We start from the raw sequence: 57,671 nt of genomic DNA, 5'->3' as shown, positions 1-57,671 counted from the left end.
AATCGCACATCTTCGTCGACTCCAAGGCGGCGTGGTACGAGATTAACGACGCACTGCCCCAACACAACGGCGACAGCCCCCGCTGAGCGCCCCGAACATTGCGCACTATCCACGGTGCGTCAGAGGTTTTCTGCCATGCTGCTTGGCCTGTTCAATGAGATGCGCGCTGCCAAGGTGCCGGTATCGGTGCGCGAACTGCTGGACCTGATCGATGCGCTCAAGCACCGCGTCGTGTTCGCCGACATGGACGAGTTCTATTTCCTGGCACGCACGGTGATGGTCAAGGATGAGCGCCACTTCGACAAATTTGACCGGGCCTTCGGTGCCTATTTCAAAGGCCTGGAAAACCTCGATCAGCATCTCGACGCGCTGATCCCCGAAGACTGGCTGCGCAAGGAGTTCGAGCGCAGCCTGACGGACGAGGAACGAGCGCAGATCCAGTCCCTAGGCGGCCTGGACAAGCTGATCGAAGAGTTCAAGAAGCGTCTCGAGGAACAGAAGGAACGCCACGCCGGCGGCAACAAGTGGATCGGCACCGGCGGCACCAGCCCCTTCGGTTCGGGCGGCTACAACCCCGAAGGCATCCGCATCGGCGACGCCGGCAAGCGCCAGGGCAAGGCGGTGAAGGTCTGGGACCAGCGCGAGTACAAGAACCTCGACGACCAGGTCGAGCTCGGTACGCGCAACATCAAGATCGCCCTGCGCCGCCTGCGCAAGTTCGCTCGCCAGGGCGCGGCGGACGAGCTGGATATCGACGGCACCATCGACCATACCGCGCGAGATGCCGGCCTGCTCAACATCCAGATGCGCCCGGAGCGGCGCAATGCGGTGAAGCTGCTGATCCTGTTCGACATCGGCGGTTCGATGGACGCCCACGTGAAGGTCTGCGAAGAGCTGTTCTCGGCCTGCAAGACCGAGTTCAAGCACCTCGAGTACTTTTACTTCCACAATTTCATTTACGAGTCGGTGTGGAAGAACAATTTCCGCCGCACTTCGGAACGCACGTCGACTCTGGACGTGCTGCACAAGTATGGCGCTGACTACAAGGTGGTGTTCGTCGGCGACGCGGCGATGGCACCCTATGAGGTCACCCAGCCGGGCGGTAGCGTCGAGCACTGGAACGAGGAAGCCGGCTACGTCTGGATGCAGCGCTTCATGGAGAAGTACAAGAAGCTCATCTGGATCAACCCCTATCCAAAGGACACCTGGGGCTACACCACGTCCACCGGCATCATCCGCGAGCTGGTGGAGGACCGCATGTATCCGCTGACGCTGAGCGGGCTCGAGGACGGGATGAAGTTTCTGGCGAAGTGAGTTGATCCGTCCGTTCGCCAGCCGCTACCTGAGCCGCGACTAGGCCAGGCAATCGGCAATGCGACCCTCAAGTCACGAGCGAAAGGCACGGTAGCGGCGCCGCGAGCGAAACGGAAAGCTTGCCGCCAGCAGCAGGCTCTCCACCAGCCAGGCCAGCAACAGTGCGCAACTCAGCCCCCAAGCAATGGCTTCGGGCGCCAGCAGGACCTGGAAGCGATAGCTGCTCCACACCTGCTCGCGCAGACTGCGCTCGGCGCCGAGCAGTACGTGAATGGCGCGTGCGTACCACGGTCGCTGCATCGCCTGCCACTCGCGCTCGAGCAGGCGGGCCCGCGCCACCAGATGCTCGACGCTTTGAGCGTCGTTCTGGAAAACCGGATCGTCGCTATCTCGATAGTGCTGCACTAGCGCATCCAGATCGCCGCTGAAGAAGCGCCGCGCTGTGTCCTGAAAGCCGTGCAAACCCTGCTCGGCCTCAAGGCGCCTCGCCTCGACGTGCTTGGCATAGGCATCGATGAAACCCGGCACCTGTACGCCCACCAGCAAGCCGAACGCAAAAAGAGTCAGGCGCAGATAACTTCTCAGCATGTCGCCACCTTGCCCTGCGCGACGCATTCGCCCTGTTGCCAGAGGCTCCATTGACCGGGCTCGTGCAGGGTCCATTGCTCGTTATTGGTCAGCGGTTCGGTCGCCAGCACGGTGACGACATCGTCAGGGGTGGTTTCGGCATGGAAGTTCACCGTCAGCTCGGCATCTCTGAGCTGAGCAGGGCCGAACGGGGCGCGCCGGGTAATCTCCGCCAGCTTGGTGCTGCAGAAGCTGAACAACCATTCACCGTTGCTCAGCAGGCAATTGAACACGCCCTTGCGGCGATACTCGTTGCAGGCGCCGAGCAACACGGGCAGCAGGCTCTGCGGGTCGCAGCGGTCAGGGAAATCCAGTCGGATGCGGTTCAGCAGGTCGCAGAAGGCGCGCTCGCTATCGGTGTCGCCGACCGGTCGATAGATGCCCTTGCCGGGCTCGAAGTCCGAAAGCTGGCCGTTGTGCGCGAAGCACCAGTGCTGCCCCCAGAGTTCGCGGACGAAGGGGTGGGTATTGACCAGGGAAACCTTGCCGACATTGGCGTGGCGGATGTGGCCGATCACCACTTCGCTCTTGATCAGGTAGCGCTGCACCATCTTCGCCACCTCGGACTCGCAACTGGCGACCGGGTCCTGAAACAACCGCAAGCCGCGCCCCTCATAGAAGGCGATACCCCAGCCATCCTTGTGTGGGCCGGTCTTGCCGCCCCGCTGCATCAGACCGGTGAAGCTGAAAACGATATCGGTTGGAACATTGGCGCTCATGCCCAGCAGCTCGCACATGCGTCATCTCCGCTCGGTGTCTGTGAATCGCTCGACTAGAGCCTGGGTTCGGTGCGCATCCGCCCGCGTGACGGCGTGTAGTCCAGCTCGTCATCGCTGTCATCTTCCATACGTTCGCGCAGCGTCCGGCTGTCCTCGGCTTCGTCCGCAGTGTCGCGGCGGCGTCGATACTTTCGCTCGATCGGCCAGCGTATGGCGACGAGCAGCAGATACAGGCCGAACGCGATCAGCCCGTACATGGCCAGATCCGCCACGGCGCGCCAGGCGTTGTTGCCCACCTGGAAGATCATGTCCATGGCGGTAATGGCCACCGCCGGCGCGAAGAGTTCCTTCGCAGGGTCGACGATGGTCGGCGTGAACAGCAACACAGCCGCGATCAGCCGTAGCGGTTCGCGCAACCAGCGCCACATTCCGCGCGTCACCCGGAACCAGAACAGCAGGCATCCCAGCGCGGCTATCCCGTAGAGAGCCCAGGCGAGCGAATAATCGGAGTCGAACATCAGCATGGTGTTTTCTCGGTGACAGCCGTTCACAACTGCCAGCGGCGGGCTGGCGAGGCAACAGGGCGCATTCAGCGTCGCCACGGGCATGATATGCGTCGCAGCGACAAGGGCGGCCATGATAGCAGCCTGTGTCCCTCAGCCGTCATCGATGGTGACAACAAGCCACTGGCGAAGGCCGAAGCAAGGTCGTATAAACCTCTTAAACGAGGGGTTATCCCCAAACATCGCCGGGACGGCTGCCTCAGGCAACCGGCAAGCAAGGAGAAACACGCCATGCCCTACCAACACATACTGGTCGCCATCGACCTGACCGAAGAGTGCCATCCGGTCGTGGCTCGCGCCCAGGCGCTGGCCAGCACCTCGAATGCCAAGCTGAGCCTGGTGCACATCATCGAGCCGATGGCCATGGCCTTCGGCGGCGACGTGCCGATGGACCTTTCGATGCTGCAACAACAGCAGTTCGACCAGGCACGCGAGCGCATGAACGGCTTCGCCGACAGCTACCCGGGCCTGGCACCGGAGAATCGCCACCTTGCCTACGGACAGCCCCGCCAGGAAGTACACCGCCTGGCGAAGGAACAGGGCTGTGATCTGATCGTGGTCGGCAGCCATGGTCGCCACGGACTCGCCCTGCTGCTGGGGTCGACCGCCAACGACATCCTCCACGGCGCGCCGTGCGATGTACTGGCCGTGCGTTTGAAAAAGGCCGATTAGCCAGGTCGCCGCGCAGGGTGAAGCCACTCTGCGCAAGCTGGCGAGGTCAGACCGCTTCGACGCCCTCGCCCGCACTCATCACCAGCGGGCGGATCTTCTGCAGTTGCGTCTCGAGCGAATAGGTCAGGCTCGATGCCATGGAAAAGAAGGTCAGGAAGGCCTTGAGATTGGAGTCAGCGTGACAGGTATCGTGAATACGCTGCCAGAACGCCTGGTTGACCAGTTGCAGCTGCTGAAATGAACGCACCAGCCCGCGCAGTTCCCAGTCCGCATGGCGACCCTCGCGCAGGTTGAAATACTGCCGCGCCAGATAGAGCGATACCGCCCGCAAAACGAACTCGTTGTTGCTGGCAAAGGGCAAATGCTGCTTGGCCATGGGCTTGAGTCCGCCGAGCACCGGGCAGGCGCTGGTAGCCATGATCACCCCGAGCAGTGCCCGCAGCCCCTCGTCCAAACCAACCTGCTTGGTGTACTCACGCTCCGGGGTGCGCACCCATACCAAGGCCTTCTTCACTGCCGGCAGGCCCTGGAAATCCTCGATCACCCGGTGCAGGTCGACCGCCGCCGGGCAATGGCTGAAATCGTCCTTGCTCAGTGGGCAATTCGAGCAGCGCTGATGCTCCAGACGGGTCCATTTCGGCGCCTGCGCGGCGACCTCCCTGTCGTACTCACGATCCAGCTCGATCCTGTAGCTAAAGTCGTGTTCATCATCCAGGGTAATGCGGTATTCGATTGCCATTAACGCTCCATCATGACTGCATGATCCGATGCGGATACTTAACTACGCGCCAGCACGCCGGGCATTGATCCATCTCATAAGCCGTGATGGGGAGCCGCATCGTCGGGCAGCGATTGGTGTGGCGCGGGCCCCAGCAACCCGCCACCCCTGCTCGCCAGTGTGGCGGGATTACTCCTCCAGCTCTGCCCAGCGCTCCAGCAAGCCGTCCAGCTCCAGCTGCAGCGCTTCAAGGCGACTCAGCACCGCAGCGGTCACGTCTGCCGGCTGCTGATAGAAGGCCGGATCGGATATCTGCGTCTGGAGCGCCTCGATAGCCTGTTCCGCCTCATCGATCTTGCCCGGCAAGGCCTCGAGCTCGCGCTGCAACTTGTAGCTGAGCTTCTTCTTCGCCGGCGCGACCTCGGCAGCTGCCGGCGCGACCGGAGCCTGCTGCACTTTCTTGGCGTCCTTCGTCTCGCCGCCGGACTCTGCAACACCCAACAAACGCGGCGAACCACCCTGGCGCAACCAGTCCTGGTAGCCGCCAACGTATTCGCGTACCTCACCGCCGCCCTGGAACACCAAGGTGCTGGTGACCACGTTGTCGAGAAAGGCCCGGTCGTGGCTCACCATCAATACGGTGCCCTGGAAACCGAGCAACACCTCTTCGAGCAACTCGAGAGTTTCCACGTCGAGGTCGTTGGTCGGTTCGTCGAGCACCAGCAGGTTGGCCGGCTTACTGAACAGCTTGGCCAGCAAGAGCCGTGCCCGCTCGCCTCCAGACAGCGCCTTGACCGGCGTCCGTGCGCGCTGCGGGCTGAACAGGAAGTCGCCGAGATAGCTCAGGACATGACGATTCTGGCCATCGATGGTGATGAACTCACGTCCTTCGGCGAGGTTGTCGACCACGGTCTTTTCCAGCTCCAGCTGGTGACGCAATTGGTCGAAATACGCCACTTCGAGCTTGGTGCCGAACTCTATGGAACCGCTGCTCGGATGAAGCTCGCCCAGCAGCAGCTTGAGCAACGTGGTCTTGCCGGTACCGTTGGCACCGAGCAAGCCGATGCGATCTCCGCGCTGGATGACCATGGAGAAGTTCTTGATCAGCGGATCGCCGCCGACATGGGCGAACGTCACATCCTCGGCAACGATGACCTGCTTGCCGGACTTCTCAGCGGTTTCCACCTGGAAGGTTGCTTTGCCCTGCACGTTACGGCGCTCGCTGCGCTCGGCGCGCAGCGCCTTCAATGCCCGCACGCGGCCTTCATTGCGGGTACGCCGCGCCTTGATGCCCTGGCGAATCCACACCTCTTCCTGTGCCAGCTTCTTGTCGAACAGCGCATTGGCCGTTTCCTCAGCCGCCAACTGCTGCTCCTTGTGCACCAGGAAGCTTGCGTAGTCGCCATTCCAGTCGATCAGGTGGCCGCGGTCCAGTTCGAGGATGCGGGTCGCCAGGTTCTGCAGGAATGCCCGGTCGTGGGTGATGAACAGCACGGCACCGTTGAAACCGGTAAGCGCCTCTTCCAGCCAGGCGATGGCACCGATATCCAGGTGGTTGGTGGGCTCGTCGAGCAACAGCAGATCCGGCTCGGACACCAGTGCCTGGGCCAGCAGCACGCGGCGGCGCCAGCCACCTGAGAGTTCGGCCAGGGTGCGGTCAGCCGGCAGCTGCAGGCGGCTCAGGGTGCTGTCGACCAGTTGCTGCAAGCGCCAGCCATCCTTCGCCTCGAGCGCCTGCTGCACATGCATGAGCTTCTCGAGATCGGCGTCGTTCTGGATGTTCTGGCTGAGGTGATGGTACTCGGCGAGCAGCTCGCCGACCCCGGCCAGGCCTTCAGCGACCACATCGAATACCGTGCGGTCGTCCGCTCGCGGGAGCTCCTGCGGCAGTTCGCCGATCTTCAGCCCCGGGGCACGCCAGATCTCCCCGTCATCGGCGGCACGATCACCTTTGACCAGGCGCAGCATGCTGGATTTTCCGGTGCCATTACGGCCAATGATGCAGACCCGCTCGCCTCGCGCGATTTGCCAGGACACGCCGTCCAGCAACGGCGTGGTGCCGTAGGCGAGAGATACATCGGTGAACTTGAGCAGGGTCATGACTACCTCCGGAAAACAGGGCGCGCAGTCTAGCAGATCGCCATGGCCCACCCGCTGTGAGCAAGGCTTTATCAGCCACACGGCGCTATCGCATCGGTTTGCTGTCGATGGCCACGCGAGCCATGCCAGGTACGCTCGTCGGAAGTCTGCCTTTGTTTGTTACGGGAGCTTAATGCGCGTTTAACTGCCCCGTGCGGCAGGCTAAGCTAGCCCCTGCGACAGGCCGATTGCGGCTGTGCCCAGGCGCAGCCGATCACCTGTCATCTCAAGCCCCCGTTTTACGGATGTACCATGCGCGGCCGACTCTCCAGTTTGTGTTTCTGCCTGTTCGTTTCAACCCTCGGCCTGGATGCGTCCGCCGCCAGTCTCGGTCAGCAGCGCCAGTATTACGACCAGGCCAAGCAGGCCCTGGCCAAGGGTGACAGCGGCCCCTACCGGCGTTATTACAACGCCCTGCGCGACTACCCGCTCGAACCTTATCTCGCGTACGACGACCTGACCCATCGCCTGAAATCGGCCAGCAACCAGGAGGTGGAGAAGTTTCTTGCCGAGCACGGTGACCTGCCACAGATCAGCTGGATGAAGCTGCGTTGGCTGCGCCTTCTGGCCGCGCGCGGGGACTGGCAGACCTTTATCCGCTACTACGACCCGAAGATGAATTTCACCGAGCTCGACTGTCTGTTCGGCCAGTATCAGCTACGCAACGACCTGCCAGGTGCCGATGCCACGGCCGAGCGCCTTTGGCTGGTCGGCAAGTCGCAGCACAACGCCTGTGATCCGTTGTTCGAACTGTGGGATATCAAAGGGTTGCTGACCGAAGAGCGCCGCTGGAAGCGCACCAAGCTGGCAGTCGAGAGCGGTAACTACGGCGTGGCCAGCTATCTGGTCAAACGCCTGCCGACCCTGCAACCTCAGGGACAGCTGATGATCGATGTCGCGCAGAAGCCGCAAATGCTTCGCCAGCCGGATCGCTTCGTGCCAACCAGCCCGGAAATGGCCGACGTCGTGTCGATCGGATTGCGCCGCCTAGCCCGTCAGGACCCGGAGCAGGCGCTGAATCTGCTCGACGGCTACGCTCGGCGCTTCGCCTTCTCGGCCGAAGAGAAAGTCGCCATCGCCCGGCAGATCGGGCTGACGCTGGCCAAGCGTTTCGACGCACGCGCCCTGAAAGTGATGGCCGAATACGACCCCGAACTGCGTGACAACACCGTCAGCGAATGGCGCGCCCGGCTGCTGCTGCGCCTGGGCCAGTGGGATGACGCATACCGGCTTACCCAACGCTTCCCCGAAGACCTGGCCAATACCAATCGCTGGCGCTACTGGCAGGCACGCAGCCTGCAACTGGCCAAGCCCGAAAGCCAGCAAGCGGCACAGCTTTACCAGCCGGTTGCCAGGGAGCGGGACTTCTACGGCTTTCTTTCTGCCGACCGCATTCAGGCACCGTACAAGCTCAACCACCAGCCACTGGCGCTCGATAGCAAGGTCGTGCAAAAGGTGCGCAACACCGCTGGCATCCGCCGCGCGCTGGAATTTCACGACCGCGGGCAGATCGTCGATGGCCGCCGCGAGTGGTACCACGTCAGCCGTCTCTTTAGCAGGGACGAACTGGTGGCGCAGGCGCGGCTTGCCTATGAAAAGGAATGGTATTTCCCGGCGATCCGCACCATCAGCCAGGCGCAGTATTGGGACGACCTGGACATTCGCTTTCCCATGGCCCACCGCAGCACGCTTATTCAGTCAGCCAGGGCCCGAGAGATTCACCCGAGCTGGGCATTCGCCATCACCCGCCAGGAAAGCGCGTTCATGGCCGACGCCCGCTCCCATGTCGGCGCCACTGGGCTGATGCAGCTGATGCCGGCCACGGCCAAGGAAACTGCTAGACGTTTCAATATCCCGCTGGCCTCACAGCAGCAGGTGCTCAACCCCAACACCAATATCCAGCTGGGCACCGCCTATCTGAGCCAGATCTACGGCCAGTTCAACGGCAACCGCGTGCTCGCCTCGGCCGCCTACAACGCTGGACCTGGCCGCGTACGTCAATGGCTGCGCAACGCCGAGCACTTGTCATTCGATGTCTGGGTGGAAAGCATTCCGTTCGACGAAACCCGCCAGTACGTGCAGAACGTGCTGACCTACTCGGTCATCTACGGGCAGAAACTGAACTCGCCGCAACCGCTGGTGGAATGGCACGAGCGCTTCTTCGAATTTCAGTGATGCGGCGGCTTTCAGGCAACCAAACAGGCCTGCCCACTTGGGCAGGCCTGGCTGGAATTACTCCAGCACTTCCACCGGCATCCCCACCTCCAGCTCACCGGCGCCTTCGGCGATCAGGTTCTGACCGAAGAAGACACCGCCCTTCCCTTTGCGATATGTGAGCAGCGTATTCAGCGGTTCACGATCGGGATCGCGCTCGGCGGTGAACGGGTCGAGGGTGGGAATGACACAGCGGGAACAGGGCTTGACGATGCGAAACGCCAACTGGCCGATGCGAATACGCGTCCAGCCGTCCTCGGCATAAGGCTCCGTACCGCTGATGACCAGGTTCGGGCGAAACCGCAACATTTCCAGCGGGCGCCCCACGCGGCGAATCAGGTCGTCCAGAGAGCCCTGACCGATCAGCAGAAAGGGAAATCCATCGCTGAATGCCGTGCGCTCGCCCAGCCTTGCGTAGTCAAGATCGACTTGAATGCCTTCGTCTTCGGGCAGATACACCAGACGGCAGGGCTGACCGAGAAAATCCGTCAGCCAGGCCGCTGCGGCATCGCCGGCATCAGGCACCACGGCATTGGAACTCCAGATCTGCACGCAGCGCATTACCTTGGCATCCGGCACGGCAACCAGCAGCTCCTGCATGCCCGGCGCAGTCAGCCGCAGCGCGGTTTCGCCGTCCCAGTGCGCCTGTAAAAGCGCCATTCTGGGTACGGCACGCTGGGTGAGAAAGCGACCTGTGCCGGCTGCAACCACCATCCAGCGCCGATCACCGACCAGACCCAGCGCGTCACTCGCGCATTGCTGAAGCGCTTCGCCAGCGGCCGATTTGAGGGGGAAGCGATAGAGCGAGGAGAGATGCATGCGGCGCCTCCTGAGGGGAAGCGCAGCAGCATATCAGGGCTCGACTGCGATGTTCAGCAGCCGACAGAGCGAGGGACTGATCAGTCCTGCTCTTCCGTTTTCAGACGGTCCTGGATCACGTCCACGAGCTTTTCCGGCTGGAACTTGGAAAGGAAGTTGTCGCAACCGACTTTCTGCACCATCGCCAGGTTGAAACTGCCCGACAGCGAAGTGTGCAGCACCACGTACAGATCACGCAGGCGCGGGTCATGGCGAATTTCCGTGGTCAGGCGATAGCCATCCATCTCCGGCATTTCGGCGTCGGTGAAGACCATCAGCAGCTTGTCGGTCAGCACCTCCCCGGCATCGGCCCAGGCCTTGAGCATGTTCAGGCCCTTCAGTCCGTCGCTGGCGGTGTGAACCTTCAGCCCGAGCTGGCTGAGGGTTTCGCGCAGCTGCGAGAGGGCGACGGTGGAATCGTCCACGCAAAGCACTTCGCGGCCTCTGGCGCGCTCGAGCATCGGATCGGCCAGGCGTTCGGCGGAAATGCTGGTGTCGTAGGGCACGATTTCGGCGAGCACCTTCTCCACATCGATCACTTCCACCAGCTCGTTATCGACCTTGGTGATGGACGTGAGGTAATGCTGACGGCCGGCCGTGGTTGGCGGCGGCATCACTTCTTCCCAGTTCAGGTTGACGATGCGATCCACGCCGCCGACCAGAAACGCCTGTACGGTGCGGTTGTACTCGGTGACGATGATGGTGCTGCGCTCATCCGGCACCAGCGGTCGCAGCCCGATGGCGCGAGACAGGTCGACCACCGGCAGCGTCTGCCCTCGCAGGTTGACCACGCCGCAAACCGAGCTGTGGCGGTGCGGCATCAGGGTCATCTTCGGCAACTGGACGACTTCCTGCACCTTGAAGACGTTGATGGCAAACTTCTGCCGCCCGCCGAGCCGGAACATGAGAATCTCCAGGCGATTCTGCCCCACAAGACGGGTACGTTGATCGACTGAATCGAGAATGCCGGCCATTTCCAGGCTCCTTGGGAAAACATGGTAAAAGGCATATCGGCCGGATGCTCCAACGCTTTATGCAACGCAGGGTGTTTTTTATGCCGTGCGTCGCAACCGTCGGAATGGCAAACAGGGGTTATTGCTTGTCGGCATTGCGCAACAGCAAGGGAGAGTCGGGCGGCAGGTGCATGCGCAATGCGCCAGCGCGCACATCGAAGCGCAGATGGGCACCGCGGAACGGCTCGCCGTCCAGATTGATGTCGATCTTCGTCGGCGCCTCCACCTCGAGCCAGGGCACCCGCGCGCTGACGGACACAGTCTCGACTCCGAGCAATCCGCCGCTGAGCAATGTTCCCAGCGTACCGACGGCATCGGCCGGCGCAGGCACGATGCAGACATCGAGCAAGCCGTCATCGACGCTCGCCTGCGGACATAGCAGCTGGCCACCGCCCGCCTGGCGGCCATTGCCGATCCCTAGCGCCAGAAACTCGCCCTCCCATTCGAAGTCCGGACCGCTGAAGCGGCCACGGGCCGCATCGATCTCGGCAAAGCGCGTCAGCCCGGTCAGCAGGTAAGCACCACCACCCAGGAAACGCTTGAGTTCTTCCGAGGTGCTGGCAGTTACCCGCGAACCGAAGCCACCGGTAGCCATGTTGACGAATGGCCGCCCGTTCATCATGCCGATATCGACGGCCTGCGCAGGCTCATCCAGCAGCGCCAGCGCTTCGAATGGATCGAGCGATATACCGGCAGCCTTGGCGAAATCATTGGCGCTACCCAGCGGCATCAGTGCCAGGGTCGCGTCTGCTCCGATCTCCAGCATGGTTTCGGCAACTTCACGCAGGGTGCCATCGCCACCACCGGCAACCAGCATTCGGTAGCCCGTATTCAAGGCCTCCTGCACCAGCCGTTGAGCATCGCCGGGCTCCCAGGTCACGCGAACCGCCAGCTCCCAGCCCAATTCACGCTGCTGTTTGACAGCTTCGCGCACCTCGTCATTGAGCGCCTGTTTTCCATGCAGTATCAGCAGCGCCTTGGCATCGCTCATGGCTGTTTATTCCTCGCTATTCCCACCGTTGCATCAGACAGGTGGCAGAGGCGGAAGTTGTCTGGCGCAAACGCAGCGGTATTAATCCAAAAGTTCGATCAATCGTGCCGTCGGTCACTGACTGCTCGCTGACGGATGCCGAAACACGCAAACAAGTTCCACTTAAAACCCTTTCAAAACAGTGGTTTGCAGGCAAATCGTGGTTTTCATCATTTTTTTGGCAGGCCACGGAGTAGTACTGAACTCATCCTGAGAGGCACGGTCGGAGCAGGAGTCCCGATCACGGTTGCGATGGCGGCCTGCTATCAATCCCCCGCGTGCCGCGGCGATTAATTCGAGATTTGAGCCAGCTTTGAGCTGAGGATGGAGCCTTGTATGCGCGTACAGTCAGTTGGAACCCTTGAATATGCTCACCCGAGTTTCGTCGATTACTTCCTCGCCAGCATTCGTCTGATACATGCCTTGACGGCTATCTTGCCGGGGCTTCTGCTTCTGGCATTCATGGAGCTACCGACCAGCGGTCCGTTCAGCGCCTTCCTCGGCTTCTTCGCGGTACTGAGCGTCATCATTTTCCAGACCGTAGGCATCTACAGCGAAGAGGTGTTCAGCACCCTGCTGCGCTTCCGCGTCATGTTCGTCGCCTGGGCGGCAGCGTTCAGCTTCCTGGTCTTCATGCATCAGGGCATGGGGATGTTCGGCTATCTCGAAGCCAAGCATCTGGCGTTCTGGTTCCTCACCAGCACCATCCTGTTCGGCGCCGAACGCCTGGCAATGCTCGCCCTGTTCCGCCGCCTGATGGCGCGCGGCATGTTCCTGCAGAACGCCGTGATCCTCGGCGGCACCGACAATGGCGTACGCGTTGCCGAGTATCTGCAGAACCACCGCGATATTCGCACCGGCGTGCTCGGCTTCATCGACGATCGCCTCGAGCGCTTGCCCAACGAGCTGGCCAACCTGCCGCTGCTGGGCAACACCCGTGATCTCGAACAGATGATCCGTGAAGAGAAGGTCACCCAGGTGCTGGTCGCCCTGCCCTGGTTCGCCGACAGCCGGATCGGCCAGCTGATCGCCGAACTGCGCAAGCTGCCGGTCAACGTTCTGCTGGTCCCTGACATGGTCGCCTTTCGCCATGCAGACAAGCGCATCACCGAGGTCGGCGGACTGCCGACCCTGATCGCGTCGGATCTGCCGCTGCGCGGATGGTCGCCGATGTTCAAGCGTCTGGAGGACATCGTCATTTCCAGCATCACCCTGCTCGCCGCCGCGCCGGTCATGCTGGCGATAGCCCTGGCGATCAAGCTCGACTCGCCAGGCCCCGTGCTCTTCAAGCAGAAGCGCTACGGCTACAACAACCGCCTGATCGAGGTATTCAAGTTCCGCTCGATGTACCACGAGAAATCGGACGCCAATGCCGATCGGCAAACCACCCGTGGCGATGATCGCATCACCCGTGTGGGCCGCTTCATCCGCAAGACCAGCCTCGATGAGCTGCCTCAGCTGCTGAACGTCTTCCTCGGCAGCATGTCAATGGTCGGTCCACGCCCTCATGCCACTGCCACCAAGGCCGCTGGCGTGCTGTTCGAGGATGCCGTGGCCGAGTACTCCGCGCGCCATCGCGTCAAGCCAGGCATCACTGGCTGGGCACAGATCAACGGCTACCGCGGTGAAACCGACACACTGGAGAAGATCGAAAAACGCGTCGAGTTCGACCTGGATTACATCGAGCGTTGGTCCGTGTGGTTCGACCTCTACATCCTGGTGCGCACCCCGCCAGCGCTGCTGCTCAACAAGGATGTGTACTGATCGGCAAACGCGCTGAACACCGCCGAAAAAGATCAGAAAAGCCGCATCACAAAGATGCGGCAGGAAGGAACTAATGACACTCCCAAAAATCTCACATTCGTTCACCCCGGGCCGCACCCCGGCGGCTGCGAAGTTGCAGCCACGAGGTTGATCCCATGTTCAAGAACATCTTGATCGTCTGTGTCGGAAACATCTGCCGAAGCCCCACGGCCGAAGCGCTGTTCGCACACAGACTCAGCGGCCAGGACCTGACGATCAGCTCGGCAGGGATTGGTGCATTAGTAGGTAACCCGATGGACAAGACCGCCCATGAAGTACTGCAGGACAACGGGCTGGAGCTACCAGCTCACTGCGCGCGCCAGGTCGACAGCCACATGCTGCACCAGGCGGATCTGATCCTAGCGATGGAGCATAGCCACATTCAGCACATTCGCCAGATCGCACCTGAAGTGCACGGCAAAACGTTTCTCATCGGTAAATGGCAGGACGAGCTGGAAATCCCGGACCCGTACCGCCAATCCAAACCCGCGTTTGAACATGTCCACAATCTCCTGACGAAATCCGTCGAGAGCTGGCTTCCTTACCTGAAATGAAGAAGGAACTTCGATGACAACCATGCCCCGCCCGATCTATGAAACCAAAGAGGACAAGGACATCGACTTGGCCCACCTCTTTGACACCTTCATCAACAACCGCCTGCTGATCCTGGGCATCACCGGGTTCTTTGCAGCCCTGGGGATCGCCTACGCCCTGCTTGCGACGCCGGTCTATCTCGCCAGCGCGATGATCCAGATCGAGCCGAAGAACGGGCTGCCGAGCCTGACTGACGTGGTCAATACCAATCCGCCGGTGTCCCCGGCGCAAACCGAGATCGCGCTGCTCAAGTCGCGCTCGGTGGTTGGCGGTGCCGTTGCCAGTCTGAATCTCGACATCCAGATCACCCCCCACCACTTCCCGATCATCGGCGGCTTCATGGCGCGTCGCTTCGAGCCGAGCGAAGAAGGTGAATTGGGTTGGCACCCTGCCGGTCTGGGCGCTTACGCCTGGGGTGGCGAGACGCTGAAGGTCACTCAGCTGGAAGTGCCGGACAAGGTCCATGGCAAGGAGCTGACACTCGAAGCGGCAGAGAACAACGGCTTCATCCTGCGTGACAAGGACGACGAGGTCGTGGTTCAGGGTGTCGTTGGCGAGCCGGTCGAGACAGAGGACTACCGCGTCACCGTGGCTGAGCTGAATGCACGGCCGGGCACCACCTTCACCGTCGTCAAGAACCGTACCTACAACACCACTGAGAGCTACCAGCAGCGTCTGTCGGCCGCCGAACGCGGCAAGCAGTCGGGCATCGTCAACGTGACCCTCGAAGACCCCAACCCGGAGCACGCTATTCGCGTTCTGGAAGAGGTCGCCAGCCGTTATGTAGACCAGAACGTCGCGCGCAATGCCGCCGAAGCCACCCAGAGCCTGGAGTTCCTGAATGAGCAGGTGCCAGCCGTACGCAAGAAGCTGGAAGCTGCGCAGACAGCCCTGAACAAGTACCAGACCGGCTCGGGCTCGGTGGACATCACTGCCGAAACGCAATCCGTGCTGGATCGCATCGTCGACATGGAACGCCAGATCTCCGAGCAGAACCTCAAGCGTACCGAGATGGAACGCCGCTTCACCCGTCAGCATCCGAACTTCCAGGCGCTGATGAACCAGATCAACCAGCTGCAGACGCAGAAGGAAGAACTGGAGAAGCAGATCGGCACCCTGCCGTCGACCCAGCAGGAGCTCCTGCGCCTGACCCGTGACGTGGAAGTTTCCTCGGAAACCTACTCCATGCTGCTGAACAAGACCCAGGAGCTGGACATCATCCGCGCGGGTACAGTGGGCAACGTGCGCATCATCGACCATGCTGCCGCCGACCTGGAAAATCCGGTCAAGCCGAACAAGCCGCTGGTGGTGATCGTCGCGACCCTGCTGGGCGCCCTGCTCGCGACTGCCTTCGTCTATGTGCGTGAAGCCCTAAAGCGTGGTGTCGAGAATCCGGAAGACATCGAGCGTACCGGCACCCCGGTGTACGCCTCCATTCCGTTCACCGACAAGCAGGCTGCTCTGGAAAAACGCCTGGCCAACTTCAAGCGCGACAAGAGCACCGCCTCCTACCTGCTGACCATCAACGACCCGGCCGACCTCGCCACCGAAGCCATGCGCAGCCTGCGTACCAGCCTGCACTTCGCGATGATCGAGGCCAAGAACAACGTCCTGATGATCACCGGCCCAAGTCCGGCGGTGGGCAAGTCCTTCGTCACCACCAACCTCGCCGCGGTCGTTGCACAATCCGGCAAGCGCGTGCTGCTGATCGATGCCGACATGCGCAAGGGTTACCTGCACAAGGTCATGCGCTGTGATGGCGACAAGGGTCTGTCGGACATCCTCTCGGGCCGCATCACCCTGTTCGATGCCATCCAGAAGACCCAACTGAACAACCTGCACGTGATCACCCACGGCCAGCTGCCGCCGAACCCCTCGGAGCTGCTGATGCACGAGAACTTCTCGCGCTTCGTCAAGGAGATCAGCCACATGTACGACCTGGTGATCTTCGATACCCCGCCGATCCTGGCAGTCACCGACGCAGCCCTGGTCGGCAGCCAGGCCGGTACCACACTGATGGTCACCCGCTATGCGCTGAACGGCGTGAAGGAAATCGAGGCTGCCAAGCGTCGCCTCGAGCAGAACGGTCTGATCGTCAAGGGCGTCATCTTCAACGCAGTGGTTCGCAAGGCTTCAACCTACGGCGAGTACGGCTACTACCAGTACGAATACGCCAGTACCAGCAAATAAGGTGAGTGCATGGCGACGGCTCACCGTCGCCATGCAGAACACTGCAGCTACCCCCACTTTCCTCACTGCCGAACAACTGGCCTTCAGAGCGTCAGTGGAACGTTTTTTTGCCCGAAGATAGGTGTTAGCGATGACCAGACACCCCAACCGGCCAGCACAACGCCTCACACGACTGGCTGTGGCACTGGTGGCCACGCTGTCCGTAGCCGGCGCGAGCGCCGCCGATTGGCCAACCAGCGACAAGGGCCTCGCCCTGCTCGGGGTCAATATCTCCGGCGCCGGATTTGCCCCACACGTGACTCCGGGCAAGAACGGCACGAACTACTTCTATCCGGAAAAGAAGCACTTCAAGTACTACGCCGATCAGGGCATCCGCCTGATCCGCTTTCCCTTCATCTGGGAGCGGGTTCAACACTCGCTCGATGACGGATTGAACTTCGACCAGATCCGGTTGTTGAAGAAGACCCTGGATCTGGCCGCGATGAATGGCCAGAAGGTCATTCTGGACATGCACAACTATGGTCGTTACCACGGCGAACTCATCGGCTCGAGCAAGGTGCCATACGACGCCTACGCATCGGTGTGGCGCGAGCTGGCCAAGCGTTTCAAAGGTCACCGCGGTCTGCTCGGCTACGACATCATGAATGAGCCCCATGGCACCGTCGGCCTTTGGCCAGGCGCTGCTCAGGCGGCAGTCGATGCGATTCGCGAAGTCGATGACCAGACGCTGATCTTCGTCGAGGGCGAGCGCTGGTCCAGTGCGTATCACTGGCCACAGGTGAACGCCAACTTCCTGATCAACGACCCGGCCGACCGCATAGTCTACGAAGCGCACCTGTATTTCGACCAGGATTTCTCCGGCAAGTACATGGCGCAGACCAGCCGCGATATCGATCCGATGATCGGCGTCGAGCGCGCTCGCCCCTTCATCGAGTGGCTGAAGAAGCACGGCCAGAAAGGCTTCCTCGGCGAATACGGCATTCCCGACGACCTGCCCGAAGCGGCGGTCGCCATGGACAAGCTGCTCGCCTACCTCAATGACAACTGCGTACCCAGCGCCTACTGGGCCGGCGGCCCCGGCTGGGGCACCTACAAGCTTGCAATCGAGCCGCGCAAAGGCGAGGACCGTCCTCAGATGGAGCTCATGCGCAAACACCTGGCGAACGACTGCACTGCCATTGGCCCTACACCTGCGCACAACGCTGACTGATTCTGGAGTGACTCGAACATGAAATTCGGACTGCTATGGCACTCGTTCTCTTCCGGCAACCTCGGGGTTGGCGCCCTGAGCATTTCCAACATGCTGCTGATTGACGAGGCCGCGCGTAAATGCGGGATCACCCCGGAGTTCCTGATCATCGGTTCGTCCGGGCCCTGCGACTACCCTCCGTCCACCGAGCGCTTCAAGTACGAATTCATCGAGTTCAACGAGAAGGCGCTGCTGAAGAATCCCCACGGCCTGTACCAGGCGATCAGCTCCTGTGACGCGGTGTTCGATATCGGCGAAGGCGACAGCTTCTCCGACATCTACGGCGCCAAGCGCCTGATCAAGCTGCTGGTCAGCAAGGGCATGGCCCTAGGCGGTCGCGTTCCGCTGATCCTCTCGCCGCAGACCATCGGCCCGTTCAAGTCGGACTGGGGCACCAAGGCTTCGGCCTGGGCGATGAAGAAGAGCACCATGGTCTTTGCCCGCGATCACCAGTCGTTCGACGTGCTCAAGCAGCTGAATATCCCCAATCGCGACGAAGTCATCGACGTCGCCTTCGCCCTGCCCTTCGAGCGCCAGAGCGAACAGCGCGACCCAAGCAAGCTGGCCGTCGGCCTCAGCGTGTCGGCGTTGCTGCATCACGGCGGATACGAAGGCACCGCCAATCAGTTCGGCCTGCGTGCCGACTACAAGGCGCTGACCGACCGCCTGATCCGCACGCTGCTCGAGCGCGGCCACGAAGTACACTTGGTGCCCCACGTGATCCCGATCGGCTTCCCTGCGGAAGACGACTACACCGTGTCCCAGCAACTGCAGCAGCAGTACCCCGAGCTCAAGCTGGCGCCACGCTTCAAGGGACCAATCGAGGCCAAGTCCTACATCAGCGGCATGGACTTCTTCGTCGGCGCCCGCATGCACGCGACCATCGGCGCGTTCTCCGCCGGCGTACCGGTTGTGCCGCTGGCCTACAGCCGCAAGTTCGCCGGGCTCTATCAGTCGCTCGACTACCACCGTGTGGTGGACCTCAAGACCGAGGACACCGAGAGCGCACTGGAGTTGGTTCTCGCGCACCTGGACAACCGTGAACAGCTCAAGGCCGAAGTCGCCGCCAGCGGCGCGATCATCCGCCGCAAACTGGACGCCTACAGCGTGGCGCTGGAGCAGATCCTTGCCACCCTGCACCAGCCTCAGGCCGCGTATCAGAGATAACCATGCGCGATCACGCCCTGATGGGGGTTACCACGGCGGCCCGCACCGCCGTGCAGCTCGGCACCCTGCTGATCCTCGCGCGAACGCTGGGGCCGAGCGACTTCGGCTTCATTTCGATCGTGATCACCTGGTCGACCATCGTCGCCCTGGTGACCGACTACGGCTTCGGCATGCGCGCCTTGCGCGACATCGGCGCCGAGCGCCATCGCGCGGGAGAGATCATGTCCGCCAGCCTGGCGGCGAAGTCCGTACTGGTACTGCCGGCCTGCGTCGTTCTGCTGCCGATCATCCTGTTCGTCCTCGATCTGCACACCACCGAGCGCTTTGCCGCAGTGCTGTTCCTGCTCGGCACGATTGCCTCCTCCTATGGCGACCTTGGCCTGACGGTGTTTCGCAGCATTGGCCAGTTCCATCGCGAGACGAAGATCGTGGCTGCGACGGCACTGGTGCATTTCGTCCTGATCGGCGCGGCGATCCTGCTGCGCAACGATGTGCTGGCCATCGGCGTCGCCTTTCTGGTGTCACGTCTGATCTACGCGACTTTCGCCCTGCGCGCGCTGTCGAAGATCCTCGAACTGGGCGGCATCCTGCGCAACTCCTGGAAGGTGCTGGCCGAGCGCTTCAGGTCTTCCACCAGCTTCGCGGTGGACAGCGGTGCGACCAACATCTTCGCCCAGCTGGACGTCATCCTCGTCAACCATCTCGCCGGGCGCGAAGCCGCAGGCATCTACTTCGCCGGCTCGCGCCTGATCCAGGGCGCGGTGCCGTTCAGCGTGCTGCTGGCCAGCGTGCACATCCCGCGTTTCGCCTACCAGCTGCACAACAAGGCCGCCGGGCTGGCCCGCTATGGCCTGCGCATCCTCGGGGAATACGCGGGCATGGGACTGGTGTTTGCCCTGGCGTTCTTCTTCATCGGTCCGCTGTTCACCGACTATTTCCTCGGCGCCGAGTACGCCGAGCTGAACACCCTGTGGCTGGCCTTCGCCTGCTTCACCGCGGCGCGCTTCATCGCCGCCGGCCTGGGTGTACAGCTGATGGCGATGGGCACTGGTTTTCTGCGCACCTTCGGAATCATCGCCTCGGGCGTGATCACGGTGCTCTGTTACTGGATTTTCATCCCCTCGCACGGGATACAGGCGGCTCCCTGGGTGTCCACTCTGGGCATGGTCGTCCTGACGCTTATCTACGGTTATGCGGTGCTCAACATCTATCGCAAACGGCGCCAGCCAGCATGACCGCACTCGTTAAATACTGCCGGTCGCGCATCGCGCTCGACTGGCCGCTCAAGGGAAGGCAGGTATGAAAGCTTCATTGAATCGCGTGCTGAACAACGACTTGTGCAGCGGCTGTGGCATGTGCAGCTCGGTCGCAGACGACGACGCCATCAAGATTCGTCTGACTGGCGATGGCTACCACCGTCCGGTCCTCAACAGCCAGTACCAGAACAAGCCGGTGGCCAACGCGCAGACCAGCGCCGCTTTCGCCAAGTCCTGCCCGGCGCTGAATCTGGATATTCGCCCGTACAAGTCGGAGAACTACCACCCGATATGGGGCGAGATCCTCGACACGCTCAAAGGCTACGCCGCCGATAACGAGATCCGTCAGGCTGGCTCGTCCGGCGGCGTGATCTCGGCGCTGGCGCAGTATTGCCTGGAGAACAAGCTGGTCGACGGCGTGATCCAGATCCAGGCTTCGCAGACCGATCCGCTGGAGAACGTCGCCACCATCAGCCGCTCGCGGCAGAACGTCATCGCCTCTTCCGGCTCTCGCTACGCGCCGGCCAGCCCGGGCGAAGCGCTGAAGTGGGTGGCCATGTCCACCGAGAAGTACCTGTTCATCGGCAAGCCGTGCGACGTCGCCGCCGTGCGCCAGATGCAGCAGCACAACCCGCGGCTGAAGGAAAACATCCCTTACATCGTCTCCTTCATGTGCGCCGGCACGCCGAGCCTGCAGGGCACCGAGCAGGTGCTGGACAAGCTGGAGGTCAAGCGCAGCGACGTTACCGCCTTCCGCTACCGCGGCGACGGCTGGCCGGGGCTGACCAAGGCCACGCTGAAGAATGGCGACGAACGCACCATGACCTACAACGATTCCTGGGGAAAGGTGCTCAACCGCCACCTGCAAACCCGCTGCAAGATCTGCCCGGACGGCATTGGCGAATTCGCCGACATCGTCTGCGCCGATGGCTGGGAAGGCGATGAAAAGGGCTACCCGTCCTTCGAGGAGCGCGAGGGCAATTCGCTGATTCTGGTACGCACCGCAAAAGGTCGCGAACTTTTTCGCAACGCGGAGGCTGCTGGCGTTGTCAAAGCCGAGGCTTTCGATACGGGCAGCATCTTCTCCATTCAGCCGTTCCAGTACTACCGCCGCACGACGATCCTGCCGCGGCTGCTGGCGATGAAGCTGCTGTTGCTCAAGACCCCTACGTACAAAGGCTTCGAACTTGGCAAAGGGGTAAAGGAGATCGGGTTCTACCAGAGCTTCAAGGCGTTCACCGGTCTCCTGGTGCGGCGCAAGAAGATCAAGAAGCGGGCGCTGGAAACAGCTTGAAAGGCTGTGGCGCTCAAGGAACCAATACCTAAGGACTCAGGTTGATGACGAATTTCAGTTCACGCTTCTTCTTTTTTCCGTTGCTGATCCTGGCACTGATACTGCACTTTTCGGTATTCGGCGACAGCCCGCACAACCCCTATGGCATCAAGGGGCTGAACGAGGCGTATCTGGCGGTCAGCATCGTGTTCGCCATTTTGCTGTTGCTGGCATCGGCGGAAAACGCTCCGCGTGAATTTCGCATCCTGATGTACTACTGCCTGTACAGCGCGGTGGTGTTTCTGGTGATGCCGGCGATCTTCGCCTATTTCACCTATGGCCAACCGATCGTGTTCGGGCTCATTGAAGAGCGCCGCGTGCTGTTCTGCCTGGGTTTTGCACCGTTGCTGTTCCTCGGCAAGCGCGTCAGTACATTGCAGTTCGAACGCGCCTTGCTCTATGCAGCCCTGGCCGCCGCGTTCTTCTCCTGGTGCTTCAAGTTCGGCGTGATCCCCGACATGCGCCCGGAAGTGCGCTCGGACGACCGTCCGGATCGCTCATCTATCGGCCCGTACCTGATCTGCCTGGCGTACTTCTACTGCATCCAGATCTGGTCGAAGGGCGCCTCGCCGATCAACGGGGCCGCGCGGAACAAGACCTTCTATCTGGTGATCGCCGCCCTGCTGCTACTGACCCTGGTGTTTGCGACCCAGACGCGCCAGCTGATTGTCCTGTGCCTGGCCTTCACCCTGTTCTGTCTGCGTGCCAAGGCCGTCATCTGGGCGGCTTCGCTATCGATTCTGCTGTCGCCTTTCTATTTCTACCCGAGCCTGCTGGAAATTCTCGGGCTCAACACGGAGTTCTACGACAGCACGCTGGAAGGCGTGGAAGACGGCGCCCGCTCGGTCACCATTTCTCTGATCTTCGACCATCTGGATCAGGTCAACTGGCTGCCCAGCGGCTCGCTTTCGCTGATGTGGCAGGACGGCTTTATCCCGTACTTCGGCGAGCACTTCTTCCTGTCAGATGTCGGAATCATCGGAACGCTGTTCCGCTTCGGCTTTCTGACCTTCCTCATCGTCCCGATGACACTGTTCGTCTATCACCGCATCGCCAAGAACATTGCCACCGACATGACCTTCATCTACTCGACGATGCTGGCGTTCTTCGTCATCTGGCCGCTCAACGGATTCTTCGAATACGGCCAACCGGTTTTCGCATTGCTGTTCGTCATTCACGCCCTCAGGGCCCGTCACCTTCGCCGCCAGGAACCCATCCATGAACGTCGCGCTTATCCTCAACTACAAGGCAGCTACTGAAACCATCAGTTGCGTTGAGAGCCTGCTCGCTCATTGCCCGGCTCTCAACCATGTGGTGGTCATCGACAATGACTCCCAGGACGGCTCCGTGGTGGCATTCAACCAGTGGCTTGAGGCCCAGCCGCGCCACAACGTTACCGTTCTCGCCAACCCGGAGAACAACGGCTACGCCGGTGGCAACAACTACGGCCTGCGTTGGGCGCTGGACAACCTGCCAGTGACCACTTTCTGGATCGTCAACAACGACACCTATGTCGACAGTGATGCCTTCACGCCGCTGCTCGATGCGCTAAAAGAGAACGATCGCCAATTCGTTGGCTCGGTCATCCTCAGCGCCGACACCGGGCGCCTGGAATGCTACGGCGGCGGCAAGCTCTACCCGCTGCTGGGTAAGGCCAAGCTGCTGGGCAAGGACCAGACCCTCGAAGCCATGGCAAACACCAGCGAGCAGCCGGATTACCTGATGGGCTGCAGCCTTGCGTTCTCGGCCAAGCTGATCGATCGCATCGGCCTGATGGACGAGGCGTACTTCATGTATTCCGAGGAAGTCGACTGGCAGTTCCAGGCCAAGAAGAAAGGCATCTCTATCCGCGTCGTGCCAAGCAGCAGGCTCTTCCACTACGGCTCGCTGAGCTCGGGCGGCCGCTCGGCCTTCTATCACTACTACCGCAATCGCGCCGCGACCCGATTCAACAAGCGCTTCTACGGCCAGGGTTTCGCCTTCGCGTCGGCCTGTTTCCTGTCGGCGATCACCGTCATCAAGGAGTTCAACCACCCCAGCCTCGCCTGGTCCGGCATCAAGGGCGCCTTCAAGGGAGTAACGATGAGTGTCTAACGAGACTAACCACGCGTTCGGTGTGAATTTCTATACCGGCAGCAAGGCGACGCTGCTGAACTGCATTCGCGAGGGGGTCAAGCAGCCCTACTCGTTCGTGGTGACCCCCAATGTCGACCACCTGGCGCAACTGCAGGATAACCCTGCACTGCGCGAGGCTTACGCCAAGGCTCGCCTGCGCCTGTGCGACAGCCGAATCCTGCAGCCACTGCTGCAGCGCCTCGGTGTACAGATCGAAGAAGTGATTCCGGGCAGCGACCTTACCGTCGACCTGCTGGAATGGGCAGACCGCGAGCGCCTGCGCATCGTCCTGATCGGGGCGACCGAAGAGGAATGCGTAAAACTGCGCGCGATCTACCCCGGAATCACGCTCTATCACCACAATCCGCCGATGGGCTTCATCAATCGTCCGGATGAAGTGCAACGGGCATTGCAGTTCGTTCGGGAAAACCCGTCCGAATTAGTGCTCTACGCAGTCGGCGCGCCGCGCCAGGAAATACTTGCCAGTTCAATCGAAAGCCACGAACGGACCGGTATGGGCTTTTGTATCGGCGCATCCATTTCGTTCGCTACCGGCAGTATTAAACGGGCACCGGTGTGGATGCAGAACTGCAAACTCGAATGGTTGCATCGGATGCTTTCCGAGCCCAAAAGGCTGGTTAAGCGCTACGCACATGACGCGATGTTCATAGTTCCGGCATTCATGCGGGAAAAAAACTACCGCGTGCAGAAGGCCAAGCCGGCGAAACAGGACAGCTAATCCCAATGATCGAAAAATTGGGCGAAATTGCACTGAACGACGGTGAACCCAGCGAAATCGAGACGGTCTATCCCTTCTGTGTGAGCGTGACAGGATGGCAATTCAACATCTAACTAAACATGAGCGCCATCCCGCCTCGGTGGTAACGCAGCAGCCGTATGTGAAGAACTTAGGAATTAAACCTGCCCCACCAAACAGCCGCTGACTTTACAACCAGGAGGGAAATAAAAACGCGTCTACGTAGCTGAATAGATAGCTGCTGGAGATGAACAATTCAGGAAGGAGAGAAACTTTGGCTACCGATCCAATTTGGTCGCTGAGGAGTGTGGAGTGATGACTCCGGTCCTCTTGGAAAGGCGAAAAAATTACTCAAGCGCCTCAGGCAGAAAAGTGAATCAAGCCGTCTCACTCTTTGAACAACAACCACTCCGTCAAGGATGAACAACCCATGAAACCATTTATCGCTCTAGCTTTTACTTCCGCCTTGGTATTGCAGGGCTGTGCGTTCGCCCCCGGCCAGTACCTCGATCCCGATGAGTTCAAGGAAGGTGCCGAAGCCGAGCACGGCACCGTTCAACTGATCCGCATCACCCCCGAAATGCTCAAGGGAGACCTCGCCTCCGACGCGGGCACCTCCAGCAAGCAGGAACTGCTCAACTACAAGCCCGGCGCCTACCGCATCGGCGCCAACGACCTGCTCTACATTACCGTCTGGGACCACCCGGAGCTGACCGCGCCGTCAGGCCCGCAGCAGCAGCTGGATGCCAACGGTCGTCTGGTACGCCCCGATGGCACCCTGTTCTACCCGTACATCGGCAACATCGAAGCCGCGGGCAAGACCATTGAAGAACTGCGCGCCCTGATTGCGCGTCGCCTGACCAACTACATCGACAGTCCGCAGGTCGATGTATCCATCCTGCGCTTCGGCAGCCAGCGCGTCGTCGTTTCCGGTGCATTCGACACCGCCGGCGAAGTGCCGGTGACCACCGCTCCGATGACCATCACCCAGGCTATCGGTCAAGCCGGTGTGGATACCGAAACCGCAGACCTCACCGGTCTGACGCTCAAGCGCGACGGTCGTGAGTACATGCTCGACGTCGACTCGCTGAACCGCCCCGATTCGTGGCTGCACCAGGTTTACCTGAAGGACGGCGACCAGCTGCACCTGCCATACAACGACCAGCGCAAGATCTACGTTTTGGGCGAGGTCAACCTGCCGCAAGCGCTGTCGTTCAAAGCCACCAACATGAACCTGATGGACGCAATCGGCACCGCTGGCGGCATTCGTCAGGAGACCGCCGATGGTGAGGCGCTGTACGTGATTCGCGGTGCTGAAGACATGATGACCGAGCCGGCCAAGGTCTTTCAGCTGAACGCCGATTCCCCCACCGCCTTTGCGCTGGCCAAGCACTTCCCGCTGCAGCCGCAGGACGTCGTGTTCGTCGGCCCGGCCAACATCACTCGTTGGAACCGCTTCATCAGCCAGCTGCTGCCGTCGGCGAACGTCATCGGCATCGGTGCTGCAGCGGACTACAACCTGGGCCGCTAAGCAACGCATGACCTGATCGAATGATCGGGCTCCTATAAGCCGCAGAGTCATCACTCGATGCTCTGCGGCTTTTTCGTGCATGGACTACGCATCTGGCGACCACCAGATGTCGATCTGCCGGGGCCAACAGATCGCGCTCACAGTACGACTCGTCTTTATCGCCGACAAAAAAACGGGCCTGCTACGGCTTCGTAGCAGGCCCGTCTCAAGACGGTACACCAAGGTGTTAGCGCACGGCTTCGAACAGGCCGGCAGCCCCCATACCGCCACCGACGCACATGGTCACCACGCCATAACGCAGGTTGCGCCGCTGCAGCTCACGGACGATATGCCCGGCGGTGCGCGAACCGGTCATGCCGAACGGGTGCCCGATCGAGATCGATCCGCCATTGACGTTGTACTTCTCGTTGTCGATGCCAAGCGTGTCGCGGCAATACAGACACTGCGATGCAAAGGCCTCGTTGAGTTCCCATAGGTCGATGTCATCGATCTGCAGCCCCTTGGCCTTGAGCAGACGCGGCACGGCGTATACCGGCCCGATGCCCATCTCCTCCGGCTCACAGCCTGCCACGGTGAAACCACGGAAAAAGGCGCGCGGCTTGAGGCCAAGTTCGATGGCCTTGTCCAGGCTCATCACCAGCGTCATGGACGCGCCATCGGACAGTTGCGAGGCGTTGCCGGCGGTGACCGAGCCGTCTTCAGCGAACACGGGCTTGAGTCCGGCCAGGCTTTCCAGCGTGGTGTCAGGACGGTTGCAATCATCCCCCTCGACCACGCCCTGATGCACGGTGCGCTCGCCGGTGTTCTTGTCCTCGATGTAGTACTGGACATTCATCGGCACGATTTCATCGCTGAACAGGCCATCGGCCTGCGCACGCGCAGTACGCTGCTGGCTCTGCAGCGAGTAGAGATCCTGCTGCTCGCGAGTCACGTTGTAACGACGTGCCACCAGTTCGGCCGTCTGCCCCATGGTGTGGTAGATGCCCGGCACACGCTCTTGGATGATCGGGTTGAACAGGTGATCGGTGTTGCGGCTCTTCAGGGTCAGGGTGATCGACTCCACCCCGCCGGCGACGATGATATCGCTGCAGCCCGAAGCGATCTGGTTGGCCGCCACGGCGATGGCCTGCAGGCCCGACGAACAGTAACGATTGAGCGTCATGCCGGCGCAGCCAATGCCCAAACGGGACAGCACTGCGACGTTGCGACCGATATTGTAGCCCTGCGCGCCCTCGTTAGAGCCAGCACCGACGATGCAATCCTCGACGAGTGCGGGGTCGAGATCATTGCGCGACAGCAATGCATCAACGCAATGCGCGGCCATGTCATCAGGACGGGTCATGTTGAACTTGCCACGGAAGGACTTGGCCAGGCCGGTCCGTACGCTATCGACGATCACTACTTCACGCATGACATACCTCGGAGACTAGGCGCGGTCGCGGGGATGTTGTGACGGCGCTGCGCGCACGGTTTGTTCCACGACCGCGGGGTGGACGGTGACCCGAGCATAGTTCCCGCCTCGCAGCGCTGGCGACGACCATTCAGCTCGGATATGCACGGCCATCGGCTTGCCGGCCGGATAGCGCGCCTGGGCAGGACTGGCAGCAATCTCGTAAGTGGAGCACTAGCATCGGACTGGCACCCCTGTGCCGGTTATCATCCCTTATCGATCGCCGCCTCCAATGCCTCGTTCAAAGTCCGCAACACCTTCACCCTGGCGAAGCGCTTGTCGTTGGCCTCTACCAACGTCCAGGGTGCGATTTCGGTACTGGTGCGGTCGACCATATCGGCTACGGCATGCCCGTAGTCGTCCCAACGCTCACGGTTGCGCCAATCCTCCTCGGTGATCTTGAAGCGCTTGAAGACTGTCTCCTCGCGCTCCTTGAAGCGCTTGAGCTGGGTTTTCTTGTCGATGGTCAGCCAGAACTTCACCACCACGATATCGGCATCGACCAGTTGCTCTTCGAAGTCGTTGATTTCCGAATAGGCACGCAACCATTCATCCGGAGTGCAGAAACCTTCCACCCGCTCGACCAGTACGCGGCCATACCAGGAGCGATCGAAGATGGTGAACTTGCCGCGCTCCGGCACATTGCGCCAGAAGCGCCAAAGCCAGGGCTGCGCGCGCTCTTCCTCGGAGGGCGCGGCGATCTGAATGGTCCGGTACATCCGCGGGTCCAGCGCGCCGGTCACGCGGCGAATCGCACTCCCCTTGCCCGCCGCATCATGCCCCTCGAACAACGCCAGCACGCCCCGCTTGCGCAGACGGCGATCCCGCAAAAACTGCGACAACCGCGCCTGCTCTTCGGCGAGCTGCTGCTGGTAGTCGTCCTTGGTGAGCTTCTGGCTCAGATCCAGGCTGTCCAACAGGCTCAAATGATCCAGATCGATCTGTAGCGGTGCCGAATGCGGCTGCGACGCCGCCTGCCCAGGCTGCTCCGCGGCGGCCAGCGCGGCCTGCAGACCTTCGAGCAGGATGCGGCCGACGGTCAGGCTGCGGTAACGCTCGTCCGCACCCTCGATCACATACCAGGGCGCAAAATCCCGGCTGCTGAGCCGCAGGATCTTCTCACCGTGGCGCACGAACTTATCGTAAGTCTTCGACTGTTGCCAATCCAACGGGCTGATGCGCCAGCTGTGCAGCGGGTCATTCTTCAGCGAATCGAGCCGGGCGTTCATACGCTCCTTGGACAGATGGAACCAGAACTTGAAGATCAGCGCGCCCTCGTCACAGAGCATCCGCTCCAGGCGCTGCGCCCGCGCGGTGGCGAGTTTCAGCTCGGCACCATCGATGCGCCCGTGCACACGGTCCTCGAGCATCTTGCTGTACCAGTTGCCGAAGAAAATCCCGGTGTGGCCCTTCGGCGGCAGGCGTCGCCAGAAACGCCATGCTGGTGGATGCGCGAGCTCTTCGTCGCTGGGCACATCGAAGCTGTCGACACGTATCAGCCGCGGATCCATCCACTCGTTGAGCAGCTTGATAGTTTCCCCTTTGCCGGCGCCCTCGATGCCATTGATCAGTATGAGGACCGGGAACCGCGCCTGGGCCTTGAGCCGGTACTGCGCCTGCAGCAACGCTTCACGCAACTCTGGCACCGCCGCATCGTAGGTCTCCTTGTCGATGGAGTGACCAATTTCGGCTGATTCGAACATCGCTTTCTCCGTCCAGGTGATGCGCTCAACCCTAGCAGGCACCCTGAAGGCATAGCGAGCAGCGCGTGAAAAAATAACCGCAGCCTTGATACGGGTTATCCCACCTGAAGCGGGGCTGCAGCCGTTTGCGACGATGGCGTGTGCAGTTGGTTGGCGCGCCTCTCCCTGTGGACTGTTACCGATGCCGGCGAAACAGCGCGCTGAGCAAGGGGTAATCCGCCAGGCGAAGTACGGCGCGTCCGCCGCAGCGCGATGACATTCACCGCCAGCCTTGAGGCAGAATAGCGACCATGAACGATCTCCCTTCCTACCCGCGCTGCTGCACGCCACTCACCGACCACTGGCCGCTACCGCAAGCCTTGGCGGGTGTCAGCCTGATGAGCACACGCTTCGACCCGGCATTGCTCGATCCCGAGGATTTTAGTCGCTGGGAGATTCCCGCACAGAAAGGCGTCAGCAAGCGGCAGGCAGAGTTTCTCGCTGGACGCTTGTGCGCTAGGGAGGCCCTGCGAGGCCTGACCGGCACTGCATTCGTGCCGCCAGTGGGTGAAGACCGCGCGCCGCGATGGCCGGCCGGCATCGTTGGTTCCATTACCCACGGCGCAGGCTGGGCAGGCGTGGTGGTGGGCTCCAGTCAGCAATGGAGCGGGCTGGGACTGGATATCGAGCGCATTCTTGCCCCCGAGCGAGCCGACCGACTGGCCGCCGAAATCCTCACACCCCGTGAACTGGAACTCTACTCTCCGCTAAACGAAGACGAGCGCTCCGAACTGGTTACCCGAACCTTCTCGTTAAAGGAAAGCCTGTTCAAAGCACTGTATCCGCTGGTGAAGCGACGCTTCTACTTCCAGGATGCCGAAGTGCTGGACGCCACTCGTCAAGGCGTGGCGCGCCTGCGTTTGTTGATCGATCTGTCCGCACACTGGCGCAACGGCATCGAGCTTGGCGGCCAGTTCACTACCTTCGAAAGCTACCTGCTCAGCTTGATCAGCATTCCAGCCCAGCCCGGCGAGATCGAGCCAAGCTAGTACGTCGCGCTGTCGGCAAAGCGATAGAAGACCCCGTTTTTCAGCGCTGGCAAGCCGACGAGCCAACCATCGCCTCATCCGAAAAACCGAACCTGCGAGCTATAAGCGAGTCAACCAGACACCCCAATTCACCGGCGCGCACGCCTATAATCGCGCCTTTCAGAAAACCGACACAGGTGAACACATGGCCAATCCATACCACGATCACAACCTGGCCCTGCTGGCCCATCTGCGCGGCATCCTGCTCGCCATGGGCGAGGCCGAACAGGTCTCGGAAGAAAGCCACGCACTGTTCCTCGAGCGCTTCGACGAGTTGATCATGAACCTGCAGAACGTCCCGGAAGAGCGTCATATGGGGCAGGACCTGATCTGCCAGGTCTTCCACCGCTATCCCCAGATCGCCCATCTGGTTCCGCGCGACCTGCTGTGGTTCTTCGGCGGCGACTGCCTGCACTTCATGCCGGATGACGAGATCGCCGTTTTCCAGCAGCTGGAAGAGCGCCGCTACGAAGCCGAGCAGAACGACGAACCGTTCGACTGGAACCGTGAAAAACAGCTGCTGAGCATGCCGGACGAGGGTGCACGGCACTGACATCCGGTACCAGCCAGCTGGATGGCGAGGAGTATTTGCCAGTTAAGAGGCAATCAACGGCCGCTATAGTGGGGGCTGAAGCCCCCTTGGGAGGAAGGTACTTTTTCGATGGAGGCTGTTGCAAAGCAGATTTAAAAATCGCGCTTACCCAACAGCTGGGCTGTTCAGAAGCTGCCAGGAGACTAGGCACCCCTGACATGTAACTCTACTTACTCAGGCTCTACCCGCCGCTGCTGGTAGATCCAGTCGACGATCTCCCCCTCCGGCACATACCCGCTCACCACTTCACGAAGTAGCTGCCGCACCTGCGGGTAATCATCGCTTTCCACCGCCTTGAGCAGCTTGGCCAACCGGTCCTTGAGCACATCCCAGTCGAGGTGTTCCTCATTGGCGCGCATGATCATCGGATGTTCGGTAGCGCTCACGTTGTCGCCGATCAACAGCTCTTCATACAGCTTCTCGCCGGGCCGCAGGCCGGTGTATTCGATAGCGATATCCCCGTGCGGGCATTTCTCAGAACGAACACTCAGGCCGGACAGATGAATGAGCTTCTCGGCCAGCTCAGCGATCTTCACCGGCTGTCCCATGTCCAGCACGAATACATCACCGCCCTGCCCCATCGACCCCGCCTGGATCACCAGCTGAGCCGCTTCGGGAATGGTCATGAAATAACGGGTGATCTTCGGATGCGTCACCGTCACAGGCCCGCCCGCGCGGATCTGCGCATAGAAACGGGGGATGACCGAGCCCGACGAGCCGAGCACATTGCCGAAACGCACCATGGTGAAACGGGTTTTGTTGACGTGATGCACACTGCCCGCAGTGCCAAACAAGCCCGGCGCCGGTTCACGGCTGAGCGCCTGCAGAACCAGCTCAGCAACACGCTTGGTACTGCCCATCACATTGGTCGGCCGAACGGCCTTGTCAGTGGAGATCAGCACGAAGTTGCTAACACCCGCCTGAACGGCTGCCTGCGCCGTGTTCAGGGTGCCAATCACATTGTTCAGTACGCCCTCGGCCACGTTGTGCTCAACCATGGGCACATGCTTGTAGGCAGCCGCGTGATAGATCGTCTCCACACCCCAGGTGCGCATCACGTCCAGCAACCGATCAGCATTGCGGATGGAACCCAGGATCGGCATCAGCTTGATCGGCAATGACGTACGCTCTATCAACCGCTCCAATTCCATATGAATGCTGTAAAGGTTGAACTCACTGTGTTCGAACAACAGCAGCGCCTGTGGCTTGTTCGAAAGGATCTGACGGCACAGCTCCGATCCGATCGACCCGCCCGCACCCGTCACCATTACGACCTTGCCGCGGATACACTTTTCGAACAGTGCCTGCTGCGGCGGTACCGCATCACGCCCCAGCAGATCGGCAATATCCACCTCCTGGATGTCTTCGACCTGCACTTTGCCGCTCGCCAAATCCATAAAGCCCGGCACACTGCGTACATGCAGCGGGAAACGCTCGAGCATTTCCAGTATTTCTCTTCGGCGAGAGCGAGAGGCTGACGGGATGGCCAGCAGTATCTGAGCCGCCCCGGTTTCCTCGATCATCTGCGCAATACGCTTAGCCGGGTAAACTTTCAGCCCCGCAATTGAACGATTCTGTAGCCCTGGATCGTCATCGATAAACGCAACTGGAGCCATCACGCGGCCAAGCCTCAGAGCCGCGACTAATTGATTACCGGCAGCGCCAGCTCCATATACCGCTACCTTGCCAATTCCTGCATCCCGAGTTTTGAACTTCGTCGCCGATACCGGCGAAAACCAGTCTCCAAGGAAGTACTGCCGCAGCACCAATCGCAAGCCACCGATCATGACCAGGCTAAGCCACCAATAATTGAAAACCATCGAGCGCGGAATGAGCTTGGGAGCATCACTACGCCAGTAAACAGCAAGCGCCAACAGTAGTGTTGAAAGAGTGACCGCCTTGGCGATCGCCATAAGCGCATCGTTACCGAAATAGCGCATCACCGCGCGATACATGCCTAAGCGGATGAAGAACGGAACAGAAATCAACGGCGCAACGACGAACAGCCAAGCATGCCCGCCAAGTGGTTCAACGAAATCGGCTTCGCCAAGACGAATGAAGAAAGCCAGCCAAAGCGCCAGCCAGACCAACATAACATCTGCGACAACTTGAATAAGCCGTTTCTGTCGCCTGGGCAAAGCAACCAACCGCACACGTAGGCGCTCAGCGTACCTCAGCATTTTCTACGACCTTCGCTCCAGTTACAGGAAAGCAATGCAGCACACCAAGACTACCCGTTTATTCGATCCCCGGCGCCCTTTCCAGAGATTGTAAGAAGTATGTACTTGAAATAAGCACCCAACGTTAGGTGTTGGAGCATCCGTTGGTCGGTTTTTGCCAAAAGTTCGGGAGTAGACATGTCAATCTCGCTAATCTGCGCAAGCCCGGTGATTCCCGGCCGCACTTTGAAAACACCCCGCACCGCCCTCTCGCGGGTAAGCTCTTCTTGATTAAACAGTCCTGGCCTTGGCCCGACGAGGCTCATTTCGCCTTTGAGCACATTCCACAATTGCGGAATTTCATCAAGCTTGGTTCTGCGAAGAAAATGACCGAACCTGGTGATCGAGGACCTGCTCGCGAGATGAGTAGCGACCGAGGCGGTATCCCGCCGCATTGTTCGAAATTTCCACAGCGTAAAAGGTTTCTGATCGCGTCCTACCCTGACCTGCCGAAAAAGGGGTGAGCCGGTATCGAAAAGACCGACAAATGTGAGTAGCAGCAAAAGCGGGGCACCAAGAATCAGCCCCAGCGCTGAAAATAAAACATCGAATAGCCGAATCACTGCTGCTCTCTCTCGGGCATGCGGGTCTCGAAGCACCGACGAAGACCTTGGGCAACGGTATAGGGCGGGTCCCAATCGAGCAGCACGCGCGTTTTGGTGATATCCGCCTGCAATGAGCCCAGGAGACGTTGTGCTAGGGCCTTCTTGCCAATCAAGTTGGCGCCAACGTGCAACAAACCGGTCGGAACGCTGATCAACCGACACGGCCGGCCGCGGGCAACCGCAAGCATTTGCAACAGTTCCGCCGTGGAAAGGTCGTCGCCATCGCTTGCCAGGAAGACTCGGTTTGCTGCAGCCGGGTGCTCAATGCAACGAGTAATCAGCGATACCAGATTGTCGATACCAACGAGCGAACGCTTGTTTTTGACAGCACCAAGCGGCAGCGGAATGCCAGTCTCGACCAGCTTGGCCAAGGTCGAAAAATTGCCCTTTACACCCGGACCGTATATCAGCGGCGGGCGGACAATCACGACTTCCATACCGGTTGCCGAAGCGAGCTTCATTAATGCCTGTTCAGCCTCCAATTTGGACACCCCGTAGGCGTCAGTCGGCCCAGGTGTATCGTCAGCCAGAAAAGGCCTTCCCGGCGGAGTGCCCTCGCCGTTTACCTTGATCGAACTGATAAAAACAAAGCGCTTTACTCCAGCGGCAACTGCCTCCCGAGCCACCGTAAGGGTACCGGCGACATTCACCTGTCGATACAGAGCCAAGTCATCACCGGATCCGCGCATGATAGGGACCCGAGCGGCGGCATGAACCACAGCGTCAATCCCATGAGCGGCGCGACGCCACGCCTGGGGATCGTCGATATCACGGATCGGGAGATAACGCGCACCGCCAACCGAAGCGACGGGCTGACGTGCCGCAGCAACGACCTGATGGCCCTCTCGGCAAAACGATTCGAGGAGCGCCTTGCCAACAAAGCCGTTGGCGCCGGTCAAGAGAATTTGCAAAGGCCACCTAGCCCGTCAAAGCAGTTCGCGATAAAGCGTGGCATACGAGGAAACCATCGAGTCCGCCGTAAACATCTGCTCAAAGCGCGCCCGTGCACGACGCCCCATCTGAGCAGCCATATCTGGTTGCTCCCACAGCGAACGCATCGCCTGTGCAAGGGCGGTTGGGTCAGCTGGAGGCACTACCAGCCCGGTCTCTCCTGCCACGTTGATAAAGGTTGTACCGGTACCTATCTCGCACGAGATCATCGGCCTGCTAAACATAGCGCCTTCCAGGAGAGAGATACCAAAGGCTTCTGAGCGCAAATGGGAAGGGAAAACCAAACCGTAGCAAAGCGAAAGCAAGGCTACCTTGTCCTCGTCAGGCAACCCGCCTAAGAATTGGATACCCATTAACCCGTACCGCTGCGAAAGCGCCGTTAGCTCCGCCTCCTCGGGACCGGTACCAATCACTACTACGGGAAAAGAACTTAAGCGCAGCGCCTCGAGCAGAAACGCAAGGCCCTTGTAGTAACGCAGGGCGCCGACAAAGAGAAAAAATCTCTCACCCACCCTCTTTCGCCAGTAGGCCAGCTTCTCGTCCGTCGGGCATGGGTACGTCGCCTCATCGAGGCCGATAGGGATGACCCGAACTTTATCCCGATAGCGCTGAAGTGTCTGGCTGCTTTCGACATAGTTCGGCGACGTAGCAACAATCCGGTCGACACGCTTGAGGAACTGGTTCATCAAAGGCTTGTAAAAACGTAACAGCGTTTTTTGCTTGACGATATCCGAGTGATAGGTAAGCACCGTTGGTTTGCGGACACGCGTTAGAAAATGCGCAAGGTCCATGTAAGGCCAGGGAAAGTGGTAGTGAATCAGATCCGCCTGGCGCGTAAGGTCGGCAAAATCCGCTAGTGCCGAGAGCGAAAAGCCGGTCGATGCGAGCTCCAGATCGAGTCGCGAACGGTGGGTCAGGTGATTGGCAAAGTGCTCTGCCCGCGCTTCGCCGTACCGGCTCAGATACAGCACTTCGGCCTGATAGCCATGAGCGATGCCACCCTCTGCCAGCTGGAAGATGACCTGCTCGACCCCACCCATGGTCTGCGGATAGTAGGTCTTGAAAAAATGCAGAACCTTAGGCACCTAAGAAAATCCATATAAACTAATTGCAGCTTTTAGACTCTTCTAAAATATACTTTGCGATAGCATTCGCACTATGATCCCAAGAGTACTTCTGCGCCCTCACCAATGCCTGGACAGAGCAGCAAGAATAAAAATCCCGATTTTCGAGCAGCCTCATTATTCCGCACCTGATATCATCACTAGACAATGGATCTACCAGTGCCGCAGCATCGCCGGCCACCTCTGCTAATGCGCCAGTAGCCGATGCAACCGCTGGAACACCAAACTGGAAAGCCTCAAGCAGTGGCAAGCCAAATCCTTCGTAAAGGGATGGCATAAGCAGCAGTGCTGCCCTTGAGTAGATATAAGAAAGCTGACCCTCAGACATGGAACCTAGAATGATCACCTTACCATGCAAACCATAACGAGCCACCAACTTGGAAAGCGACACCCCCCAACCATGCCCCCCCACGATAACCAACGGATATTCCGACTGCATGGAATTGGGCAGACCAGAATACGCGTCCAAGATACGACCAAGGTTTTTCCGCGGCTCAGGAGTACCAACAAAAAGCAGAAAAGAACTAGGCAGATACGATACAGCGTGCACTTCTGATGTCATGACTGTCGTGCCGCACGGAACAACTGCCACAAATGATTTCTTCGCTGGATAAAAGACCTCAAGTTCACTATAAGTAGAGTAGGAAACACAAAAAATCTTATCAGCCCGCCCAATAGAGCTAGGCATCTGCAACCGCTCGGACCAATAATTGAATAACTGCATGGTACCGGGAAAAAAACGCCAAGTAAAATCATGAATTGTAAGCAGCGCAACAACATCTGACTCAAGCGTTGCCGGAAGATGATGGCGTGGAGACCAGAATAGCTTCACCCCATCCCGTCGCAGCACCTTAGGGAGCACCACATGATACCAATACAACTCCTTTAGCGCCCCATTATTTTCAGCACAATATATCTTAACATTCGAAACACTCAAGCATGAGAGCACCTCATCTGACGGCTTCTTAGAAAAATACAAGCACCAGAAAAAGTCTTTTTTTCTCACCAATCGCCGGACAAGCTCTAAAGTATATCTTCCTATACCGCCGTGCGGCCTGGTAAGCGGCCTGCAATCTATACCAACCTTCATTTAGAATGCCCTCAAACTCGGCTCAAAAGCTTGTCTCTCAAAACCTTAAACGGCCGAAGCACCACCGAGCGCATAGTTGACTTCAGGATTGCAAACCAAACAAAAAATACCCAGGCTTCAAACGGGCCACACAAACCATGCGCAATAACCGAGCGCCTATATTGAGACAAGCTCTCAATAAACTGTCTATCACTAACCCCACCAAGCGACATGTTAGCTAAAACCGCCTCCAGCTCTACAAAGCTTAACCCTGAAGCCATCGCTCGATGGCACCACTCACTATCCATGGCATGAGTGTAGCACTCATCATACAATCCAACACGCTCATATGCAGAGCGACTGATAACCATGGCGGGATGAAATAACCACATCCGATATCTCAGCGCACTTAATCTTGGCCGCCTTATATAGGCGTAGCCGCTCTCATTATCAACATACCTGACAGCACCATAAAAGACCCCCCCTTCACTATTCTCCCGAACCCCCTTCTCTATTGCCGTCAATGCGTTTACGTCCCAAAAGTCGTCACTATTTAGAATAGCTATGAATTTTCCGCTAGAGTGAAGAATCCCCCTATTGAACGCATCAGCTATCCCCTTATCCTTTCCTGTCTCCCAGTACGAAATACGCGACTCGCGCACACGTATCTCCTCCAGAGTCCCATCAGTAGACCCGCCATCAATAATGACAACCTCTATATCTGAACGTTTCAGCGATAACACTTGGTCGATAGCCCTAACAAAACCCATACGGTTATTAAGGACTGGAATAATTACGCTTAACCAAGGTGCCATAGGTATTTCTCAAGACGGGGCTATTAGAACTTAGGCTCTGATAAGATTTTGGTTATCGACAAACCATCGATAAGTATCATGCAGCCCATTCTCGAGAGCTATAGTCGCTTTCCAGCCGAGAGCATTCAACCGCCCGACATCCATGAGCTTACGTGGCGTACCATCCGGCTTACTCGAATCGAATATCAGCCGACCTTGGAAGCCGGTTACGTGGGCAACGGTTTCCGCCAGCTCGCGAATACTGCAATCTTTTCCGGTGCCGACATTAATATGTGAAAGCATTGGCGTGGTATGGACGTTTAGGGATGCTCTGTCCAACTCCATGACATGTACGCTAGCCGCTGCCATATCGTCCACATGCAGGAACTCGCGCATCGGAGTGCCGCTGCCCCAGATCACTACCTCCGCATCGCCGCGCTGCACAGCCTCGTGAAAGCGGCGCAGCAGTGCTGGGATCACATGGCTGTTTTCCGGATGGAAGTTATCGTGTGGCCCGTAGAGGTTGGTCGGCATCACGCTACGGTAGTCACGGCCATGCTGGCGGTTGTAGCTTTCGCACAGCTTGATACCGGCGATCTTAGCGATAGCGTAGGGCTCGTTGGTAGCCTCGAGCATTCCTGTAAGCAGCGCCTCCTCCTTCATCGGCTGCTGCGCATGCTTGGGATAAATGCATGAGGAGCCAAGGAACAGCAACTTCTGCACGCCGCTAGAGTGCGCAGCTTGGATGACATTGGCCTCAATAATCAGGTTCTCGTAAATAAAATCGGCCGGGTAACTGTTGTTGGCAAGGATGCCCCCAACCTTGGCCGCCGCAAGGTATACCTGATCTATCTTGTTCGCCTGAAAGTATGTCTGTACCGCCGCCTGATCAAGCAGATTCAGCTCGTCACGACCGGCGGTGAGAATGCTAGCGTAGCCCAGCGCCTGTAGGCGGCGGACGACGGCCGAGCCGACCATGCCGCGATGACCGGCGACAAAGACGTTCTGGTTCAGATCGCGCGCCACGCTCAGTTCTCCACCGATACCGCTACGTCGTGGCCATGCTGCTTGAGCAGGGCATGACGCTGGGCGATCTTGAGGTCCTCGCGGACCATCTCCGCGCACATTTCCTGCACAGTGATCTCGGGAACCCAGCCGAGCTTCTGCTTGGCCTTGCTAGGGTCGCCCAGCAGGGTTTCCACCTCGGCGGGGCGGAAGTAGCGCGGATCGACGCGAACTATCACATCACCCACTTTGAGGGCAGGAGCCCGGTCCCCATCGATGCGCTCGACGATAGCAACCTCATCCACGCCTTGACCTTCGAACTTAAGGGAGACGCCTAGCTCGGCGGCCGACCAAGTGATGAACTCGCGCACAGAGTATTGCACACCGGTGGCGATCACGAAGTCATCCGGCTGCTTCTGCTGCAGCATCATCCACTGCATGCGCACGTAGTCCTTGGCGTGCCCCCAGTCACGCAGCGCGTCCATGTTGCCCATGTACAGGCACCGCTCGAGGCCTTGGGCAATGTTGGTCAGCCCACGAGTGATCTTGCGAGTCACGAAGGTTTCACCGCGACGGGGCGACTCATGATTGAACAGAATGCCGTTGCAGGCATACATGCCGTACGCCTCGCGGTAGTTCACGGTGATCCAATAGGCATACATCTTAGCCACCGCGTAGGGCGAGCGCGGGTAGAAGGGGGTGGTTTCCTTCTGGGGGATTTCCTGCACAAGGCCGTATAGCTCGGAGGTGGAGGCCTGGTAGAAACGGGTCTTCTTCTCCAGACCCAGTAGGCGAATGGCCTCGAGGATGCGTAGTGTTCCCATGGCATCCACGTCGGCAGTGTATTCCGGTGATTCGAAACTCACTGCTACATGTGACTGCGCGCCAAGGTTGTACACCTCATCCGGCTGCACTTCTTGTAGTATCCGGGTGAGGCTGGAAGAGTCGGACAGATCTCCATAGTGCAGCACAAAGTTCTGCCGCTCTACATGCGGATCCTGGTAAATATGGTCCACCCGCTGGGTATTAAACGAAGAAGCACGACGCTTGATACCGTGTACTTCATAGCCCTTTTCCAGCAAAAACTCTGCGAGGTAGGAACCGTCCTGACCAGTAATACCGGTGATGATTGCCTTTTTTTTAGCCATAATTTAAAATTCTTTTAATAATCGATGAAAAAAAACAGAAAGCAAAGATTTAAAACCTGCCTCCCAACCTAAACCTTCATACGATACAGACTCTCGCGCTCGATTCTACCCCAGCGACACCATAGAAAGGCTGTGCCTGAAATCCCATATGACCAAGTGGTATTATTGAAAAGTTCGTGGCCCCAGTTACAACACAGTGGCGCACAGAAGCTGACTCTATCTCCGCCATCGTCGAGTTTTTAATATTTTTATATAGCTCCCTGGGCCAGGAAGCAAAACCAACATCCAACACATATTCGCCAGCCGAAAATGCTAACGGAACATCGAAAACAGCACGGACAGTGCTACCCTTACTCAACTCCCCAGGAACTTGAGCGTCACATTGTCCAGAATTTTTACCGTGAATTACAACGCCTCGATCGGTACGAATCACGAAGCCGACCACCGGCACGTCAATATTTTCACAAATCACAAACTCAGAATAGATTCTTAGTTTCTCAAACTGTCGAAATACTTGGCGGCAATCGTCAAACTCATCTGTTACAGCAAGACGCACGCACTTCACCAAACCATCACCTGTCTGCTCACGAAAACTCATATCAATAGAAGCCTGATCAGGCCATCGAAGTAACATACTGTCAGACCCAACAGATGCATCGTCTAAAGTTAAATAATGTTCACCCGTACTAGCAGCATAGTCATCTTCTCCATCAGCGGAGTCCCGCTTCGCATTAAGATGCCCCAGTGCATAATAACGATTTATCGCCTCTGCTGCCCCGCCCTGGTACAAATTACTGCCATTATGAAGCAGGAGCACCTCATCACAATAATGCATTACATCATCCATGCTGTGAGTCACCAAGATCACAGTGCAACCTCGTTGGCGTAAGCGCTCCAATCGCTCATAGCACTTTAACCTGAAGAAGATATCTCCTACAGCCAACGCCTCGTCAACAATCAAAACGTCTGGATCGATACAGGCCTGGACTGCGAAGGCGAGACGAACAAACATACCACTAGAGTATGTCTTGACAGGGGAGTCGATGAACTCTCCTATATCTGCAAAGGACTCAATTTCAGGAATTATTTTCTCAAACTCCTTGCCCGAGATTCCTAAAATCTGCGCATTTAACCTCGCATTTTCTCGCCCAGTAAACTCTGGATTAAAACCTGCCCCCAGCTCCAGAAGCGCAGCAACTCGCCCACGGACCAAAACATGCCCCGTGGTAGGCTGAAGAATCCCACTAATTATCTGTAGCAGTGTTGACTTTCCGCTACCATTCTGTCCAATGATACCAAAAAAACTGCCACGCCGAATTTTAAGCGACAGAGGTTTTAAAGCTGAAAAAGTTTCTTGGCTTCTACTCCGACTTAGCAGCAATCCTCGCATTCGATGTAATGGACTCTTGTAAAGCTCATATTGCTTTGAAACATTTTCAAGACTGATAGCATAGTCAGAGGGCATCGGCGAAACCTGCACGCATTCTGTTAAAAACCATGTAACCAAAGACAGCGATAGCAATGGCTACTATTGCGTAGACACCTAGCATCAACCAATCCATCTCACTACTCGAGAAAATTAAGGCTCGAATTGTTTCCACTGGAACAGTGAGTGGATTAATTCTCAAAAGCCAGCGAAATTCATGAGGAACCATTTCGACTGGATAGCATATAGGCGCAGTGAATAACATAATGGTCGCGAGACTACTTGTCAGCTGCGGCAGATCTCGCACAAAGACACCGACCGCCGATAGCAGCCATCCTAGCCCTACAGTGAGCACAAAAAGAAAAATTAGGGGGATCGGAATCAAGAGCACGTGCCAAGAAAGGTCCACCGAGTAAAAAAAAGCTCCAAGTAAAAGCAAGCCAATTCCAAAAATCACACCCACTGCGGTTCCAGCAGCAGTGACGACAGGAAGAATCTCCAGCGGAAATATGACACGCTTCACATAGGATGTATTGCTTACTATCAAAGATGGAGTCCGAACAAGCGTATCGGCAAGCAAGCCATGCAGCAAAATACCGCAGAAGAGCAATAAACCAAAAGGCACATCCCGCCCATCAGGCGTCTGAATTCCCCACCGAGAACGCAGAACCACTTGAAAAACGAAGCTATAAAGTAGCAATTGAAGTAGCGGTTGGCCGATAATCCAGACACTACCAAGCACCGAGTTCTTGTAGCGCATGGATATATCTCGGGAGACCATTTGCACAATTAGCGCCCGATTGACAATGATCGAATAAATACCACTCACAATTCCTGCACTCAAAACATAACCCCTACATTTTTTTTGTATTCCGCATAACTGCATGAACAACACCCATAAAAGAATCAGCGAATTCCTGCTGACTTTTTCTATAATCAATGCTTTCGCGCCTCGGCTCCGTTATTGCGTATTTCTCAAGAAGAGAAGCAAGAGCGCTCGGAGTAGAGGCATCAAAAAAATCAACATTATCCTTAACTTGTTCGACATTGGCGGGAACATTAGAGGCTATCACATGCTGCGAAACAGACTTTGCATCCTCAATCACCGTCGACCACCCCTCAAACAAAGAAGGCTGGATAACACTCACCGCACGGCGAAAGATAGCCATTTGGTCCTCACGAGGGATAAAGCCTAGAAAACGGAAATTATTCGACAACCCCATCCCCGCGATTTTCTTCCTTAGCTTATCAGCATGATCTGGCGCACGATGATCGTGCTCTTTCCCAGAAAAAGCTACAAGAACCTCAACCCCCCTACCCTTGAGCAAATTCACCGCATCAATTACCACATCGTGGTTTTTATGCACCCAGAATTGATTAGGGCAATAGAAAAAGCGTTTGGGAAGATCATACCGAAGAAGCACATCATCATCAAAGGAACCATCCGACGCTGATTCAAACGTGGCAAAATGAACAATATATTTATTAACGACAGCCTCCGGATAAAACTCCTCAAAGTCATAAAGCGCAGCATTGCTACTAAAAACTATATGCTGAAAGTTATTAAAATAATAACGATGCTGCGCTTCACGGGCAATTAGCTCATCTCTACTAAAGAAGTTTGGCAGACGTTTATCCTGGAGGTCAGGTATCCAACAGGCAGTCTGTTTTAAATTTTCATCAATTGGGTAAGGGTAAATCAGATCAAACTCGAGCTTCTTCTTCACGAACCACGGCGTCAACCACGAAGCAAGCTTCACTTTTCGAGAGAGGCCGCCATCGATTCCTCCGACCATTCCAGGCCGTATCCAATTCAAGCGCGGGTAAGCCGTTTCGCGCTTTATAAAATCAAAGGAGGCCTCTGAGTGACTTATGATCCAGACATTTGGCTGCCTTACAGGATCAACTATATTGAGAGCACTAATCAAGTTCTTAATATAGTATGCTCCACCAATCCAGTTCTCATCATAATTAAAAGGTATTCCAACGACAGGACGCTTCAAATATCTTCCTCCGACACAATAAAAATTTAAAGTGACCTCAACCAATCGGCAACGCAGCTAAGACCGCTTTGTAGATCAAATCGCGGAGAAAATCCGACACTCTTGAGATAAGAAATATCCGCCTGCCAATAAGAAGGATCGCCTGCACGTTCCGTACCGGTAAAGATGATTTCTTTTTTACTCCCGAGAGAGTCGAGAAACAAATGAGCTGCGGTTTCTATTTTAGTGGCAGTACCACTGGCTACATTCACTGCTCGGCCATCGAAGTCACCATGCAAAAGAATCGCACTAAGTGCATTGACTAAATCTTCGACATAAATAAAATCACGCGCTTCTTGACCTGTACCAAAAAGCTCAACCTTTGATTGATGCGATACTTTCTGATAAAGATCCCAGAACAATTGCTTCCTTAAGTTAGGGCCATAAGCTGAAAAAACCCTCAACGAAATAGTACCAAGACCGAAATAACAGCTATATTCTCGACAAATATCTTCAGCACTTTTTTTATGCCAACCATACGGAGACAGCGGCTTCAGCTGAACATCCTCCTTAATCGCTTGATAACCATATGAGCCGCCATACACTGCCGCGCTTGAAAAGTGAACGAACTTAGTATGCGCAGACACCATGCGAATCGCCTCCAGCATCTGGGCTATTCGCAAAGTATTCAAGGTGTAATCATGATGCGGATTAGAAAAAGACTCGGGAACACTCGCAGCACCAGTGCAATTAACACAGAAATCCGCATTAGCAGTCTGAAAAACACGTTCAAAATCAGGTTGGATAGGGTCAATAAAAATATGGTTGGAGCTACCCCCCCCAATAATGTCCGCCCCAATAATTGTATGTCCCAAATTACCTAGCAAATTTGAGACATGCCCCCCAAGAAATCCGTTAGAACCAAGCACGAGAACTCTCATGCTGCGATCCTCTTTTTAGCCACATAGGTGTATGGGCGCCCAGCGACTTGGAGCTCAGTTAGCTCCTTGATGTCATGCTCCGAGTGGGGGAAATAATTGATTGGGCTATCCGCAAACTTAAACTCCTTGACCAGTTCCATACTTGCATCATTTAAGAAAGCGCGATACTCCTCGCTTTTATATGCATTTTCGCCACGAGTGAACCTATGGAACGGATGGCCATCAAGGAAGTTTTGCATGTCAGAATCATCAAATACCACATGTTCCCGAACCAAGAATGCAACACCATCATCCTTCATTAAACTGTGAATCTTCCTTAAAGCAATAACTGGATCCTTGAAGTGGTGGACTACCTGGCGGCAGTACACAATATCATACCGCTCCTCAAGGAATAGATTCTCCAACGCTGATTGACGGATTTTTACTCGCTCAACAACTGTTGCATCCAGTTGTTCGGCGGCAAACTTAAGAAGCTCTTTGGCCGCTAAAGTGCCGACAATTCCGTCAGATGAAGGCTCAGCCAGCGTCACCTCATATCCAGAAAGTGCGAAGGCTATTGTCATAACTCCCCCAGCACCTCCTACATCTAGAATCCTTCTAGCATGCGGAGCAGTTTCTTTGAACTCAGAGATAGTATGCGAAAACTCCTCGCTAGCCATAAAGCGGTGAAGAGAGTCTATTAGGTTATGATGGAGATACGAGTCCCGAAGCACGGCATCTAGAGCGGGATTACCCTGAGAGGCCTGTATAATCTCCTCCCAACTCCAGCGATCTCTTGGAACAAAGCTTACAAAACGAGCCGGAGCCCCAGCATAGACGCAATAAGGTGGAACATCACGAGTCACCATTGACCGCGCACCGATGACTGCTCCTTTTCCAATACGAACCCCTTTAAGAATGGCACATTCAAAACCAATCCAAACATTATCTTCGATGTAAATTGGGGCAGAAGCCACTTGAGACCAATCCTTGTAGGCGCCAATTCGACCTGCATCGACCCCAGCCTTCCAATCATATGCATCGTTTGCCCGAATATCTGGATCCAACGAATGGGCGTTAGAATCCATAACTGTACAATCCCACGATAACATTACGTTATTACCGACGTGAATACCGTCCTGCTGCGTGCATATAAACTTGCAGCCACTTCCGATAGAGCTTCTGTTACCAATAGTCACCACACCAACACCACGCTCGAAAATATAGCTCCCCCCCACGTGGCTGTACTCTCCGACCAAAACGTACGGTCTATTTTCGCCGCCCATTCGAACATCTATGTAGGTATGCTCTACACGAGCGCCAACACTGACACTCAGAAATCGCTGCCCAGCACTGTCGCCACCCAAGTGACGCATAGAGCTAACCATTAATTTCCTAAGATGCATCAGATTAACGGCAGCTCGACGGAAAGCTGCATTTTTGATTCGATTCAGAAAGCGCCTTGCACCTGCCAAACTGTACTTTTCTTTAACTCTCGCTAAACTTATGGATCGACTGATCACGGATGAATCTTTACTACGAACTGCTTTTGCAAAAACTTTCGTCAACCAGTCACCGCAAGCCTCAGCAAAGTCAATTTCATCCGATGACGTTTGATCATGCAACCGCTGAATAAACTCCTGCTGATAAGGTGTAGAAACATGCGCGGAGTAGAAGTTTACTGGAAGAATATAACCTGCCACTACTGGAGCCAAAGACTCGTACTTACCGAAGCGATTGAACAGGTCTAGGCATATTTTTCTCACCACCAAAAAATCGAATGCTTTTTGATCATTTAATTTCGTTGTTGATGTAGCCCGCTGAAAATAAGCATAGGAAATACTCGGATCTACATATACGCGCTCCGCAGTTAGCATCAAATGAATGGCGAAGGGATGATCCTCGTAAAAAACCCCCTTAGCGAAGGTAATCCCATGCTCGACGAGATGCCGACGACGAGAAAGTAGTCGCCACGGCGGAGTGTTCCAACAAGAAACAGCAGCGAAGGTTTCTGCATCCACTGTCGGGGATAGCATAGTGCCTGCCAAGTGCTGAGGCACTAGGCTAGAAGGCACAGAAGCTCTATCATCAAAAGCGTATTCAAAGTTAATTAACATGACATCAGGATCCTTCTGCGACAGAATCCTGCTGATCCGCGGCAGAACGCATGGCAGCAGCCAGTCATCGCTATCAACGAACCAGACATAGTCACCGGTAGCCTGTGCAAACCCATTAGCTCGGGCGGCACCTTGACCAGAGTTCTCTTGAAGAATACTAGTTATGCGCTGATCCAAACGCTGATATTCTTCAATTACACATTGCGTTCCATCAGTAGAACCGTCGTTAACTATAATAATCTCATAATCATCATACGGCTGACGCAATATCGAATCTAGGCACTTACCCAAGCTGTCTTTGGAGTTATATGCAGGAATTATGAATGAAATAGACATTATGTTTTTTAAAGAGATCCATGTTTAAAAAATTTAATAACTTTCCCTAGCGCCTTCTCTGAAAAAGACTTAACGGCAGGGGAGTCATTAACAATACGATCAATAGCATGTTCTATCGAGCTTGAATTTAGACCTTCCAAAACAGCCTTGGCGAGAGCGCTGTTTTCTTGATGCCGCGCCAAGATAGCGGGAACTGCGCTAGCGTCGGTCCATCGCCGGACCGCTTTGAAAAGTATCTCGGCCTCCTCCATGGTGAGACCTGGAAAGTTCGACGCAACGACAGCATAGGTTTCTGTCATTATCAGCTCGTCATTTACCGAAGAGGTTCCACTCAGACTGAAATGCACAAGAACTTGCTCCACTCGCGAGCAAGTACAACCGTTACGAATCGAGCGATGAACCCAGTCAGCATCAGCGCAGATCTTATAGTTCAGGCTATAGCTACCAACTTTTCGATATGTTTCAGGGGTGACAAACATACTGTTGTGGCAAAATGGAATCCCACTCACCAAGGCGCCAACCCCATATGCCTCGTCAAGGCGCAGGCTTACGCTTCCATTCGGCGACTCCAACAGAGCACGCCCAGCAACAATATCCGTACGCCGGATACTCCAAGTGTCATGAACAATAGAAAAAGCGCCATCAGCAAGCCTGTCATCCGAGCCGACCACACAAATTAGGTCTCCGGTTGCGCGAGCTATACCTTTATTAATTGCGTCATATATACCTTTGTCCGGCTCACTGATCACAATCATTTCCAAGCCAGCATAGTTATTGGCAATTTCGACTGTCTGATCTTTTGACCCACCATCGACAACGATGACTTCAACATTCGGCCAGCGCTGAATAAAAATTGACTCTAGCGTTTCATATAGTGTCGGCTCGGAGTTGTAGGTCGGGAGAACGATGCTAAATCTCGTTATCGCGCGCGTATCGATCTCAAACATTCGCACGCCCATATCTGTCACTCAGTCTGACAATATCATCTTCGCCTAGATACTCGCCGCTCTGCACTTCGATCAGCACCAGATCAATCACTCCCGGATTCTCCAGACGGTGTTTATGCCCCGCCCGAATAAAGGTGGACTCATTGGTATCTAGCAGCAGCTCGCGCTCATCGTTAATCACCCGCGCCATGCCGCTGACCACAATCCAGTGCTCACTGCGGTGATGATGCATCTGCAGCGACAGGGAGGCACCCGGCTTGACGACGATACGCTTGATCTTGAAGCGCTCACCCTCCTCCAATGTGGTGTACGTTCCCCATGGGCGGTGCACGGTGCGATGCAGGAGGTGGGCATCGTGGCCGGTTCGCTTCAACTGGCTGACAATGTGCCTGACGTCTTGCGCGTGATCCTTGTGGGCCACCAGAACGGCATCCGGTGTATCCACTACGATCAGATCCTGTACACCCACCAGGGCAGTAAGACGCTCCGGGCTCTGCACATAATTGTTTTGAGCGCCATGAACCATCACTTCCCCTTCCAGGCGGTTGCCGCTGTTGTCAGCAGCCGTAAGCTCACCCATCGCATTCCAGGAGCCGATATCACTCCAGCCAATGTCGCAGGGCACCGTGGCTACGGCGTGGGAACGCTCCATCAATGCATAGTCGACTGAAATATCAGGAACCGAGGCGAAGCGTTCGGCATCGAGACGGAGACAGCGGTGACTACCGCTGGTACTCAGACGAGACTGCTCAAGGGCGAAGCGCACTGCCTCAAGCACATCAGCGGCATGCTTTTGCAGCTCATCCAGCAAGCTTCCGACCCGGAAACAGAACATGCCCGAATTCCAAAAATAATTACCCGCCGCCAGGTACTCCTGTGCGGTGGCCACGTTCGGTTTTTCAACGAAACGCGCGACTTTGAGTCCCTCGCCCACAGAGGCCTGGTTGTCAGCTTCGATGTAGCCAAAGCCGGTTTCCGGATACTCAGGTTTGATGCCGAAGGTTACCAACCAGCCTTTTGCCGCCAGGGCCTGAGCTTTGCCAACCGCTTCAGAGAAAGCCGAGTGATCGGCAATCAGGTGATCCGCCGCCAGCACAAGCATATGGGCGTCTGGGCCATGAGCATTTTCCAACTGGACTGCCGCGGCCGCTACGGCCGCCGCGGTGTTCCGGCCGAAAGGCTCAAGAATGAAGCTCTGGGGGATATCGGTGTAGCCGGCCTGCCCGTATTCGTCCTCAGTCTTGAAGAACAGTTCCTGATTGGTAACCGTCATGACCTCTACGACGCCCGGGAGGGAGGCGGCTCGTACGAAGGTCTTGTGAAGCAGGTTCTGGCCATCCGGCAGAGGCATGAAAGGCTTGGGATGTGCCTCGCGCGATACGGGCCAGAGCCGGCTGCCAACGCCACCGGACATGATTACGGGTATCAGCTTCATTCTTTCAATCCTATTCAACAGCCTGCCGTGTTATCCAGCAGATATGATCCGTTCAATCGCAGCGACCTGCTTTGTCACAAGCTCGGCATCGGCTCGAGACTCGACATTCAGCCGCAGCAGTGGCTCGGTATTGGACATGCGCATGTTCATTCGCCAGTCGGCAAATTCGAGGCTGAGGCCATCGGCAGCGTCTAGGAGAGGGCGTTCCTGTTCGTAGTGCGCCTGGACGGCGGCAATCACCGCCTTCGCATCAGCGACTGTGTAGTTGATCTCCCCGCTGCAGGGGTAGGCAGCCATACGCGCGCCGACAAGCTCGGACAGCGGCTTGCCGTCACGACTCATAAGCTCCGCGACCAGCAACCAGGGGATCATGCCGCTGTCGCAATAGGCGAAGTCGCGAAAGTAGTGATGGGCGCTCATCTCGCCGCCATAAATGGCGTTTTCCTTGCGCATGCGCTCCTTGATAAACGCATGCCCCGTCTTGCTCTGGACGGCCTGACCGCCGTTCTGTGCACAGATATCGACAGTATTCCAGGTCAGCCGCGGGTCGTGGATGATTTTCGCCCCGGGCTCCTTCTTCAGGAAGGCTTCAGCGAGCAAGCCGACAATGTAGTACCCCTCGATGAATCCGCCCTTTTCGTCAAACAGGAAACAGCGATCAAAGTCCCCGTCCCAGGCGATCCCCATGTCTGCGGCATGGGCCTTCACGGCGTCGGCGGTCGCCGCTCGATTTTCCGGTAGCAGCGGGTTCGGTATGCCGTTGGGAAAGGAGCCGTCTGGCTGGTGGTTGACCTTAATGAACCGCAGCGGGACGCCAAGCCTCTCGAAACGCTCCTCCAGCGCGTCGATAACGTGGCCAGCGGCACCGTTTCCGGAATTGACTACCAACTTGAGAGGCTTGAGCGCCAGGGCGTCGACGTACCCGAGCAAGTGCTCGATATAGGCTTGAGCGCAGGATTCATGACTAAGGCTGCCCCGCATTGAAACCGCAGCGAATTGATTCTCCTCAGCCAGGCGCTGGATCTCTCTCAACCCGCTATCGCCGCTGATTGGCCGCGCGCCGCCCCGCACCAGTTTCATCCCGTTGAAATCAATGGGATTGTGGCTGGCAGTGACTTCGATCCCGCCATCCACATCAAGATGAAAAGCAGCAAAATACACTTCCTCGGTGCCGGTCATCCCTAGATCGATGACATTGCACCCCGCATCTATCAAGCCGCTGGCCAAAGCTCGCTTGAGCGGCTCGCTGGACAGACGCACATCCCCACCTATAACCACACACTTGGCGGAAAGGAACTGTGCATAAGCGCGCCCGATGCGATAGGCAATTTCGTCGTTGAGTTCGTCACCGAGACGCCCGCGAATATCGTAGGCTTTGAAACAGGTTAGCTTAGTCATAAATCCACAGACCTTGTCGCGCGTGCAGTCTTTACCGAAAAATGTTGAGATCGATTCCGACCCAGCAAAAAAGCATCAACCGACTTCGGCTTTGCCTTCCGCGAAATATTCTTATCTCTCTCGGCGGATACTAGCGTGCCCATAACAAAGCTGGAGGTCTTTGCTGCAGAACGGGCGATCCAAGCCCGGTGAGGAGGCTTTGCATCCGATCCAAGAGCAATAACGCACGCTGCAACCGAGCGCGCTTTGTTCGCGATTCGTTCATGGCGAAGCCTGGCCGGAGATAACGCACGAATGGACGCAGGCGCTGGATAAGCCAACGCAGAGATGGCCAGACTTGATGCTGCTTGTGCTTGGCTGGCGCGTAGTTTGGCAGTGACTACTAAGGTAGCGAGAAATCTCACCCCGATGCCGCCCCGACGACAAACCAGCGCCACGATGCCGGAAGCGAGAGTAGGAATGACACGAATGATTCGCCCAAGGGATACTTTGGCGAACGAGGAGTTGTCCCTGGACAGGTCTGCCACTGCCTGCCCGCGCGCTGCGCACTCTACTCGCAGGACGAGCGCCCAATCGTCGCGTTCTGCTTTTGACTGACCACTCGAACAGAGCTCTCCCGCTGCGGCGCCATGATGTTTAAGAGATAGATAACGCACGGATACTACTTCCACGGGTCATTTCTGACCGTCCTTGTGTTTTAAACCTGACTCGAAAGCGGTGCGCTAGGTAAGCCGGTCGAAGAAGGCGGGCATTATCCCTAAATGCCAATAACGATAGTGCCTGGAGTGATGAAAGGCTGTCTGAGACGCTAAGAGCGCAGGCGCCAGCCTGACGGCGTCGGATTTTGCCACGCCAGCCAAATAAAACCAGTCTTAGTCACAATTTTTTTGTGAATTATTTCCGCGGCGAGTTGTCGCTGGTCGGTACTTCGGTAGGAGAGTTATTCCTCATTAACCCGATCCCGCAATTCCTTCCCAGGCTTGAAATGCGGAACGAATTTGCCGTCGAGGCTGACGGATTGGCCGGTTTTGGGATTGCGGCCTACGCGGGGGGCGCGGTAGTGCAGTGAAAAGCTACCAAAGCCGCGGATCTCGATCCGGTCGCCAGTGGCCAGAGCCTGAGCCATTTGCTCAAGCATGGTCTTGATGGCCAGCTCGACATCCTTCGACGAAAGCAGCCCCTGCTGGGTGACGATTCGCTCGATCAACTCCGACTTGGTCATGGTTTTCCCTTCGTTTTCAAGCGGCTAGATCATTCGGGTTGCGGTCGTTTGTAGCATGTTGTTCAGAGTTTGAACAGCCCGAGCGGGATTGACGAGCAAGGAGTGCTTCGTTTGTCGGAGCACGACACGGAATGCAAAGGGACGGATGAGTAACCAGCCCTTGGCGTGATCGATGGAAAGCGAGAGCCGAGGTGAATCTTTCTTTTGGCAATAAAAAAGGCGGGCTAATAAGCCCGCCTTTCATTTATCTACCTACCGATCAATCCTCGCGATAGCGACGCAGCTTGAGCTGCTTGCCACCGACGCGGGTGTCCTTGAGTTTACCAAGCAAGCGCTCGAGACCGTCTTCCGGAAGCTCGACCAGGCTGAAGCTGTCGCGCACCTGGATGCGGCCGATGGCTTCGCGGGCTAGGCCGCCTTCGTTGAGGATGGCGCCGAGCAGATTGCGGGCAGCGATGCCGTCACGCGCTCCAAGCGGCGTACGGCAGCGGGCGCGGCCTTCGGCCAGCGGGACCGGAGCGCGACGCTCGCGATCACCACTACGCTCTGGACGATCCGAACGTTCGGTGCGCTCACGCGGGCTGCTGGTCGGAACCAACGGCTGCTCTCTTTCCACCTCGGCCAGGGTCAGAGCCTGACCATTGGTGGCCTTACGCAACAGTGCAGCGGCCAGAGCACGAGGGCTGCAACCGATGTCGGCAACCAGCTTGTCGAGCAACTCGCCATGGGTGGCTTCGGCATCGGCAACCAGCGGCGCGAGGCTGTTAGTGAGTTTCTTGATGCGGGCGTCCAGCACCTGCTGCGCATTCGGCAGACGGGCTTCAGCGACCTTCTGGTTGGTCACGCGCTCGATAACCTGCAGCATGCGACGCTCACGCGGGGTGACCAGCAGCAGCGCACGGCCTTCACGACCGGCACGGCCGGTACGGCCGATGCGGTGTACGTAGGACTCCGGATCGTAGGGCATGTCCACGTTGAATACGTGGGTGATGCGCGCCACGTCGAGACCACGGGCGGCGACGTCGGTGGCGACGACGATGTCCAGGCGGCCATCCTTGAGCGATTCGATAACGCGCTCACGCTGGTTCTGGGCGATATCGCCGTTCAGCGCAGCGGCCTTGTAGCCCTTGGCTTCCAGCGCGGCGGCCAGATCCAGCGTGGCTTGCTTGGTGCGCACGAAGGCAATCAGGGCGTCGAAATCCTCGACTTCCAGCAGACGCAGCACAGCCTGGATCTTCTGATCGGCATGGACCATCAGGTGTGCCTGCTCGATACGAGCGACGGTCTGGGTCTTGGCAGCGATCTTGATGTGCTGCGGCTCACGCAGGTGCTTTTCGGCAATCGCGCGAATGGAGTGCGGCAGCGTAGCGGAGAACAGAACAGTCTGACGGCTCTCTGGCATCGCTTCGAAGATCACTTCGAGGTCGTCCATGAAGCCCAGCTTGAGCATCTCGTCCGCCTCGTCGAGTACCAGGAAGCGGATGGTCGACAGCAGGCCACTGTTGCGGCTCAGGTGGTCAACCAGACGGCCCGGAGTCGCAACGATGACCTGCGCGCCCTGGCGAATGGCCTTGAGCTGCGGGCCCATGGGTGCGCCACCGTAGACCGCGACGACGGTCAGGCCAGGCATCTGCTTGGAATAGGTTTCGAATGCAGTGGCGACCTGCAGGGCCAGTTCGCGAGTCGGCGCGAGGATCAGTGCCTGCACTTCCTTACGAGCGGGATCGATCTTGGACAGGATCGGCAGCGCAAAGGCCGCGGTCTTGCCGGTACCGGTCTGCGCCTGGCCGATCATGTCGTGACCGCCAAGGATCACCGGGATCGCCTGAGATTGAATAGGGGATGGTTCTTCGTAGCCGACTGCGCTGATGGCAGCCAGAACAGCGGAGTGAATACCGAGTGCGGCAAAGCCGCCGATTTCCTGGGTCATGGGTCTTGTCTCTGATGCTCCGCAAGACCCATTGTTCCGAAGCTGCGCATGCCGTGCAAAACCCGAAGGTCACCCTGGCAGCCTGGTCGGCGGGGTTGCGAAAACGTATGAATGATGAATCGTCAAGGATAGCCCGCTCGAAGCGGACAGCAGCCGAAGCAGTGCTTCGTGTGTTGCAGTACCTGAACGCAGGCTGGGTTTCAGCCGGCGCGTACTATACCGGATTAACGTGAAGCTGTGCGGGTATTTTGCGCGGGCGGTTGGGCTACCGGGCGCACCGTTGGCCAGCAAGCCCCGCCGCGTGGCTCCCCTGCACCGAGCCAGGTGCACAGCAGCGGCACCGTGGCAGGTCTCGCCCTCGCGGCGGGCATCACTTTCAAGCAGCCTCGCTATTGGCGGCGCTGACGCGGAAGCGGCCGACCAGTTGGTGCAGCTTGCCAGCCGTATGACGAACACGTTCGGCGCTGTCCTGCAGCACGCCGAGGGTCTGCCCCATCTCATTGGAGGCCTGGTCGACGCCACGGATGGTCTGGCCGTAATGCAGGCTGCGCTCGTTCAGCCCCTTGATGATGTCGAACATGCGCTCGACGGTGTGATGCAGATGCACATTCTCCGAGGATGCCTCCTCGGTCAGGCGCAGGCTGCTGTCGACATTCTGGACCCCCCCCTCCATGAACGACACCGCCTGGCGCGTTTCCGCCTGCAGGCTCTCGACCTTGTGCCGAATGTCCTCTGCCGCCTTGGCCGTACGTTGCGCCAGTGAGCGGACCTCACCCGCCACCACGGCGAAGCCGCGACCATGATCCCCTGCCCTGGCCGCCTCGATTGCCGCGTTCAGTGCCAGCAGATTGGTCTGCGTGGTGATGTCGCTGATCAGGCCGACGATCTCATCGATCTCGCCCATGCGGCTGTCAAGCAGCTGAACACTCTGAGCCGAGCGCTGCACCACATCACGGATCGATTCGGTACCGTTACGCACGGTGTCGAAACGCTCGCGGGCACGCTGCATCACCTCGTCCATGGCGCCCTTCATTTCCTCGGCGGTCATCGATGCCTGCTGAATTTCGCCAAGTTGCTCCTCCACCAGCAGCAACAATTGATGGATCGATTCGGCCACATCGCTGGTGGTCTGCCCCGCTTCGCTGCTGCGTTCGAGCATCAGCTCGTTGTCCTGACGAACGTGTTTCGAGACCTGGATCACCTGGCCGACCACACCGTCCAGGCTGTCGATGAAACTGTTGATCCAGCGCCCCATGTCGCCACTCTCATCGCGCTGCATGGTGCTGCTGTCGACCCTTTGGCGCAGATTGCCCTCGCCTTCGGCCAGCGTACGAATCACTTCGGTCATCTCCTGCATGCGAGCAGCCAGCCGTCGCGGACCGAAGGACGCGAACGCCCAGGCCCCCAGCAGGAGCAGCAAACCGTTGACCAGGTGCAGCGCGGTGGTGGACAGACCGCTGAACTCCTGCAGCAGACTGCCGATGGCGAACAGCGTGGTCACCGTGAGCAGATAGGTCTTCATCAGCCCGACGCTCAGCGAACGGCGACGATAGACCTCCTCCAGATCCGCCTCGCACATCATCCCCCAACGGTCTTGCGAGCCTTGCAGCTGAAAGGTAACGCCCTTGCCGATGACCGGAATGTGTCGGTAGTCCGAGTAGCCGGGATAGGTGACGAACAGGTTGGCACCCTTGGCGATCGTCTCCCGCACACCAGGATGCAACTGGCCGGTGGCCGGATCGGTAAAACGCAATTCCAGCTCGGTATGCTGCTGCACGCGCACCGTTCCCCAGCGCGTGTGCACACCGCTTTTCAGGTTCTCGCCGTGGCTGAAGGTGGCATCTTCGAAGCGCGAGCGTGACAGCGCCGTGCCGGTCTGAACCCTGCTGTCGAAGCGCGACTCCACCATGAACAGGTAGTTGTCACCCGATTCCGGGTAGACGTGGCCGGCCTCGCGCTGGATGAGGTCACCGATCACATCATTGGGCACCCGCGCGCAGATGCAGCCGAGACACTTACCGCCAACATGCACCGGCTGGTAGAACATCAGGGTGACCGCATCATGGAAGCGCGACGTGCTCGCGCCCAGGCGCTGGGTCAGCGGATCACGGTAGGGCCCGAGCAGGAACGGCTCGCTCAGCCCGCGCGCCACCGCTCTGCCATCGAGATCCTGTTGCCCGACATGAACCGCGCAGGTGGATGCCAGCACGCGGCCTTGTGGGTCGATGACGAACAGCTCGGAAATATCCGGCAGCTGTGCCCGTTTCCCCTCCAGCACATCGCTAGCGACGTGGCCAACGGCTTCGCCCAGATTGGCGGCCAGGTCCGCAAGATGATCCCAGTGACTGGCGACCCAGTTCTGCAGGATGCGCACCCGTGACTGCGCAACGCCCTCGAACACCTGCTCCACCGCGGGATACACGCCACGATTCAACCAGCACGACCAGCGCATCGCCAGCTTGCCGGTTGGCCCTGACCACGGAAGCCAATGGCGCTCGCTAGCGGACAGATGCATCAGATTGCTTTGAAGATGAGGCACGGGGATTCCTTACTGCCGACAAAACATGCTGGCTTTTTGCAATTAGCAGACCAGCCATGCCGTCACGTTTGCTCATCAGCGCGGCAAGACACAGCGCTCCAGCATTGATTAACTGCTGGCTTCGTGGGCCCCAAAAACTGAGTGGGACGAGTGAGGCCCCGCGATAGAGCCGCGCGTCGCGATTTTCGGCACCGGACGGCGCCGGTCAGTACGCACCGATATGGAACAGCCACAAACCTTCAATACCGTCGACGCACCCGTTCGGTGCAGAGTTAGCTCGCGGGCCGCAGTGCCGCAATCAACGAATCCAGCGAATAGCCCAGGCGCGGCGCCAACACTTCGGCCCGCTGGCGCAGCCCGGTCATGTCCAGCTGCTGATCGAGATCCGCTGGCACCAGCAGCACCACGTTGCCCTCCTTCACGGGGCACTCCCAGTAATGCCGATGATAGAGGCCACGCAGCAGCGCCGCGCCCAACGGGCGATCGTCATCGGTGCCCCATTGATTGATGATCAGCCAGCCGCCCGGATTGAGTTTTTCCTGACAGCGCTTGAGGAACGACCAGGCCAGATGCGCGGCATCCGGGCCTGCATCGTTGTACAGGTCGACGAAGATCAGATCGGAACTCTCGGCGGTATCCAGCAACTCGGTGGCATCGCCGATGCGGATATACAGCCGCGAGTCGTTCTGCAAGCCGAGGTACTGCATCGCAAGCTCCGGCACCGCCGGCCGCAGCTCAATGACCTCGACGTCCTCCAGCGGCAGGAACTGCAGACAGGCCTGCGTCAGGTTGCCGGCACCAAGCCCTAGAAACAGTGCGGTTTCCGGTTCTGCATGACAAAGCCCACCGAGCAGCATCGCGCGGGTGTAATCGTATTCAAGCCAGGCAGGATCGGCGGTGAATACGCAGCTTTGTTCGACCGCCGCGCCAAACTCGAGAAAACGGTAGTCGCCCACCTCGAGTACGCGAATCAGCCCGAAAGCGTCATGCACTTCGGCGAGCAGACGTTCCTCTTTGTCCATCAATGTGCTCCGCAGCTATCCGATCACCAGCGTGTCGGCGAACGCATCTTACGCAGCCCCATAGGCCATCGCTATCTCCGGGGCCCGGGCGCTTCAGGTAAAATCGCCGCACTTTTATCAGTTGGAACGATCATGAACGACGCCTGGAGCCCCGATAGCTGGAAAAGCAAGCCGATCCAGCAGCAGCCCGAATACCCGGATGCCGAACACCTCTCGCGCGTTGAACGCACCCTGGCCGGCTTGCCACCGTTGGTCTTCGCCGGCGAAGCACGGGAGCTAAGACGGCAGTTCGCCGAGGTGACCCAGGGCCGCGCGTTCCTGTTGCAGGGCGGCGATTGTGCCGAGAGTTTCGCCGAATTCTCGGCCACCAAGATTCGCGACACCTTCAAGGTCCTGCTGCAGATGGCGATCGTCATGACTTTCGCGGCCGGCTGCCCGGTGGTAAAGGTCGGGCGTATGGCCGGCCAGTTCGCCAAGCCCCGCTCGGCCGGTGACGAAACCGTCGATGGCATGACGCTGCCGGCTTACCGGGGCGATATCGTCAATGGCATCGACTTCAACGCGCAAAGCCGCGTGCCGGACCCGGAGCGTCTGCTGCAGGCCTACCATCAGTCCACCTCCAGCCTGAACCTGCTGCGTGCATTCGCCCAGGGCGGTTTCGCCGACCTGCACCAGGTGCACCAGTGGAACCTGGATTTCATCGCCAACTCGCTGTTGGCCGAGAAGTACCACCAGCTCGGCGCACGCATCGACGAAACGCTGAAATTCATGCGCGCATGCGGCCTGGACGGCGCGCCACAGTTGCGCG

48 protein-coding genes (2 of these 48 only partly in view) are annotated in these 57,671 nt (G+C 58.0%); 18 read left to right on the top strand and 30 right to left on the bottom strand.

Going from position 1 to position 57,671, the window contains the following annotated elements; genetic code table 11:
• Positions 1 to 86: the 3' end of a GFA family protein gene (locus tag LLJ08_RS08260; protein ID WP_221104637.1), read on the top strand. The gene continues 319 nt to the left of window position 1, outside the view; 86 of the gene's 405 nt are visible here — the last part of the coding sequence; the start codon falls outside the window, past its left edge; it ends in the stop codon at positions 84 to 86.
• Positions 87 to 135: 49 nt separating this feature from the next.
• Positions 136 to 1,314 carry a vWA domain-containing protein gene (locus tag LLJ08_RS08255; protein ID WP_228208654.1) on the top strand — a complete coding sequence of 393 codons (1,179 nt, stop codon included), beginning with the start codon at positions 136 to 138 and terminating at the stop codon, positions 1,312 to 1,314.
• Between the two features lie 72 nt (positions 1,315 to 1,386).
• Here the strand turns inward: LLJ08_RS08255 and LLJ08_RS08250 are convergent, their stop codons facing one another.
• From LLJ08_RS08250 to LLJ08_RS08240, 3 genes are read right to left on the bottom strand one after another with little or no spacing between them, the layout of a single operon-like run.
• Positions 1,387 to 1,902, bottom strand: coding sequence for a DUF2937 family protein (locus LLJ08_RS08250; protein WP_041014581.1), 516 nt, complete (start codon positions 1,900 to 1,902; stop codon positions 1,387 to 1,389).
• Positions 1,896 to 2,678 (bottom strand): class II glutamine amidotransferase, encoded by a 783-nt coding sequence (locus LLJ08_RS08245; protein ID WP_044314192.1) that lies wholly within the window; start codon positions 2,676 to 2,678, stop codon positions 1,896 to 1,898. Before LLJ08_RS08245 ends, LLJ08_RS08250 begins: the two co-directional genes overlap by 7 nt.
• Positions 2,679 to 2,713: 35 nt before the next feature.
• Positions 2,714 to 3,184 (bottom strand): MFS transporter, encoded by a 471-nt coding sequence (locus LLJ08_RS08240; RefSeq protein WP_042926897.1) that lies wholly within the window; start codon positions 3,182 to 3,184, stop codon positions 2,714 to 2,716.
• Positions 3,185 to 3,454: 270 nt separating this feature from the next.
• On the opposite strand from LLJ08_RS08240, the gene LLJ08_RS08235 reads away from it, so the two are divergent.
• Positions 3,455 to 3,895 carry a universal stress protein gene (locus LLJ08_RS08235; protein ID WP_014820780.1) on the top strand — a complete coding sequence of 147 codons (441 nt, stop codon included), beginning with the start codon at positions 3,455 to 3,457 and terminating at the stop codon, positions 3,893 to 3,895.
• Between the two features lie 46 nt (positions 3,896 to 3,941).
• Here the strand turns inward: LLJ08_RS08235 and LLJ08_RS08230 are convergent, their stop codons facing one another.
• Positions 3,942 to 4,634: a DUF6901 family protein gene (locus LLJ08_RS08230; protein WP_014820781.1), complete on the bottom strand. Its 693-nt coding sequence runs from the start codon at positions 4,632 to 4,634 to the stop codon at positions 3,942 to 3,944.
• Between the two features lie 168 nt (positions 4,635 to 4,802).
• On the bottom strand, positions 4,803 to 6,713 hold the full coding sequence (locus tag LLJ08_RS08225) for an ATP-binding cassette domain-containing protein (protein WP_228208653.1): 1,911 nt from the start codon (positions 6,711 to 6,713) through the stop codon (positions 4,803 to 4,805).
• A 291-nt stretch (positions 6,714 to 7,004) separates the two neighbouring features.
• On the opposite strand from LLJ08_RS08225, the gene LLJ08_RS08220 reads away from it, so the two are divergent.
• Positions 7,005 to 8,927, top strand: coding sequence for a transglycosylase SLT domain-containing protein (locus LLJ08_RS08220; RefSeq protein ID WP_228208652.1), 1,923 nt, complete (start codon positions 7,005 to 7,007; stop codon positions 8,925 to 8,927).
• A 57-nt stretch (positions 8,928 to 8,984) separates the two neighbouring features.
• On the opposite strand, the gene LLJ08_RS08215 is transcribed toward LLJ08_RS08220, so the two are convergent.
• From LLJ08_RS08215 to yegS, 3 genes are all read right to left on the bottom strand, one after another.
• Positions 8,985 to 9,785, bottom strand: a complete 801-nt coding sequence (locus tag LLJ08_RS08215) for an MOSC domain-containing protein (RefSeq protein WP_228208651.1) — start codon at positions 9,783 to 9,785, stop codon at positions 8,985 to 8,987.
• Between the two features lie 80 nt (positions 9,786 to 9,865).
• On the bottom strand, positions 9,866 to 10,798 hold the full coding sequence (locus LLJ08_RS08210) for a chemotaxis protein CheV (protein ID WP_228208650.1): 933 nt from the start codon (positions 10,796 to 10,798) through the stop codon (positions 9,866 to 9,868).
• Between the two features lie 118 nt (positions 10,799 to 10,916).
• Positions 10,917 to 11,828, bottom strand: a complete 912-nt coding sequence (gene yegS / locus LLJ08_RS08205; protein ID WP_228208649.1) for a lipid kinase YegS — start codon at positions 11,826 to 11,828, stop codon at positions 10,917 to 10,919.
• 375 nt (positions 11,829 to 12,203) lie between these two features.
• Here yegS and LLJ08_RS08200 point away from each other — a divergent pair, with 375 nt between their 5' ends.
• The 11 genes from LLJ08_RS08200 (at position 12,204) to LLJ08_RS08150 (ending at position 25,862) form a co-directional block, all read left to right on the top strand.
• The gene (locus tag LLJ08_RS08200) at positions 12,204 to 13,631 is read left to right on the top strand and encodes an undecaprenyl-phosphate glucose phosphotransferase (protein ID WP_228208648.1); all 1,428 of its coding nucleotides are present in this window, start codon (positions 12,204 to 12,206) and stop codon (positions 13,629 to 13,631) included.
• A 155-nt stretch (positions 13,632 to 13,786) separates the two neighbouring features.
• The gene (locus LLJ08_RS08195) at positions 13,787 to 14,224 is read left to right on the top strand and encodes a low molecular weight protein-tyrosine-phosphatase (RefSeq protein WP_014820788.1); all 438 of its coding nucleotides are present in this window, start codon (positions 13,787 to 13,789) and stop codon (positions 14,222 to 14,224) included.
• A 13-nt stretch (positions 14,225 to 14,237) separates the two neighbouring features.
• Positions 14,238 to 16,454 carry a polysaccharide biosynthesis tyrosine autokinase gene (locus tag LLJ08_RS08190; RefSeq protein ID WP_228208647.1) on the top strand — a complete coding sequence of 739 codons (2,217 nt, stop codon included), beginning with the start codon at positions 14,238 to 14,240 and terminating at the stop codon, positions 16,452 to 16,454.
• 130 nt (positions 16,455 to 16,584) lie between these two features.
• Complete coding sequence (locus LLJ08_RS08185; protein WP_228208646.1) at positions 16,585 to 17,664, top strand: glycoside hydrolase family 5 protein; 1,080 nt, start codon at positions 16,585 to 16,587, stop codon at positions 17,662 to 17,664.
• Between the two features lie 18 nt (positions 17,665 to 17,682).
• A complete protein-coding gene (locus LLJ08_RS08180; RefSeq protein WP_228208645.1) occupies positions 17,683 to 18,870 on the top strand; it encodes a polysaccharide pyruvyl transferase family protein in 1,188 nt (395 codons plus the stop codon).
• 2 nt (positions 18,871 to 18,872) lie between these two features.
• Positions 18,873 to 20,105 (top strand): oligosaccharide flippase family protein, encoded by a 1,233-nt coding sequence (locus LLJ08_RS08175; protein ID WP_014820792.1) that lies wholly within the window; start codon positions 18,873 to 18,875, stop codon positions 20,103 to 20,105.
• A 64-nt stretch (positions 20,106 to 20,169) separates the two neighbouring features.
• On the top strand, positions 20,170 to 21,420 hold the full coding sequence (locus tag LLJ08_RS08170; protein WP_003299945.1) for a Coenzyme F420 hydrogenase/dehydrogenase, beta subunit C-terminal domain: 1,251 nt from the start codon (positions 20,170 to 20,172) through the stop codon (positions 21,418 to 21,420).
• 44 nt (positions 21,421 to 21,464) lie between these two features.
• The gene (locus LLJ08_RS08165) at positions 21,465 to 22,718 is read left to right on the top strand and encodes a hypothetical protein (RefSeq protein WP_228208644.1); all 1,254 of its coding nucleotides are present in this window, start codon (positions 21,465 to 21,467) and stop codon (positions 22,716 to 22,718) included.
• Positions 22,678 to 23,553 (top strand): glycosyltransferase family 2 protein, encoded by an 876-nt coding sequence (locus LLJ08_RS08160; RefSeq protein ID WP_042926909.1) that lies wholly within the window; start codon positions 22,678 to 22,680, stop codon positions 23,551 to 23,553. Before LLJ08_RS08165 ends, LLJ08_RS08160 begins: the two co-directional genes overlap by 41 nt.
• Complete coding sequence (locus LLJ08_RS08155; RefSeq protein WP_036998962.1) at positions 23,546 to 24,313, top strand: WecB/TagA/CpsF family glycosyltransferase; 768 nt, start codon at positions 23,546 to 23,548, stop codon at positions 24,311 to 24,313. Before LLJ08_RS08160 ends, LLJ08_RS08155 begins: the two co-directional genes overlap by 8 nt.
• A gap of 448 nt (positions 24,314 to 24,761) precedes the next feature.
• Positions 24,762 to 25,862, top strand: a complete 1,101-nt coding sequence (locus tag LLJ08_RS08150) for a polysaccharide biosynthesis/export family protein (protein ID WP_042926910.1) — start codon at positions 24,762 to 24,764, stop codon at positions 25,860 to 25,862.
• Between the two features lie 226 nt (positions 25,863 to 26,088).
• Here the strand turns inward: LLJ08_RS08150 and LLJ08_RS08145 are convergent, their stop codons facing one another.
• Positions 26,089 to 27,273, bottom strand: coding sequence for a thiolase family protein (locus LLJ08_RS08145; RefSeq protein ID WP_228208643.1), 1,185 nt, complete (start codon positions 27,271 to 27,273; stop codon positions 26,089 to 26,091).
• Between the two features lie 245 nt (positions 27,274 to 27,518).
• Positions 27,519 to 29,015: a polyphosphate:AMP phosphotransferase gene (pap, locus tag LLJ08_RS08140; RefSeq protein WP_228208642.1), complete on the bottom strand. Its 1,497-nt coding sequence runs from the start codon at positions 29,013 to 29,015 to the stop codon at positions 27,519 to 27,521.
• A 290-nt stretch (positions 29,016 to 29,305) separates the two neighbouring features.
• Between pap and LLJ08_RS08135 the strand changes: the two genes are divergently transcribed.
• Both LLJ08_RS08135 and LLJ08_RS08130 read left to right on the top strand, forming a co-directional pair.
• On the top strand, positions 29,306 to 30,043 hold the full coding sequence (locus tag LLJ08_RS08135; protein WP_228208641.1) for a 4'-phosphopantetheinyl transferase family protein: 738 nt from the start codon (positions 29,306 to 29,308) through the stop codon (positions 30,041 to 30,043).
• A gap of 184 nt (positions 30,044 to 30,227) precedes the next feature.
• A complete protein-coding gene (locus tag LLJ08_RS08130) occupies positions 30,228 to 30,635 on the top strand; it encodes a PA2817 family protein (RefSeq protein ID WP_038658904.1) in 408 nt (135 codons plus the stop codon).
• 209 nt (positions 30,636 to 30,844) lie between these two features.
• Here the strand turns inward: LLJ08_RS08130 and LLJ08_RS08125 are convergent, their stop codons facing one another.
• The 20 genes from LLJ08_RS08125 to LLJ08_RS08030 form a co-directional block, all read right to left on the bottom strand.
• Positions 30,845 to 32,854, bottom strand: coding sequence for a polysaccharide biosynthesis protein (locus tag LLJ08_RS08125; RefSeq protein WP_228208640.1), 2,010 nt, complete (start codon positions 32,852 to 32,854; stop codon positions 30,845 to 30,847).
• 50 nt (positions 32,855 to 32,904) lie between these two features.
• Complete coding sequence (locus LLJ08_RS08120; protein WP_228208639.1) at positions 32,905 to 33,456, bottom strand: sugar transferase; 552 nt, start codon at positions 33,454 to 33,456, stop codon at positions 32,905 to 32,907.
• Positions 33,453 to 34,397, bottom strand: a complete 945-nt coding sequence (locus LLJ08_RS08115; RefSeq protein ID WP_336512834.1) for a UDP-glucose 4-epimerase family protein — start codon at positions 34,395 to 34,397, stop codon at positions 33,453 to 33,455. Before LLJ08_RS08115 ends, LLJ08_RS08120 begins: the two co-directional genes overlap by 4 nt.
• Before the next feature lie 27 nt (positions 34,398 to 34,424).
• On the bottom strand, positions 34,425 to 35,489 hold the full coding sequence (locus LLJ08_RS08110) for a glycosyltransferase family 4 protein (protein WP_228208914.1): 1,065 nt from the start codon (positions 35,487 to 35,489) through the stop codon (positions 34,425 to 34,427).
• Between the two features lie 64 nt (positions 35,490 to 35,553).
• Positions 35,554 to 36,663 carry a glycosyltransferase family 4 protein gene (locus LLJ08_RS08105; RefSeq protein ID WP_228208637.1) on the bottom strand — a complete coding sequence of 370 codons (1,110 nt, stop codon included), beginning with the start codon at positions 36,661 to 36,663 and terminating at the stop codon, positions 35,554 to 35,556.
• 11 nt (positions 36,664 to 36,674) lie between these two features.
• Entirely contained in the window at positions 36,675 to 37,457 is a 783-nt protein-coding gene (locus LLJ08_RS08100) for a glycosyltransferase family 2 protein (RefSeq protein ID WP_228208636.1), read from the bottom strand.
• 30 nt (positions 37,458 to 37,487) lie between these two features.
• On the bottom strand, positions 37,488 to 38,462 hold the full coding sequence (gene fcl, locus LLJ08_RS08095) for a GDP-L-fucose synthase (RefSeq protein ID WP_228208635.1): 975 nt from the start codon (positions 38,460 to 38,462) through the stop codon (positions 37,488 to 37,490).
• A gap of 2 nt (positions 38,463 to 38,464) precedes the next feature.
• The gene (gene gmd, locus LLJ08_RS08090; RefSeq protein WP_228208634.1) at positions 38,465 to 39,589 is read right to left on the bottom strand and encodes a GDP-mannose 4,6-dehydratase; all 1,125 of its coding nucleotides are present in this window, start codon (positions 39,587 to 39,589) and stop codon (positions 38,465 to 38,467) included.
• Positions 39,590 to 39,665: 76 nt separating this feature from the next.
• The gene (locus LLJ08_RS08085) at positions 39,666 to 41,054 is read right to left on the bottom strand and encodes an ABC transporter ATP-binding protein (protein ID WP_228208633.1); all 1,389 of its coding nucleotides are present in this window, start codon (positions 41,052 to 41,054) and stop codon (positions 39,666 to 39,668) included.
• Entirely contained in the window at positions 41,044 to 41,775 is a 732-nt protein-coding gene (locus LLJ08_RS08080) for an ABC transporter permease (RefSeq protein ID WP_256445917.1), read from the bottom strand. The genes LLJ08_RS08085 and LLJ08_RS08080 overlap by 11 nt, the downstream gene beginning before the upstream one ends.
• Before the next feature lie 94 nt (positions 41,776 to 41,869).
• Entirely contained in the window at positions 41,870 to 43,018 is a 1,149-nt protein-coding gene (locus LLJ08_RS08075) for a glycosyltransferase (RefSeq protein ID WP_228208632.1), read from the bottom strand.
• 26 nt (positions 43,019 to 43,044) lie between these two features.
• The gene (locus tag LLJ08_RS08070; protein ID WP_228208631.1) at positions 43,045 to 43,938 is read right to left on the bottom strand and encodes an NAD-dependent epimerase/dehydratase family protein; all 894 of its coding nucleotides are present in this window, start codon (positions 43,936 to 43,938) and stop codon (positions 43,045 to 43,047) included.
• Positions 43,935 to 46,370, bottom strand: coding sequence for a glycosyltransferase (locus LLJ08_RS21080; protein WP_228208630.1), 2,436 nt, complete (start codon positions 46,368 to 46,370; stop codon positions 43,935 to 43,937). Before LLJ08_RS21080 ends, LLJ08_RS08070 begins: the two co-directional genes overlap by 4 nt.
• 8 nt (positions 46,371 to 46,378) lie before the next feature.
• Positions 46,379 to 47,317, bottom strand: a complete 939-nt coding sequence (locus LLJ08_RS08060) for a glycosyltransferase family 2 protein (protein ID WP_228208629.1) — start codon at positions 47,315 to 47,317, stop codon at positions 46,379 to 46,381.
• The gene (locus LLJ08_RS08055) at positions 47,310 to 48,752 is read right to left on the bottom strand and encodes a mannose-1-phosphate guanylyltransferase/mannose-6-phosphate isomerase (protein WP_228208628.1); all 1,443 of its coding nucleotides are present in this window, start codon (positions 48,750 to 48,752) and stop codon (positions 47,310 to 47,312) included. The genes LLJ08_RS08060 and LLJ08_RS08055 overlap by 8 nt, the downstream gene beginning before the upstream one ends.
• Before the next feature lie 30 nt (positions 48,753 to 48,782).
• Positions 48,783 to 50,150 carry a phosphohexomutase domain-containing protein gene (locus LLJ08_RS08050; protein WP_228208627.1) on the bottom strand — a complete coding sequence of 456 codons (1,368 nt, stop codon included), beginning with the start codon at positions 50,148 to 50,150 and terminating at the stop codon, positions 48,783 to 48,785.
• A 940-nt stretch (positions 50,151 to 51,090) separates the two neighbouring features.
• Positions 51,091 to 51,372 carry an integration host factor subunit beta gene (gene ihfB, locus LLJ08_RS08045; RefSeq protein ID WP_221104613.1) on the bottom strand — a complete coding sequence of 94 codons (282 nt, stop codon included), beginning with the start codon at positions 51,370 to 51,372 and terminating at the stop codon, positions 51,091 to 51,093.
• Positions 51,373 to 51,631: 259 nt separating this feature from the next.
• On the bottom strand, positions 51,632 to 53,302 hold the full coding sequence (locus tag LLJ08_RS08040) for a DEAD/DEAH box helicase (protein ID WP_015276649.1): 1,671 nt from the start codon (positions 53,300 to 53,302) through the stop codon (positions 51,632 to 51,634).
• 376 nt (positions 53,303 to 53,678) lie between these two features.
• Entirely contained in the window at positions 53,679 to 55,841 is a 2,163-nt protein-coding gene (locus LLJ08_RS08035) for a methyl-accepting chemotaxis protein (protein ID WP_228208626.1), read from the bottom strand.
• A gap of 272 nt (positions 55,842 to 56,113) precedes the next feature.
• A complete protein-coding gene (locus LLJ08_RS08030; RefSeq protein WP_023444991.1) occupies positions 56,114 to 56,863 on the bottom strand; it encodes a spermidine synthase in 750 nt (249 codons plus the stop codon).
• Between the two features lie 132 nt (positions 56,864 to 56,995).
• Here LLJ08_RS08030 and LLJ08_RS08025 point away from each other — a divergent pair, with 132 nt between their 5' ends.
• Positions 56,996 to 57,671: the 5' portion of a class II 3-deoxy-7-phosphoheptulonate synthase gene (locus tag LLJ08_RS08025; protein ID WP_228208625.1), read on the top strand. Its footprint extends 674 nt past the window's final position; 676 of the gene's 1,350 nt are visible here — the first part of the coding sequence; it begins with the start codon at positions 56,996 to 56,998; its stop codon lies off the right edge, out of view.

The sequence above is a fragment of the Stutzerimonas chloritidismutans genome, from assembly GCF_020783375.1.
Lineage (GTDB): Bacteria > Pseudomonadota > Gammaproteobacteria > Pseudomonadales > Pseudomonadaceae > Stutzerimonas > Stutzerimonas kunmingensis.
This window is presented reverse-complemented; position numbering and strand designations above follow the sequence as displayed.

Excerpts from the sequence above, each read along its gene's own strand:
- LLJ08_RS08125 (WP_228208640.1), bottom strand. The coding sequence starts at position 32,854 with ATGCTGAGGTACGCTGAGCGCCTACGTGTGCGGTTGGTTGCTTTGCCC.
- LLJ08_RS08200 (WP_228208648.1), top strand. The coding sequence starts at position 12,204 with ATGCGCGTACAGTCAGTTGGAACCCTTGAATATGCTCACCCGAGTTTC.
- pap (WP_228208642.1), bottom strand. The coding sequence starts at position 29,015 with ATGTTCGAATCAGCCGAAATTGGTCACTCCATCGACAAGGAGACCTAC.
- yegS (WP_228208649.1), bottom strand. The coding sequence starts at position 11,828 with ATGAGCGATGCCAAGGCGCTGCTGATACTGCATGGAAAACAGGCGCTC.
- LLJ08_RS08100 (WP_228208636.1), bottom strand. The coding sequence starts at position 37,457 with ATGGCACCTTGGTTAAGCGTAATTATTCCAGTCCTTAATAACCGTATG.
- LLJ08_RS21080 (WP_228208630.1), bottom strand. The coding sequence starts at position 46,370 with ATGTCTATTTCATTCATAATTCCTGCATATAACTCCAAAGACAGCTTG.
- LLJ08_RS08040 (WP_015276649.1), bottom strand. The coding sequence starts at position 53,302 with ATGACCCAGGAAATCGGCGGCTTTGCCGCACTCGGTATTCACTCCGCT.
- LLJ08_RS08215 (WP_228208651.1), bottom strand. The coding sequence starts at position 9,785 with ATGCATCTCTCCTCGCTCTATCGCTTCCCCCTCAAATCGGCCGCTGGC.
- LLJ08_RS08210 (WP_228208650.1), bottom strand. The coding sequence starts at position 10,798 with ATGGCCGGCATTCTCGATTCAGTCGATCAACGTACCCGTCTTGTGGGG.
- LLJ08_RS08160 (WP_042926909.1), top strand. The coding sequence starts at position 22,678 with ATGAACGTCGCGCTTATCCTCAACTACAAGGCAGCTACTGAAACCATC.
- LLJ08_RS08150 (WP_042926910.1), top strand. The coding sequence starts at position 24,762 with ATGAAACCATTTATCGCTCTAGCTTTTACTTCCGCCTTGGTATTGCAG.
- ihfB (WP_221104613.1), bottom strand. The coding sequence starts at position 51,372 with ATGACCAAGTCGGAGTTGATCGAGCGAATCGTCACCCAGCAGGGGCTG.
- LLJ08_RS08240 (WP_042926897.1), bottom strand. The coding sequence starts at position 3,184 with ATGCTGATGTTCGACTCCGATTATTCGCTCGCCTGGGCTCTCTACGGG.
- LLJ08_RS08170 (WP_003299945.1), top strand. The coding sequence starts at position 20,170 with ATGAAAGCTTCATTGAATCGCGTGCTGAACAACGACTTGTGCAGCGGC.
- gmd (WP_228208634.1), bottom strand. The coding sequence starts at position 39,589 with ATGGCTAAAAAAAAGGCAATCATCACCGGTATTACTGGTCAGGACGGT.
- LLJ08_RS08245 (WP_044314192.1), bottom strand. The coding sequence starts at position 2,678 with ATGTGCGAGCTGCTGGGCATGAGCGCCAATGTTCCAACCGATATCGTT.
- LLJ08_RS08070 (WP_228208631.1), bottom strand. The coding sequence starts at position 43,938 with ATGAGAGTTCTCGTGCTTGGTTCTAACGGATTTCTTGGGGGGCATGTC.
- LLJ08_RS08080 (WP_256445917.1), bottom strand. The coding sequence starts at position 41,775 with ATGCGCTACAAGAACTCGGTGCTTGGTAGTGTCTGGATTATCGGCCAA.
- LLJ08_RS08105 (WP_228208637.1), bottom strand. The coding sequence starts at position 36,663 with ATGAAGGTTGGTATAGATTGCAGGCCGCTTACCAGGCCGCACGGCGGT.
- LLJ08_RS08220 (WP_228208652.1), top strand. The coding sequence starts at position 7,005 with ATGCGCGGCCGACTCTCCAGTTTGTGTTTCTGCCTGTTCGTTTCAACC.
- LLJ08_RS08085 (WP_228208633.1), bottom strand. The coding sequence starts at position 41,054 with ATGCCCTCTGACTATGCTATCAGTCTTGAAAATGTTTCAAAGCAATAT.
- LLJ08_RS08255 (WP_228208654.1), top strand. The coding sequence starts at position 136 with ATGCTGCTTGGCCTGTTCAATGAGATGCGCGCTGCCAAGGTGCCGGTA.
- LLJ08_RS08190 (WP_228208647.1), top strand. The coding sequence starts at position 14,238 with ATGACAACCATGCCCCGCCCGATCTATGAAACCAAAGAGGACAAGGAC.
- LLJ08_RS08235 (WP_014820780.1), top strand. The coding sequence starts at position 3,455 with ATGCCCTACCAACACATACTGGTCGCCATCGACCTGACCGAAGAGTGC.
- LLJ08_RS08145 (WP_228208643.1), bottom strand. The coding sequence starts at position 27,273 with ATGCGTGAAGTAGTGATCGTCGATAGCGTACGGACCGGCCTGGCCAAG.
- LLJ08_RS08175 (WP_014820792.1), top strand. The coding sequence starts at position 18,873 with ATGCGCGATCACGCCCTGATGGGGGTTACCACGGCGGCCCGCACCGCC.
- LLJ08_RS08055 (WP_228208628.1), bottom strand. The coding sequence starts at position 48,752 with ATGAAGCTGATACCCGTAATCATGTCCGGTGGCGTTGGCAGCCGGCTC.
- LLJ08_RS08050 (WP_228208627.1), bottom strand. The coding sequence starts at position 50,150 with ATGACTAAGCTAACCTGTTTCAAAGCCTACGATATTCGCGGGCGTCTC.
- LLJ08_RS08110 (WP_228208914.1), bottom strand. The coding sequence starts at position 35,489 with ATGGGTGGGGTCGAGCAGGTCATCTTCCAGCTGGCAGAGGGTGGCATC.
- LLJ08_RS08060 (WP_228208629.1), bottom strand. The coding sequence starts at position 47,317 with ATGTTTGAGATCGATACGCGCGCGATAACGAGATTTAGCATCGTTCTC.
- LLJ08_RS08030 (WP_023444991.1), bottom strand. The coding sequence starts at position 56,863 with ATGGACAAAGAGGAACGTCTGCTCGCCGAAGTGCATGACGCTTTCGGG.
- LLJ08_RS08230 (WP_014820781.1), bottom strand. The coding sequence starts at position 4,634 with ATGGCAATCGAATACCGCATTACCCTGGATGATGAACACGACTTTAGC.
- LLJ08_RS08195 (WP_014820788.1), top strand. The coding sequence starts at position 13,787 with ATGTTCAAGAACATCTTGATCGTCTGTGTCGGAAACATCTGCCGAAGC.
- LLJ08_RS08225 (WP_228208653.1), bottom strand. The coding sequence starts at position 6,713 with ATGACCCTGCTCAAGTTCACCGATGTATCTCTCGCCTACGGCACCACG.
- LLJ08_RS08185 (WP_228208646.1), top strand. The coding sequence starts at position 16,585 with ATGACCAGACACCCCAACCGGCCAGCACAACGCCTCACACGACTGGCT.
- LLJ08_RS08180 (WP_228208645.1), top strand. The coding sequence starts at position 17,683 with ATGAAATTCGGACTGCTATGGCACTCGTTCTCTTCCGGCAACCTCGGG.
- LLJ08_RS08250 (WP_041014581.1), bottom strand. The coding sequence starts at position 1,902 with ATGCTGAGAAGTTATCTGCGCCTGACTCTTTTTGCGTTCGGCTTGCTG.
- LLJ08_RS08165 (WP_228208644.1), top strand. The coding sequence starts at position 21,465 with ATGACGAATTTCAGTTCACGCTTCTTCTTTTTTCCGTTGCTGATCCTG.
- LLJ08_RS08130 (WP_038658904.1), top strand. The coding sequence starts at position 30,228 with ATGGCCAATCCATACCACGATCACAACCTGGCCCTGCTGGCCCATCTG.
- LLJ08_RS08135 (WP_228208641.1), top strand. The coding sequence starts at position 29,306 with ATGAACGATCTCCCTTCCTACCCGCGCTGCTGCACGCCACTCACCGAC.